The sequence below is a fragment of the Shinella fusca genome (genome assembly GCF_014203155.1).
Taxonomy (GTDB): Bacteria; Pseudomonadota; Alphaproteobacteria; order Rhizobiales; family Rhizobiaceae; genus Shinella; species Shinella fusca.
This window is the reverse complement of record NZ_JACHIK010000017.1, coordinates 57,672-99,206: the sequence shown is the minus strand read 5'-3', so window position 1 is coordinate 99,206 and position 41,535 is coordinate 57,672. Positions and strand designations below refer to the sequence as shown.

General features: G+C 66.4%; 46 protein-coding genes and 1 tRNA gene (1 of these 47 cut by a window edge). 26 read left to right on the top strand and 21 right to left on the bottom strand.

From position 1 onward, the window contains the following. Positions 1-136: 136 nt before the first annotated feature. From HNQ66_RS19590 to HNQ66_RS19575, 4 genes are all read right to left on the bottom strand, one after another. Complete coding sequence (locus HNQ66_RS19590; RefSeq protein ID WP_184145867.1) at positions 137-1,780, bottom strand: AMP-binding protein; 1,644 nt, start codon at positions 1,778-1,780, stop codon at positions 137-139. A gap of 77 nt (positions 1,781-1,857) precedes the next feature. Next, positions 1,858-2,121: a BON domain-containing protein gene (locus HNQ66_RS19585; protein ID WP_184145866.1), complete on the bottom strand. Its 264-nt coding sequence runs from the start codon at positions 2,119-2,121 to the stop codon at positions 1,858-1,860. Between the two features lie 335 nt (positions 2,122-2,456). Continuing rightward, positions 2,457-3,029, bottom strand: a complete 573-nt coding sequence (locus HNQ66_RS19580) for a hypothetical protein (RefSeq protein WP_184145865.1) — start codon at positions 3,027-3,029, stop codon at positions 2,457-2,459. A gap of 104 nt (positions 3,030-3,133) precedes the next feature. Then, positions 3,134-3,218: transfer RNA gene (locus HNQ66_RS19575), tRNA-Leu, on the bottom strand. Between the two features lie 171 nt (positions 3,219-3,389). Here HNQ66_RS19575 and HNQ66_RS19570 point away from each other — a divergent pair. Beyond that, entirely contained in the window at positions 3,390-3,893 is a 504-nt protein-coding gene (locus HNQ66_RS19570) for a disulfide bond formation protein B (RefSeq protein WP_184145864.1), read from the top strand. A gap of 62 nt (positions 3,894-3,955) precedes the next feature. Here HNQ66_RS19570 and HNQ66_RS19565 read toward each other — a convergent pair whose 3' ends face one another. Together HNQ66_RS19565 and HNQ66_RS19560 are read right to left on the bottom strand one after the other, a co-directional pair. Continuing rightward, positions 3,956-4,513, bottom strand: a complete 558-nt coding sequence (locus HNQ66_RS19565; protein ID WP_184145863.1) for an HNH endonuclease — start codon at positions 4,511-4,513, stop codon at positions 3,956-3,958. Between the two features lie 104 nt (positions 4,514-4,617). Beyond that, positions 4,618-5,268, bottom strand: a complete 651-nt coding sequence (locus HNQ66_RS19560) for a DNA-3-methyladenine glycosylase family protein (RefSeq protein ID WP_184145862.1) — start codon at positions 5,266-5,268, stop codon at positions 4,618-4,620. A gap of 73 nt (positions 5,269-5,341) precedes the next feature. Between HNQ66_RS19560 and gluQRS the strand changes: the two genes are divergently transcribed. Next, on the top strand, positions 5,342-6,250 hold the full coding sequence (gene gluQRS / locus HNQ66_RS19555) for a tRNA glutamyl-Q(34) synthetase GluQRS (RefSeq protein ID WP_184145861.1): 909 nt from the start codon (positions 5,342-5,344) through the stop codon (positions 6,248-6,250). Here the strand turns inward: gluQRS and HNQ66_RS19550 are convergent. After that, positions 6,197-7,147: a YihY/virulence factor BrkB family protein gene (locus tag HNQ66_RS19550; protein ID WP_184145860.1), complete on the bottom strand. Its 951-nt coding sequence runs from the start codon at positions 7,145-7,147 to the stop codon at positions 6,197-6,199. The genes gluQRS and HNQ66_RS19550 overlap by 54 nt on opposite strands. 101 nt (positions 7,148-7,248) lie before the next feature. On the opposite strand from HNQ66_RS19550, the gene HNQ66_RS19545 reads away from it, so the two are divergent. The 11 genes from HNQ66_RS19545 (at position 7,249) to HNQ66_RS19495 (ending at position 16,627) form a co-directional block, all read left to right on the top strand. Then, positions 7,249-8,094, top strand: coding sequence for an SDR family oxidoreductase (locus HNQ66_RS19545; RefSeq protein ID WP_184145859.1), 846 nt, complete (start codon positions 7,249-7,251; stop codon positions 8,092-8,094). Between the two features lie 101 nt (positions 8,095-8,195). Beyond that, positions 8,196-8,393, top strand: coding sequence for a twin transmembrane helix small protein (locus tag HNQ66_RS19540; RefSeq protein ID WP_184145858.1), 198 nt, complete (start codon positions 8,196-8,198; stop codon positions 8,391-8,393). A gap of 1 nt (position 8,394) precedes the next feature. Then, positions 8,395-8,973: a cob(I)yrinic acid a,c-diamide adenosyltransferase gene (locus HNQ66_RS19535; RefSeq protein WP_184145857.1), complete on the top strand. Its 579-nt coding sequence runs from the start codon at positions 8,395-8,397 to the stop codon at positions 8,971-8,973. Between the two features lie 31 nt (positions 8,974-9,004). After that, on the top strand, positions 9,005-9,790 hold the full coding sequence (locus tag HNQ66_RS19530) for a rhomboid family intramembrane serine protease (protein WP_184145856.1): 786 nt from the start codon (positions 9,005-9,007) through the stop codon (positions 9,788-9,790). 180 nt (positions 9,791-9,970) lie between these two features. After that, entirely contained in the window at positions 9,971-10,720 is a 750-nt protein-coding gene (locus HNQ66_RS19525) for an electron transfer flavoprotein subunit beta/FixA family protein (protein ID WP_184145855.1), read from the top strand. Between the two features lie 21 nt (positions 10,721-10,741). After that, positions 10,742-11,671 carry an electron transfer flavoprotein subunit alpha/FixB family protein gene (locus HNQ66_RS19520; RefSeq protein ID WP_184145854.1) on the top strand — a complete coding sequence of 310 codons (930 nt, stop codon included), beginning with the start codon at positions 10,742-10,744 and terminating at the stop codon, positions 11,669-11,671. Positions 11,672-11,807: 136 nt separating this feature from the next. Further along, complete coding sequence (locus tag HNQ66_RS19515) at positions 11,808-12,689, top strand: 3-hydroxybutyryl-CoA dehydrogenase (RefSeq protein ID WP_184145853.1); 882 nt, start codon at positions 11,808-11,810, stop codon at positions 12,687-12,689. Between the two features lie 139 nt (positions 12,690-12,828). Continuing rightward, positions 12,829-13,812 carry a sulfate ABC transporter substrate-binding protein gene (locus HNQ66_RS19510; protein ID WP_184145852.1) on the top strand — a complete coding sequence of 328 codons (984 nt, stop codon included), beginning with the start codon at positions 12,829-12,831 and terminating at the stop codon, positions 13,810-13,812. A gap of 75 nt (positions 13,813-13,887) precedes the next feature. Then, the gene (gene cysT / locus HNQ66_RS19505; protein WP_184145851.1) at positions 13,888-14,709 is read left to right on the top strand and encodes a sulfate ABC transporter permease subunit CysT; all 822 of its coding nucleotides are present in this window, start codon (positions 13,888-13,890) and stop codon (positions 14,707-14,709) included. Positions 14,710-14,711: 2 nt separating this feature from the next. After that, entirely contained in the window at positions 14,712-15,608 is an 897-nt protein-coding gene (cysW, locus tag HNQ66_RS19500) for a sulfate ABC transporter permease subunit CysW (RefSeq protein WP_184145850.1), read from the top strand. After that, entirely contained in the window at positions 15,605-16,627 is a 1,023-nt protein-coding gene (locus HNQ66_RS19495) for a sulfate ABC transporter ATP-binding protein (protein ID WP_184145849.1), read from the top strand. The genes cysW and HNQ66_RS19495 overlap by 4 nt, the downstream gene beginning before the upstream one ends. 2 nt (positions 16,628-16,629) lie before the next feature. On the opposite strand, the gene tlpA is transcribed toward HNQ66_RS19495, so the two are convergent. Beyond that, the gene (gene tlpA / locus HNQ66_RS19490) at positions 16,630-17,304 is read right to left on the bottom strand and encodes a thiol:disulfide interchange protein TlpA (protein ID WP_184145848.1); all 675 of its coding nucleotides are present in this window, start codon (positions 17,302-17,304) and stop codon (positions 16,630-16,632) included. Between the two features lie 34 nt (positions 17,305-17,338). Between tlpA and argH the strand changes: the two genes are divergently transcribed. The 4 genes from argH to HNQ66_RS19470 all read left to right on the top strand — a co-directional run bounded on the left by argH (position 17,339) and on the right by HNQ66_RS19470 (position 22,965). Continuing rightward, entirely contained in the window at positions 17,339-18,742 is a 1,404-nt protein-coding gene (gene argH, locus HNQ66_RS19485) for an argininosuccinate lyase (RefSeq protein WP_184145847.1), read from the top strand. 99 nt (positions 18,743-18,841) lie between these two features. Further along, a complete protein-coding gene (gene lptM, locus HNQ66_RS19480) occupies positions 18,842-19,027 on the top strand; it encodes an LPS translocon maturation chaperone LptM (RefSeq protein WP_184145846.1) in 186 nt (61 codons plus the stop codon). A 13-nt stretch (positions 19,028-19,040) separates the two neighbouring features. After that, entirely contained in the window at positions 19,041-20,309 is a 1,269-nt protein-coding gene (lysA, locus tag HNQ66_RS19475; RefSeq protein WP_184145845.1) for a diaminopimelate decarboxylase, read from the top strand. A 97-nt stretch (positions 20,310-20,406) separates the two neighbouring features. Beyond that, a complete protein-coding gene (locus tag HNQ66_RS19470) occupies positions 20,407-22,965 on the top strand; it encodes a TIGR02302 family protein (RefSeq protein ID WP_184145844.1) in 2,559 nt (852 codons plus the stop codon). A gap of 3 nt (positions 22,966-22,968) precedes the next feature. Here the strand turns inward: HNQ66_RS19470 and HNQ66_RS19465 are convergent, their stop codons facing one another. The 3 genes from HNQ66_RS19465 to HNQ66_RS19455 form a co-directional block, all read right to left on the bottom strand. Beyond that, complete coding sequence (locus HNQ66_RS19465) at positions 22,969-23,328, bottom strand: response regulator (protein WP_184145843.1); 360 nt, start codon at positions 23,326-23,328, stop codon at positions 22,969-22,971. 101 nt (positions 23,329-23,429) lie between these two features. Further along, positions 23,430-23,975: a hypoxanthine phosphoribosyltransferase gene (gene hpt, locus HNQ66_RS19460; RefSeq protein WP_184145842.1), complete on the bottom strand. Its 546-nt coding sequence runs from the start codon at positions 23,973-23,975 to the stop codon at positions 23,430-23,432. 46 nt (positions 23,976-24,021) lie between these two features. Further along, complete coding sequence (locus HNQ66_RS19455; RefSeq protein ID WP_184145841.1) at positions 24,022-24,690, bottom strand: hypothetical protein; 669 nt, start codon at positions 24,688-24,690, stop codon at positions 24,022-24,024. Between the two features lie 189 nt (positions 24,691-24,879). Between HNQ66_RS19455 and ftsE the strand changes: the two genes are divergently transcribed. The 4 genes from ftsE (at position 24,880) to HNQ66_RS19435 (ending at position 28,182) form a co-directional block, all read left to right on the top strand. Further along, positions 24,880-25,539: a cell division ATP-binding protein FtsE gene (gene ftsE, locus HNQ66_RS19450; protein WP_023513179.1), complete on the top strand. Its 660-nt coding sequence runs from the start codon at positions 24,880-24,882 to the stop codon at positions 25,537-25,539. Further along, a complete protein-coding gene (locus tag HNQ66_RS19445) occupies positions 25,532-26,539 on the top strand; it encodes a cell division protein FtsX (RefSeq protein WP_184145840.1) in 1,008 nt (335 codons plus the stop codon). Before ftsE ends, HNQ66_RS19445 begins: the two co-directional genes overlap by 8 nt. A 145-nt stretch (positions 26,540-26,684) precedes the next feature. After that, complete coding sequence (locus HNQ66_RS19440; RefSeq protein ID WP_184145839.1) at positions 26,685-27,317, top strand: YdcF family protein; 633 nt, start codon at positions 26,685-26,687, stop codon at positions 27,315-27,317. 76 nt (positions 27,318-27,393) lie between these two features. Continuing rightward, positions 27,394-28,182 carry a lysophospholipid acyltransferase family protein gene (locus tag HNQ66_RS19435; protein ID WP_184145838.1) on the top strand — a complete coding sequence of 263 codons (789 nt, stop codon included), beginning with the start codon at positions 27,394-27,396 and terminating at the stop codon, positions 28,180-28,182. 97 nt (positions 28,183-28,279) lie between these two features. On the opposite strand, the gene HNQ66_RS19430 is transcribed toward HNQ66_RS19435, so the two are convergent. After that, positions 28,280-28,831, bottom strand: a complete 552-nt coding sequence (locus tag HNQ66_RS19430) for a gamma-glutamylcyclotransferase (protein WP_184145837.1) — start codon at positions 28,829-28,831, stop codon at positions 28,280-28,282. A 91-nt stretch (positions 28,832-28,922) separates the two neighbouring features. Here HNQ66_RS19430 and HNQ66_RS19425 point away from each other — a divergent pair, with 91 nt between their 5' ends. Continuing rightward, positions 28,923-29,930 carry a DUF2125 domain-containing protein gene (locus tag HNQ66_RS19425; RefSeq protein WP_184145836.1) on the top strand — a complete coding sequence of 336 codons (1,008 nt, stop codon included), beginning with the start codon at positions 28,923-28,925 and terminating at the stop codon, positions 29,928-29,930. Here HNQ66_RS19425 and HNQ66_RS19420 read toward each other — a convergent pair whose 3' ends face one another. Both HNQ66_RS19420 and HNQ66_RS19415 read right to left on the bottom strand, forming a co-directional pair. After that, on the bottom strand, positions 29,931-30,860 hold the full coding sequence (locus tag HNQ66_RS19420) for a prephenate/arogenate dehydrogenase family protein (protein ID WP_184145835.1): 930 nt from the start codon (positions 30,858-30,860) through the stop codon (positions 29,931-29,933). Positions 30,861-30,923: 63 nt separating this feature from the next. Beyond that, positions 30,924-31,673, bottom strand: a complete 750-nt coding sequence (locus HNQ66_RS19415; RefSeq protein WP_184145834.1) for a class I SAM-dependent methyltransferase — start codon at positions 31,671-31,673, stop codon at positions 30,924-30,926. A gap of 92 nt (positions 31,674-31,765) precedes the next feature. Here HNQ66_RS19415 and gloB point away from each other — a divergent pair, with 92 nt between their 5' ends. Next, entirely contained in the window at positions 31,766-32,530 is a 765-nt protein-coding gene (gene gloB, locus HNQ66_RS19410) for a hydroxyacylglutathione hydrolase (protein ID WP_184145833.1), read from the top strand. A 3-nt stretch (positions 32,531-32,533) separates the two neighbouring features. Here the strand turns inward: gloB and yddG are convergent, their stop codons facing one another. Together yddG and HNQ66_RS19400 are read right to left on the bottom strand one after the other, a co-directional pair. Continuing rightward, positions 32,534-33,415, bottom strand: coding sequence for an aromatic amino acid exporter YddG (gene yddG / locus HNQ66_RS19405; protein ID WP_184145832.1), 882 nt, complete (start codon positions 33,413-33,415; stop codon positions 32,534-32,536). Between the two features lie 39 nt (positions 33,416-33,454). Further along, on the bottom strand, positions 33,455-34,231 hold the full coding sequence (locus tag HNQ66_RS19400) for a DUF3108 domain-containing protein (RefSeq protein ID WP_184145831.1): 777 nt from the start codon (positions 34,229-34,231) through the stop codon (positions 33,455-33,457). Between the two features lie 283 nt (positions 34,232-34,514). Here HNQ66_RS19400 and rpmB point away from each other — a divergent pair, with 283 nt between their 5' ends. After that, positions 34,515-34,805 carry a 50S ribosomal protein L28 gene (gene rpmB, locus HNQ66_RS19395; RefSeq protein ID WP_184145830.1) on the top strand — a complete coding sequence of 97 codons (291 nt, stop codon included), beginning with the start codon at positions 34,515-34,517 and terminating at the stop codon, positions 34,803-34,805. 114 nt (positions 34,806-34,919) lie between these two features. After that, positions 34,920-35,558: a VUT family protein gene (locus HNQ66_RS19390; RefSeq protein WP_184145829.1), complete on the top strand. Its 639-nt coding sequence runs from the start codon at positions 34,920-34,922 to the stop codon at positions 35,556-35,558. A gap of 76 nt (positions 35,559-35,634) precedes the next feature. Here the strand turns inward: HNQ66_RS19390 and HNQ66_RS19385 are convergent, their stop codons facing one another. The 4 genes from HNQ66_RS19385 to HNQ66_RS19370 all read right to left on the bottom strand — a co-directional run bounded on the left by HNQ66_RS19385 (position 35,635) and on the right by HNQ66_RS19370 (position 40,334). Further along, positions 35,635-36,681, bottom strand: coding sequence for an esterase-like activity of phytase family protein (locus HNQ66_RS19385; RefSeq protein WP_343059567.1), 1,047 nt, complete (start codon positions 36,679-36,681; stop codon positions 35,635-35,637). Further along, positions 36,671-38,569, bottom strand: a complete 1,899-nt coding sequence (gene cobT / locus HNQ66_RS19380) for a cobaltochelatase subunit CobT (protein ID WP_184145828.1) — start codon at positions 38,567-38,569, stop codon at positions 36,671-36,673. The genes HNQ66_RS19385 and cobT overlap by 11 nt, the downstream gene beginning before the upstream one ends. A 16-nt stretch (positions 38,570-38,585) precedes the next feature. Further along, on the bottom strand, positions 38,586-39,584 hold the full coding sequence (gene cobS, locus HNQ66_RS19375; RefSeq protein WP_184145827.1) for a cobaltochelatase subunit CobS: 999 nt from the start codon (positions 39,582-39,584) through the stop codon (positions 38,586-38,588). Positions 39,585-39,701: 117 nt separating this feature from the next. Continuing rightward, complete coding sequence (locus tag HNQ66_RS19370) at positions 39,702-40,334, bottom strand: J domain-containing protein (RefSeq protein ID WP_184145826.1); 633 nt, start codon at positions 40,332-40,334, stop codon at positions 39,702-39,704. Between the two features lie 114 nt (positions 40,335-40,448). Here HNQ66_RS19370 and HNQ66_RS19365 point away from each other — a divergent pair, with 114 nt between their 5' ends. Further along, entirely contained in the window at positions 40,449-40,730 is a 282-nt protein-coding gene (locus tag HNQ66_RS19365; RefSeq protein WP_184145825.1) for a BolA family protein, read from the top strand. Here HNQ66_RS19365 and HNQ66_RS19360 read toward each other — a convergent pair whose 3' ends face one another. Further along, on the bottom strand, positions 40,731-41,535 hold the 3' portion of the coding sequence (locus HNQ66_RS19360; protein ID WP_184145824.1) for a transporter associated domain-containing protein. The gene runs 80 nt beyond the window's last position; only the last 805 of its 885 coding nucleotides appear in the window; the start codon falls outside the window, past its right edge — the gene reads right to left on this strand; it ends in the stop codon at positions 40,731-40,733.

The following is a 41,535-nucleotide window of genomic DNA, read 5'->3' as shown; positions in this document are numbered from 1 at the left end:
TCCGACCCTCGCCGCTGAGAGAGGGAGGCAACCCTCTCGCAGCGGTTCATATTCGCCCGTCCGGCGCAGAAAGTCATAAGACAAGCATTTCCAGCCGAAGCGAAGCCGCTTCGGCGCCGGACAATGCGAAAATGCTCTAGGCAGCGGCCGAGGTCTCCTCCGCCGCACGCTTGCGCAGCAGATGGCGGATGACCTTGCCGGAGGTCGTCAGCGGCAGGGAATCGACGAATTCCACCTCGCGCGGATATTCGTGCATGGAAAGGCGCGATTTTACCCATTCGCGGATATCGGCCGCCAGCGCCGCCGAGGGCGCATGGCCGGGCTGCAGCATCACATAGGCCTTGACGATTTCCGTGCGCACCGGATCGGGCTTGCCGACGGCGGCGGCGAGCTGTACGGCCGGATGGCCGGCAAGGCAATCCTCGATCTCGCTCGGGCCGATGCGGTAGCCGGAGGAGGTGATGACGTCGTCGTCGCGGCCGAAGAAGGTGACGTAACCGTCCGCGTCCATGCGGCCGAGGTCGCCCGTCGTCATCCAGTCGCCGATGAATTTCTCCGCCGTCGCCGTCTCGTTTCGCCAGTAGCCGAGGAACATCACCGGATCGGGGCGCTTCACGGCGACCTGGCCGACGGTGCCGTGCGGCAGCTCCCGGCCCTCGGCATCGATAATTGCCACCGTATGGCCCGGAATCGCCTTGCCGATCGGCCCCGGCCGCGAGACGCCGAGCTTGCCGATGGAACCGAGCACCATGTTGCACTCGGTCTGGCCGTAGAATTCGTTGATGGTGAGCCCGAGCGTGTCCTGCACCCATTCCCAGGTCTCGCGGCCGAGCGATTCGCCCGCCGAAGCGATGGTGCGCAGGTTCAGCCGGTATTTTTTCCGCGGGTCGGCGACGCTCTTCATCAGCCGCAGCGCGGTCGGCGGGATGAAGGCGTTGCGCACGTCCATGTCCTGCATGATGCGGTAGGCCATGTCCGGGTCGAACTTCTGGCCCGGCGAGGAAACGACGGGCACGCCGAGCAGCAGCGCCGGCAGGAGCACGTTGAGAAGGCCGCCCGCCCAGGCCCAGTCGGAGGGCGTCCAGATGCGGTCGCCCGGCTGCGGCAGGAATTCGTGATGCATCTGGAAGCCCGGCACATGGCCGAGCAGCACCCGGTGGCCGTGCAGCGCGCCCTTCGGCGGGCCGGTCGTGCCGGAGGTGTAGATCATCATCGCCGGGTCGTCCGGGCCGCTGTCGACCGCCGAAAAGGGGCCGGCATGGCGCGCCAGCATCTCGTGGAAGGACCTGGCCGCCGGATCGCCGGAAGGCTCCGTCGTCACGCGCAGGGCAAGGTCCGGCAGGTCGGCGAGAATCGGGCCCAGGCGCTCCAGCCCGAAACGGCTGGTGACGACCGCCTTCGCGCCGGCATTCCTCAGGCGGAAGAGGAGCGCATCGGCGCCGAAGAGCAGGGCGAGCGGCAGGGCGATGGCGCCGAGCTTGTAGATCGCCACATGGGCGATGACCGTCTCGAAGCCCTGCGGCAGGAGAATGCCGACACGGTCGCCCTTCCCGATACCCTCGGCGGCAAGCGCGGCGGCGAAGGCATCGGAGCGGGCGGCAAGCTCGCCATAGGTGAGCTCAAGGGGCGGGGCATCGGTAAGGAAGTGCTGGAGGCACACGCGGTCCGGCGCGCGCGCGGCCCATTCGTCGGAAACGGCGGTGCCGATGTTGAAGCGCCCGGGGATCTGCCAGCGGAAATCGCCGTAGAGCGCATCGTAGGTGGATCTTTCGGCGAGCATCCTGCCTCACTCCAATTTGCTGCAATGCAACTAGCATCTTGGAGGGGTGGCCGGCAATGGCGGCTTTTCGCGGGGCGTCAGAGCCAGGAAAGCCGGTTGTCGACCTCGGCGACGTCCTTGACGGAGGCTGCGATCTCCGTCGCGCGCCCGGCTTCCTCGGGCGTGCCGACGCTGCCCGAAAGCACGATCCGCCGCCCCTCGCAGGTCACGGCGATATCCGAGGCGTCCACGTCGCCGGCCAGCGACAGCGCATCGGCGACCGCCGTTTCGAGCCAGGCCGGATGGGGCCCGTCGAAATGCTCGGGCATCTCGCCCTTGAACGTACCTTCCTTGAAGACCATGACGCGCTCCTTCGGCTCGAATTGCGGGGAGAAAACGCAAAGCGGGCGAATATGTTCACCGCACGCAGCATAGACGGATCTGGATGGGGAAAACAGGCCTCGAAACGGTTGAGACCCAAGAGCGTGCACATCGCTCTCGGGTCCCCCTCACAACCGCGTCCGGGGGCGTTTGCGGTTGCACAGAAGGAATGCGGCCACGCAATATTTGTTCCCGCTAAAGAGCGAATTTTATGAGGAGGATGAGTGGTGAGAGCGTGCCGCAACCAATAAGTATGGGCTCGTGCTCAACTGATCTCGAAAAGTGCGACCTTCCGATAACTGGATGATGTCAGGCATCAGAGCAGGGCTATTGCTTCCACTGGCGTTTTAACTACCATCCTAGGGAAGCTCGGGTGGCCGTCAATTATTCCGAGACGCTGATCACTTGTCACGAAAACCTCCCGCCGAGCGGAATCATGGGCCCACAGAGCTTGTGCGTCGAGCATTTGATTGCGCCATCGCATGTAGGCGGGCGCGGCTTGATCATCTAAGTCTGCCCCCTTTAATGCTGCATAGTCCGCCCACTCAACCGGGGAAGCAGGAAAGAGTACGCTATAAATCAGCGCTTCTCTTTCTGCTCCCTCTGGTGACGCATAGACAGAGTGGCTGAAGAACGATACGCCCCATCTAGCAATGGACGGAAGAAGCGGCAGCTTGCCGAAGCCGAGGATGGCTCGACGCTCCTCGAATATGGCGATGCTTGCGAGAAACGTATTTCCCTTTTGTCTTTCTGACGCGCTTGAGGCGACGAGGGCAAGATCCGCTTGTCCATTCTCGGCCGCGGTAAGTAGTGTCCGGATATGGACTGCCGCTGGCCGATCTTCGGCAACATCAATCAGACAATTTGTATCGAAGGTGAACGATATCATGAGGCGACAGTGACACCCGTCGAACGCTGAGTCTATTTCGCTTTGTCGAAGGGAGGCGTCTAGATGTAGAAATTGTTAAGAACTCAGCGGCTCTCAAGCCCAAATGGTGCCCCATGCCGGAATCGAACCAGCACTCCTTTCGGAACTCGATTTTGAGTCGAGCGCGTCTACCAGTTCCGCCAATGGGGCACGGCACTTGTGAGCCATCGCCGTTTACACGAAGCACCTGCGGGCGGCAACCGGCAAATCCGGCGGAGGGCACGATCACTTATCCGTGCGGTGCATTTACAATGCGGCGGCACCTGATAGAAATCGGCGCGGTTTCCGCCGGTCATTCGCCGGCTTCACTGGACGATCCCGATGACCGCATCTCTTTCCCGCAAGGCATCCGCCGGCCTTCTTTCCCTCGGCATGGCGGCGACCGTCGGCGGCGCGCTCGCCTTCGAGCATATCGGCGGCTACATTCCCTGCGCGCTCTGCCTGTTGCAGCGCGATCCCTATTACTACGGCATCCCGGTCGCGGTGGCGGCGCTTCTTTCCGCGCTCTTCGGCGGGCCCGTCTGGCTGACGCGGCTGCTGCTGGCGGTCGCGGGCATCATGATGCTCGTGGGGGCCGGCATGGGTGTTTATCATGCGGGCGTTGAATGGGGCTTCTGGGAAGGGCCCGCGACCTGCGCGACCACGGCGCAGGGCGTCACGCAGAATGCTGGCGACCTCCTCTCCGACCTCAATGCCAAGCACGGCCCGTCCTGCACGGAGGCTTCCTTCCGGCTCCTCGGCCTCTCCTTCGCCGGCTGGAACGTGATCGCGAGCCTCATCCTCGCCGCGATCGCCTTTTCGGGCGCGCGGTCCGCGAAAGCCTGAGATGCCGCAGCGTGTGAGGTGACCGTCGCCGCAGGGCCGTCCGGGCCCTTGCGGGGCAGGGTTCACGGCTGCAGTTCGACGTCCCAGTAGAGATAGTCCATCCAGCTTTCATGCAGATAGTTGGGTGGAAACAGTCGCCCGTTGTTGTGCAGATCCTGAACCGTCGGCTGGTAGGGCTTCTGATGCGGGTGCATGCCCGCCTGTCTGGGCAGCTTGCTGCCCTTTCTCAAATTGCAAGGGGAGCAGGCGGCGACCACGTTCTCCCAGGTCGTCTCGCCGCCATGGGCACGCGGGATGACATGGTCGAAGGTCAGGTCGTGCGCCGACCCGCAGTACTGGCATTCGAACTTGTCGCGCAGGAACACGTTGAACCGGGTGAAGGCCGGGTAGCGAGAGGGCTGCACGTAGGTTTTCAGGCACACGACGCTCGGCAGGCGCATCGTGAAGCTGGGCGAGGAAACCGAATGGTCGTATTCGGCGATGATGTTGACGCGGTCGAGAAACACAGCCTTGATCGCGTCCTGCCAGGACCAGAGCGACAAGGGATAATAACTCAGCGGCCTGTAGTCAGCGTTCAGTACAAGAGCTGGCAGGGCCTGTGGTGAAACAGAAATCGTCAAGGGCTTCTCCTGATCGATTCGGCATCTGCCCTTCTATATTAGGCCCGTTGTTACAGCATTGTGAAGCGGGAAAGGAAAAGCGAAAACAAGGTATTTCGCGGGCTTCAGCCCTCCAGTACCGGGGCGACCTCGCGCCGCATCTCCCGCGCGTAATAGGCCCAGAACAGCCGGGCCGAGACGCCCCGCCAGGGCGACCAGGCGGCGGCGATCCGGTCGAGTTCCTGCGGGCTCGGCCGCATGGCAAGGCCGAGCGCGTGGGCGACGGCATTCTGCAGCGCGATGTCGCCGGAGGGGAAGATGTCGGGGTGACCCCCGCAGAAGAGGAGATAGACGTCCGCGGTCCAGCGGCCGATGCCCTTGATCGCCGTCAGAGCGCGGGCCGCGGCGGCCGCGTCCATGCGGCAGACGGCGTCGAGATCGAGGTCGCCGCGGTCGACCGCCTCGGCGGCGCGGCGCAGGGTCTCGGCCTTGGCGCGCGAGAGGCCGACGGCGCGGCAGTCCGCATCGGAGAGCGCGAGGATATGGTGGGGCGTGATGTCGCCCGCCGCGTCCTCCAGCCGGTGCCAGATGGCGTCGGCGCTCGCCCGCGAGACCATCTGCGCGACGATGATGCCGGCAAGGCCGCGATAGCCGGGCGGAAGCCGGCGCAGCGGCACGGGGCCGGCCTTGTCGATGACGGTGAAGAGGCGCGCGTCGATGAGCGCGAGGTCGACGAGACCCGCGGCCACATCCGCATCCGTTCTGATCATGTGCAATTGCATGGTTTCAAGCGGCCCCGGCGCCTTTCACGGGAGTGACGCGACACGCCTCTTCGTGGCAGAAGACCTCATGCAACCTGCTTTGTCAAAGACTCGTGTCTTCCGTTTCGCGCCGAGCCCCAACGGCCTGCTGCATCTCGGCCACGCGCTGTCGGCGATGCTCAACCACGATCTTGCCGCCGCCTGCGGCGGGCGGTTCCTGCTGCGCATCGAGGATATCGACCCGGCCCGCTCGCGGCCGGAATTCGAGGCGGCGATCTACCGGGACCTTGCCTGGCTCGGCCTCTCCTGGGAGCAGCCGGTGCGCCGCCAGTCCGAGCATCTCGCCTTCTACGGTAAGGCGCTGGAGCGGCTGAAGGCGATGGGCGTCCTCTATCCGGGCTTCCTCAGCCGCGGCGAGGTGAAGGCGCGGGTGGAAGCGCGGGAGAAGGCGGGCGGCGCCTGGCCGCGCGATCCGGACGGCGCGCCGCTCTATCCGACGGAGGAACGGCACCTCGACCGGGACGAGGCGCAGGCGCGCATCGCCGCCGGGCACCGGCATGCCTGGCGGCTCGACATGGAGAAGGCCCGGGCGCTCGCGCCGGCCGTGCTCGACTGGCAGGAGGCGGGCGAAGGGCCGGAGGGCGAGACGGGGACGGTGACGGCACGGCCGGAGCGCTGGGGCGACGTGATCCTCTCGCGGCCCGATGCACCGGCGAGCTACCACCTCGCCGTGGTGCTCGACGATGCGGCGCAGGGCGTCACCGACGTGGTGCGCGGGCAGGACCTCTTCCACGCGACGGCCGTGCACCGGCTGCTGCAGAGCCTCCTCGGCCTGCCGGCGCCGCGCTACCGCCACCACGGGCTGGTGCCGGGGCCGGACGGGAAGAAGCTCTCCAAGAGCAACAGGGATACGGGAATTGCGGCCTATCGCGAGAAGGGTTTCTTACCGCCGGACATTCGCGCCCTGCTCGCGGGCTATGGCCTCGTCCTCCATTGAGGGCTCCTCCGCCTCGCCCGCGCGCTGGCGGCGCACGCCGCGGATGCGGTCGAGGATCAGGTGCTTCACGCGGTATTTGAGGAGCGCCGCGTTGATCTCCGCGCCCATGATGAAGATCGCGCCGATCATGTAGAGGAAGACGAGCGCGATCATGATCGAGGCGAGGCCCGCATAGGTCGAGACGTAGTTGGCGAAGGTCGAGAGGTAGGATGCGAAGGCATAGGCGCCGAGCGCCCAGAAGAGCAGCGTCAAGAGGATGCCCGGCAGCACGTCGGCGATGCGGCGCCGGCCGGCCGGCAGCCAGAGATGGGCGATGAGGAGGCCGATGAGCAGCACGGCCACGGTGCCGACGAGGCCCCAGCTCTCCACCCAGGAATAGACGTAGGAAAGCCACGGCAGCCAGTCGCCGGTGGCGCGCACGGCGAGCGGGGCGGCGACGAGCACGATGGAGATGACGGCGAGCGCCAGGACGCCGGCGATGACGAAGCCGAGGCTGGCAAGGCGCGTCATGTACCAGTAGCGCGTCTCGGCGACCCGATAGGCACGGTTGAGCGAGATGCGCAGCGCCTCCACCCCGTTCGAGGCGAAATAGGCGGCCGCGAGCACGGAGACCGTGAGCAGCCCGCCGCGCGGGATCGTCAGCACGGCGACGACCTCGCGGGAGATCGGCGCGGCGATCGATTCCGGCCAGGTGTCGAAGATGAGGTGCACGGCGGTCTCGGCGAACTGGTCCGCGCCGAGGAAGGAGCCGAGCGCGGTGCCGAAGATCAGGAAGGGGAAGACCGCCAGCAGCGTCGAAAGCGCGACATGGCTCGCCATCGCCCAGCCGTCGTCCTCGGAAAAATGCCAGATCGCATCGAAGGCGACCTTGTAGGCACAGCGAATGGCGGTCGGCATCGGCAATTGTCCATTCCCTTGCGGCCGTTGCCGGCCGTCTCTCGCATTGTCTGCTCGGGGGGAATATGGGAAACGGAAGCGGATTTGTACAGGAAACGACCATGTCTTCTCCAAGCGCCTGCCTGCCGAGCATCATCGTCACCGGCTGTTCCTCCGGCATCGGCGCTTATTGCGCCCGGGCGCTGAAGGCGGAGGGCTGGCGCGTCTTCGCCACGGTGCGGCGGGAGGAGGACCGGGCGGGGCTCGAGGCCGACGGCATCGAGACGCTGCTGATGGACTATACGAAGCCGGAGACCATCGCCGCCCTGGTCGAGACCGTGCTGGCGCGCACGGGCGGGCGGCTCGACGCGCTCTTCAACAACGGCGCCTACGGGCAGGCGGGGGCCGTGGAGGACCTGCCGGTCGAGGCGCTGCGCCAGCAGTTCGAGACGAACGTCTTCGGCTGGCACGACCTGACGCGCCGGGTCATTCCCGTCATGCGCCGGCAGGGGCGCGGGCGCATCGTACAGTGCTCGTCCATCCTCGGCGTCGTGCCCTATCGCTGGCGCGGGGCCTACAACGCCTCGAAATTCGCGCTGGAGGGGCTTTCGCTGACGCTGCGCATGGAGCTTGCCGGCTCGGGCATCCATGTCAGCCTCATCGAGCCGGGGCCAATCGCCTCGCGCTTCACCGCCAATGCGCTCACGCATATCGAGCGGGTCATCGACCTGGAGAATTCGGTGCACGCCGAAGAATACCGGCGGCAGTTGAGGCGCCTTCGCGGCGAATCGAAGCCGGCGCGCGGCAAGCTGGGTCCGGAGGCGGTCCACGCCGTGCTGCGCCACGCGCTGACGGCGAGGAAGCCGCGGCCGCATTACGTGGTGACGCGGCCGGCAAAACAGGGCGTGCTCCTCAAGAAGCTGCTGCCGGCGGCGCTTTTCTACCGCATCATCGGCCGGCTCGGCTGACGCGGCGCGTCGTCGCAGGCCGAAAGCCCGCAAAATGCGTGCACTTTGCGCGGAATGCCCTATGTGATGAGGGCTGACAGAAATCAAACCGGATCGCTGGCATGTCTTCCTTCCTCACCTACCTGACCCTCGTCGTCATGGCCTTGGTCGCCCTCGTGCTCGTGCGCGGCCTCTTCAACATGCTGAAGGGCGGCAGCGGCAACACGTCGAACAAGCTGATGCAGATGCGTGTCCTGCTGCAGGCGATCGCCATCGCGCTCATCATGCTGACGCTGTGGATCACGGGTGGGGGGCGCTGATATGGTCAAGCTCAACAAGATCTATACCCGCACGGGCGACAACGGCACGACCGGCCTTGCCGCCGGCCCCCGCCGCAAGAAGCATGACCTGCGCGTCGAATCCTACGGTGCGGTCGATGAGGCGAACTCCGCCATCGGCATCGCGCGCCAGCATCTCGCCGAGCATCCCCCGCTCGACCGCATGCTGATGCGCATCCAGAACGACCTCTTCGACCTCGGCGCGGACCTTGCGACGCCGGAGACCGGCAAGAAGCTCGACTACGAGCCGCTGCGCATCGTGAAAGCGCAGGTCGACCGCCTGGAGCGGGAGATCGACGGGCTCAATGCCGACCTGGAGCCGCTGCGCTCCTTCGTGCTGCCGGGCGGCACGCCCGCGGCGGCGGCGCTGCATGTGGCGCGCACGGTCGCGCGCCGGGCCGAGCGGCGCATCGTCGCCCTTCAGGACAGCGAGGGCGAGGCGGTTTCGGCGGAGGCCGTCGCCTATATCAACCGGCTCTCCGACTTCCTCTTCGTCGCCGCGCGCTGGGTGAACGACCACGGCCGCACGGACATATTGTGGGTGCCGGGGCAGAACAGGTAAGCTCCCCGCAAAAGGGCCGGAAAGGGGATCCATGTTCATACCGCTGCATGACGCGAATTCCCTGAAATACATCAAGGTGCAATATGTCACGATCGGCCTGATCGCGGTCAATGTCGCGGCCTGGCTGGTGACGGGGCTCGTCTCCACGCGGGAATTCTCCGACGCGGCGGTGGTGGGTCTCGGCTATATTCCCGCGGTGGTCTTCGATTTCGCCGACCTGCAGGCGGACCTCGTGCTGGTGCCGAAGGACGCGACCTTCATCACCTATGCCTTCCTCCATCTCGATTTCCTGCACCTCGCGTCGAACATGCTGTTTCTCTGGGTGTTCGGCGACAATGTCGAGGACGCGCTGGGGCATGTCCGCTTCCTCCTCTTCTATCTCCTGTGCGCCGCGGGCGGCGCGCTGGTGCACGGCCTCGTGCAGCCGGATTCGGAGGCGCCGCTGATCGGCGCGTCGGGCGCCGTCTCCGGCGTCGTCGCCGCCTATTTCCTGCTGCATCCGAAGGTGCGTGTCTGGGTGCTGGTGTTCTTCCGTATTCCCCTGCCGCTGCCGGCGGTCATTCCGCTCGCCTTCTGGATCGCCCAGCAGTTCTTCATGCTGGCGGTCGACCGGGACGGCGGCGTTTCCTGGGGCGCCCATGTCGGCGGCATCCTCACCGGGGCGCTCCTCGTCCTCGTCCTGCGGCGGAAGGGCGTGCCGCTGTTCGACCGGACCATCGTGACGCCGAAGGCCGTGCGGCATGCCGAGGCGCCGGCAATATCCGCCGAAGCCTCGTCCTCCGGCTCCTCCGTGCCGCCCACCCATTGGGGGCGGTGAGATGTTTCGAGGCAAATTGACGTGGACGTAAAGGTAATTTATAAGCCTCCCGTTTTCGCAGGAGGAGAGCCCGCCGTGCATTGTAATTGGGGAAAAAACGCGTATCGATGTCGCCAACCGACAATCAGGGCGTCCCTGAAAGGCGCATTTTCCCTCGCGGGCATTTGAAGGAAGGAAGCCATGAAGATCTTGGTCCCTGTCAAGCGGGTCGTAGACTATAACGTGAAGATCCGCGTCAAGGCGGACGGCTCGGGCGTCGAGCTTGCCAACGTGAAGATGTCGATGAATCCGTTCGACGAAATCTCCGTGGAAGAAGCGCTCCGGCTGAAGGAAGCCGGCAAGGCCGAGGAAGTCGTGGTCGTCTCGATCGGCCCGGCCAAGGCCGAGGAAACGCTGCGCACCGCGCTCGCCATGGGCGCCGACCGCGCCGTTCTGGTCGAGACCGACGATGCCGTCGAGCCGCTCGCCGTCGCGAAGATCCTCAAGGGCGTTGCCGAGGCTGAGCAGCCCGGCCTCGTCATCGTCGGCAAGCAGGCCATCGACGACGATTCGAACCAGACCGGCCAGATGCTGTCGGCGCTCCTCGGCTGGGCGCAGGCGACCTTCGCCTCCAAGGTCGAGATCGGCGAGGGCAAGGCTCAGGTGACGCGCGAAGTCGACGGCGGCCTCCAGGCCATCGAGGTGAAGCTTCCGGCCGTCGTCACGACGGACCTGCGCCTCAACGAGCCGCGCTATGCCTCGCTGCCGAACATCATGAAGGCGAAGAAGAAGCCGCTCGACAAGAAGAGCCCGGCCGATTTCGGCGTCGATACCGCCCCGCGCCTCAAGGTGCTGAAGACCGAGGAGCCGTCGGGCCGCAAGGCAGGCGTCAAGGTCAAGTCGGTCGCCGAGCTCGTCGAAAAGCTCAAGACCGAAGCCGGCGTGCTCTAAGCAGGAAAGGGAGAACATCACATGGCCATTCTTCTTCTGGCAGACCACGACAACGCCACCCTTTCCGACCAGACCGCCAAGGCGCTGACGGCAGCCTCCAAGATCGGCTCCGACGTGCATGTGCTCGTTGCGGGCTCCGGCGCCAAGGCCGCGGCCGAACAGGCCGCCAAGCTCTCGGGCGTCACGAAAGTGCTTCTCGCCGAGGACGCAAGCCTTGCCAACAACCTCGCAGAGCCGCTGGCGGCGCTCATCGTGTCGCTCGCCGGCAACTACGACGCCATCGTCTCGGCCGCGACCTCCGTCGGCAAGAACGTGCTGCCGCGCGTTGCCGCCCTGCTCGACGTCGCGCAGGTCTCGGAGATCGTCGAGGTCGTCTCTGCCGATACGTTCAAGCGCCCGATCTATGCAGGCAATGCCATCCAGACGGTGCAGTCGACCGACGCCAGGAAGGTGATCACCGTGCGCACGGCCTCCTTCGCCGCAGCCGGCGAGGGTGGCAGCGCCTCCATCGAGACCGTCGCCGCCGCCGCCAATCCGGGCCTTTCCAGCCACGTCAAGGATGCGCTGTCCTCCTCCGACCGTCCGGAGCTGACGTCCGCCAAGATCATCATCTCGGGCGGCCGTGCGCTGGGCTCCTCCGAGAAGTTCCAGGAAGTCATCCTTCCGGTTGCCGACAAGCTCGGGGCTGCCGTCGGCGCCTCGCGTGCCGCCGTCGATGCGGGCTATGCCCCGAACGACTGGCAGGTCGGCCAGACGGGCAAGGTCGTCGCCCCGCAGCTCTACATCGCCTGCGGCATTTCCGGCGCCATCCAGCACCTTGCCGGCATGAAGGACTCGAAGGTGATCGTCGCGATCAACAAGGACGAGGAAGCGCCGATCTTCCAGGTCGCCGACTACGGCCTCGTCGCAGACCTGTTCGAGGCCCTGCCGGAACTCGAAAAGGCGCTCTGAGCCGCTTTCCCGCGGTCTTCGCGACGATGTTTTCACTGGAAAAATGCGTCGCGTGCCTTTATCACTTCACCGGGCCGGCTCGACCGGCCCGGTATTTTTTTGCCTGCACCGCGGGCGCAGGCTGAATGACGGGGCGATGGGCGCTATGATCAAGAACATCGGTATTGTAGGTGCGGGCCAGATGGGGTGCGGTATCGCGCATGTCGCGGCCCTTGCCGGGTACAAGGTCCATATCTACGACCTGTCTCCCGAGCGCGTCGAGACCGGCCTTGCCACGATCAACGGCAACCTTGCCCGCCAGGTCTCCTCCGGCAAGATGAGCGACGAGGACCGCAAGAAGGCGCTCGCGCTGATCAAGGGCTCGTCCGACATCAACGACCTCTCCGACGCCGACCTCGTCATCGAGGCGGCCACCGAGGACGAGACCGTCAAGCGCAAGATCTACGGCCAGGTCTGTTCCGTGCTGAAGCCGGAAGCGATCCTCGCCACCAACACCTCCTCGCTCTCCATCACGCGCCTTGCCTCGGCCACCGACCGGCCGGAGCGCTTCATGGGCATCCATTTCATGAACCCGGTTCCGGTGATGAAGCTGGTCGAGCTGGTGCGCGGCATCGCCACCGAGGAAGGGACCTTCGCGGCCGCCAAGGAATTCGTCGCCAAGCTCGACAAGACGGTGACCGTCGCCGAGGATTTCCCGGCCTTCATCGTCAACCGCATCCTGCTGCCGATGATCAACGAGGCGATCTACACGCTCTATGAAGGCGTCGGCTCGGTGGAAGCCATCGACACGGCCATGAAGCTCGGCGCGAACCATCCGATGGGCCCGCTGCAGCTTGCCGATTTCATCGGCCTCGACACCTGCCTGTCGATCATGCAGGTGCTGCATGACGGGCTCGCCGATTCCAAGTACCGCCCGTGCCCGCTGCTGGTGAAGTATGTCGAGGCCGGCTGGCTCGGCCGCAAGTCCGGCCGCGGCTTCTACGATTACCGCGGCGAGATTCCGGTTCCCACCCGCTGAGCGGCGGGAGATTCCCCAACCGCATCCTTTCGCGGAAAAATGTTTCGCCTGCCGGAAGTGTCGCGGCAGGCCATGCCTCGGATAGCCCCTGACCGGCCGCTATTGTCTGCCCCGAACTTCTCTCGCATTGGGGCTTTTCATGAAACGTATTCTCCTTCTCGGCGTGGCTCTTGCCGGTCTCGCCGCTCCGCTCACCGCGCATGCCGCCGACAAGCTGCTGAACGCCTCCTACGACGTGGCGCGCGAGCTGTTCGCCGCCGAGAACGAGGCCTTCGTGAAGGAGCATCCGGGCGTCACGATCGACCAGTCGCACGCCGGCACGTCCAAGCAGGCCCGCGCCATCGTCGAGGGCCTCGAGGCCGACGTCGTCACCTTCAACCAGGTGACGGACATCGATTTCCTCGTGAAGAACGGCTTCGTGGCCGAGGACTGGCAGAAGAAGTTCCCCAACAACGCCTCGCCCTTCTATTCCTTCCCGTCCTTCCTCGTGCGCGCCGGCAACCCGAAGCACATCAAGGACTGGTCCGACCTTGCCCGTGACGACGTGAAGGTCATCTTCCCGAACCCGAAGACCTCGGGCAATGCGCGCTACACCTACCTTGCCGCGACCGCCTACGCCAAGGAAGCCTTCAACAACGACCCGGCCAAGGTCGAGGCCTTCGTCACGAAGATCTTCGACAACGTTCCGGTCTTCGACACGGGCGGCCGCGCAGCCACGACCACCTTCGTCGAGCGCGAGATCGGCGACGTGATCATCACCTTCGAGGCCGAGACGCGGTCGATCGCCAAGCAGTACGGCGAGGACAAGTTCGAGGGCGTCACGCCGTCCGTCTCGCTGCTCGCCGAGTTCCCGGTCGCCGTCGTCGACAAGGTGGCCGACGCCCATGGCAGCCGCGACCTTGCGAAAACCTATCTCGACTTCCTCTATTCGCCGGAAGGCCAGAAGGTCGCCGCCGAATTCGGCCACCGCGTCCATGACGAGAAGGTCGCCGCCGAGTTCAAGGACCAGTTCCCGGCTATCCGCCTCGTCAATGTCGACGACGTGTTCGGCGGCTGGGACAAGGTTTCCAAGGAGCACTTCGCCGAAGGCGGCACCCTCGACAAGATCTACGGCAGCCGCTGATTTCGTCGACGTCAACGTTTCCGGCAACCGGCGGGCGCGAAGCCTGCCGGTTGCCGGCATGAAAGGAAGCCTTCCTTGAGACGGCGTGTACTGCCCGGATTGCCGCTCGCGCTCGGCATAACCCTCGTCTATGTCGGCATCATCGTGGTGCTGCCGCTGGCCGCGCTCGTCTTCAAGGCGGCAAGCCTCGGACCGGAAGATTACTGGCGCATCGTCTCGTCCGACCGGGCGCTCGCCAGCTACCGCGTGACGCTGCTCTGCGCGCTGGCCGCCACGGCGTTCAACCTCGTCTTCGGCCTGTCGCTCGCCTGGGTGCTGGTGCGCTACCGCTTTCCCGGCCGCCGCCTCGTCGATGCGCTGGTGGACCTGCCCTTTGCCCTGCCCACGGCGGTCGCCGGCATCGCGCTGACGACGCTCTTCGCCACCAACGGCTGGTTCGGCGGGCCGCTCTCGCATCTCGGCATCAAGGTCGCCTATACGCCGCTCGGCATCATCGTCGCCATGAGCTTCACCAGCATTCCCTTCATCGTGCGCACGGTGCAGCCGGTGCTGGAGGAGCTCGACCCGGCGCTGGAGGAGGCGGGGCAGACGCTCGGCGCCAGCGACCTTTCCATCTTCGCTTCCGTCATGCTGCCGCTGCTCGCCCCGGCGCTGCTTGCCGGCGTGTCGCTCTCCTTCGCGCGCAGCCTCGGCGAGTTCGGCGCCATCATCTTCATCGCCGGCAACCAGCCGTTCTCGACCGAGATCACGGCGCTGCTCGCCTTCATCCGGCTTGAGGAGTACGACTACCCGGCCTCCGCCGCTATCGCCTCCGTCATGCTGCTGACGGCCTTCGTCATGCTGGCGCTCACCAATCTCATGCAGGCGCGAGCCCTGCGCTATACCGTGAAGGGCTGACCATGGCGGATCATGGAAAGGGCAGGCCCCCGCGCGTCGGCGACAACAAGGTCTTCCGCCGTGTCCTCCTGACGGTCGTGCTGCTGCTCGTCGCGCTGATGATCGTCGCGCCGCTCGTCGTCATCGCCGTCGAGGCCTTTTCGCGCGGGATCGGCTACTTCGCCAAGTCGATCGCCGATCCCGACACGCGCCATGCCATCCTGCTGACGGTCGTCACCGCGCTCATCGCCGTGCCGTTCAACACGGCCTTCGGCGTCGCCGCCGCCTGGGCGATCACCAAGCACGATTTCCCCGGCAAGCGGCTGCTGACGGTCGTAATCGAGATTCCCTTCTCGGTCTCGCCGATCGTCGCGGGCGTGTCCTATCTCTTCGTCTACGGCCTGCAGGGGCTCTTCGGCCATGCGCTGCAGGCGGCGGATATCAAGATTCTCTTCGCGCTGCCCGGCATCGTGCTCGCCAGCATGTTCGTGACGGGGCCCTTCGTCGCGCGCGAGCTGATCCCGCTGATGCAGGCGCAGGGCCGCGACCTCGAAGAGGCGGCGACCTCGCTCGGGGCGAGCGGCTGGCGCACCTTCTTCTCCGTCACCCTGCCGAACATCAAATGGGCGCTGCTCTACGGCGTCGTGCTCTGCAATTCGCGCGTGATGGGCGAGTTCGGCGCGGTCTCGGTGGTCTCGGGCAACATCCGCGGCCAGACCAACACGCTGCCGCTGCATATCGAGCTTCTCTACCACGACTACAACGCGGCCGGCGCCTTCGCCGCCGCATCCATTCTCGCCTGCCTTGCCATCGTCACGCTCGTCGCCAAGGTGGCGCTCGAGCGGCGGGGAGCGGGCCGCGTCCAGCGCCCGTCCGCGCTTGCGGGCGCCGACAGCATCACTCCGGAGGTCAAGCCGTGAAGATCCGCCTCGAAAACGTGGTCAAGGAGTTCCAGACCTTCCGTGCCGTGCACGGCGTCTCGCTCGATATCGAAAGCGGCGAGCTCGTCGCGCTGCTCGGCCCTTCCGGTTCCGGCAAGACGACGATCCTGCGCATGGTCGCCGGCCTCGAATATGCCGACGGCGGCGCGATCTATTTCGGCGAGGAGAACGCCACGGACATTCCCGTGCGCGAGCGCGGCGTCGGCTTCGTCTTCCAGCACTATGCGCTCTTCCCGCATATGACGGTGGGCGAGAACATCGCCTTCGGCATGAAGGTCTCCAAGGTGAAGCGCACGCCGCGGGAGATCGCCGCGCGCGTGACGGAGCTGCTCGACCTCGTGCAGCTCGGCGGGCTCAAGGACCGCTTCCCCGGCCAAATCTCCGGCGGCCAGCGCCAACGCGTGGCGCTCGCCCGGGCGCTTGCCGTCGATCCGCGCGTGCTGCTGCTCGACGAGCCCTTCGGCGCGCTCGACGCCAATGTGCGGCGGGACCTCCGCCGCTGGCTGCGCAAGATCCACGACGAGCTCGGCATCACCACGCTCTTCGTCACGCACGACCAGGAAGAGGCGCTCGACCTTGCAGACCGCGTCGTCATCCTCAACAAGGGCAAGATCGTGCAGGAAGGCACGCCCGAGGCCGTCTGCCGCAACCCGGCCGATGCCTTCGTGATGAACTTCTTGGGCGATGCCAACCGGCTCGACGCCGATATCCGCGGCGGCAAGGCCTATGTCGACGACATCGCCTTCGAGGCGGACGGCGTTGCCGACGGCAGCGGGCAGATCCTCTTCCGCCCGGCGGACGTCACCTGGCGCGAGGACGGGCAGGGCATTTCGGCGAAGATCGTCCGCGTCATCGACCGGCCGGATTCGCGCCGCGTGCTGGCGATGACGGGAAGCGGGCAGGCCGTCGAATTCGATACCGCGCCGGAATTCCCGCACCGCAAGGGCGAGGCCGGCTTCATCGATATCCGCCGGCCGCGCGTCTACGCGAGCGCGTGACGTCAGCTCTTCGGCGGCGCCAGCGCGGCGTTGATCAGGGCTTTGGCGTCCTCGCTGTCCCAGGCGGCGGGGCCGTTCATGGCCGAGATCAGGCAGCCCTTCTCGTCCATCAGCAGCGTTACCGGCAGGCCGAAGGCAAGGCCTTCCTTCTTCAGCGTGTTGAAGACGCCCATCGAGGCATCGCGATAGTAGCCGAGGTCGTGCACGTTCGTCTCGTCGAGAAAGGCCTTCGGCTTCTCGTCGCCACCGGTGTCGATGTTGATCGCCACGACCTCGAATTTCTCCGAGCCGAGGTCCTTTTCCAGTGCGTTGAGCGCCGGCATCTCCTCGCGGCAGGGCACGCACCAGCTTGCCCAGAGATTGACGAGCAGGGTCTTGCCGGAAAAGTCGGCGATGGTCTTCTTCCTGCCGTCCGGGCCGTCGAAGACGAGGGCGGGCAACGTCCGGTGCTCGTCCACCGTGCGCATGGCGGCGACCTGTCCCTTGGTGAAGGGCGTGATCGCGGCGGCCTTTCCGGCGGCGAGCGGGCAGGCGCCGGCAGCGTCCGCCGTGAGCGCGCCATTGCCAGACAGGCTTTCCTTCACGTATATCGCAGCACCACCGGCAAGAAGGCCGGCAAGGCCGGCGATGGCGATGAGCTTTCCTGCCGGCAGGCCGAGTTTCTTCTTCACTGACATTTCATTCTCCAGGACACTTTCCAGGCGGGCACCCATGGCAGACGGCACTTCCGAGACGAAATCCTCGAACCAGATGTGGGGCGGCCGTTTCGCCTCGGGGCCGGATGCGATCATGGAGGAGATAAATGCCTCCATCGGCTTCGACAAGAAGCTTTACGCCCAGGACATCCGCGGCTCAAAGGCGCATGCCGAAATGCTCGCCCATCAGGGCATCATTTCGGCGGACGATAAGGAAAAGATCGTTCACGGTCTCGACACGATCCTGTCAGAGATCGAAAGCGGCAATTTCGAGTTCTCGCGCAAGCTGGAAGACATCCACATGAACGTCGAGGCGCGGCTGGCGACGCTGATCGGCCCCGCCGCCGGGCGTCTGCACACCGCGCGCTCGCGCAACGACCAGGTGGCGCTCGATTTCCGCCTCTGGGTCAAGGAAGAATTGCAGCGGACCGAGAAGGCGCTGACGGGCCTCATCGCCGCCTTCCTCGACCGCGCGGAAGAACATGCCGAAACGGTCATGCCGGGCTTCACCCATCTCCAGACGGCCCAGCCGGTGACCTTCGGCCACCATTGCATGGCCTATGTGGAAATGTTCGGCCGCGACCGCCAGCGCGTGCGCCACGCCATCGAGCATCTCGACGAGAGCCCGATCGGCGCCGCAGCGCTCGCCGGCACGGGCTACGATATCGACCGCCACATGACCGCGAAGGCCCTCGGCTTCCGCGAGCCGACGCGCAACTCCATCGACACGGTCTCGGACCGCGACTTCGCGCTGGAGTTCCTGTCCATCGCCGCCATCGCCTCGGTCCACCTGTCGCGTCTTGCGGAAGAAATCGTCATCTGGTCGACGCCGCAGTTCGGCTTCATCCGCCTGTCGGACGCCTTCTCCACCGGCTCCTCCATCATGCCGCAGAAGAAGAACCCGGACGCGGCCGAGCTGGTGCGCGCCAAGACGGGTCGCATCAACGGTTCGCTGATCGCGCTCCTCACCGTAATGAAGGGCCTGCCGCTCGCCTATTCCAAGGACATGCAGGAAGACAAGGAACAGGTCTTCGATGCCGCCGAGAGCCTGGAGCTCGCCATTGCCGCGATGACCGGCATGGTGCGCGACATGACGATCCGCGCGGACCGGATGAAGGCGGCCGCGGGCTCGGGCTATTCCACCGCGACGGACCTTGCCGACTGGCTGGTGCGCGAGGCGGGCCTGCCCTTCCGTGACGCCCATCATGTCACCGGCCGCGCCGTGGCGCTTGCCGAAGGCAAGGGCTGCGACCTTGCCGAACTGTCGCTGGAGGACCTTCAGGCGATCCATGCGGCCATCACCGCCGACGTCTACAACGTGCTGACGGTCGAGGCCTCGGTCGCCAGCCGCAAGAGCTACGGCGGCACGGCGCCGTCGGAGGTCAGGAAGCAGATCGCCTGGTGGCGGCAGCGGAACTGATCAAGGCGCTTGCAGGACTCATCAGCAGAATAAGGGTGCACAAGGGCGGGTGAATTCGCTAAGGATGATGCCCATCCCGGCAATGGCAGGAAACGCTTCATGACACGCATCGACATCGGCAAGCTTGCGCTCGTGCTCGGCCTTTCAGCGGCGGTTCTGACGGCTTGCGGCCGCAAGGGCGATCTCGACGTGCCGGGCGGCCCGCAGCCGATCGTCAAGACCGTCGACGGCAAGGAAGTCCGCCAGCCGGAAGACAGGCCCTTCATCCTCGACCCCCTTCTCTGACGGATAGATCCCCGTGAATCATTTCGAGCATCGTGACGGCGTCCTCTATGCGGAGGACGTGCCCGTTCCGGAGATCGCCAAGGCGGTCGGCACCCCCTTCTACGTCTATTCGACGGCGACGCTGGAGCGGCACTACAAGGTGTTCTCCAAAGCCTTCGAGGGCGTGGACGCGCTGGTCTGCTACGCCATGAAGGCCAATTCCAACCAGGCGGTGCTGAAGACGCTCGCCCGGCTCGGCGCCGGCATCGACGTGGTCTCCGAAGGCGAGCTTCGCCGGGCGCTCGCCGCCGGCGTTCCCGCCTCGCGCATCATGTTCTCGGGCGTCGGCAAGACGCCGCGCGAGATGGACCTTGCTCTCGAAGCCGGCATCTACTGCTTCAACGTCGAATCCGAGCCGGAGCTCGAGGTGCTGAACGCCCGCGCCGTCGCGGCCGGCAAGGTGGCGCATGTCTCCTTCCGCATCAATCCGGATGTCGACGCGCGCACCCATGCGAAGATCTCGACGGGCAAGAAGGAGAACAAGTTCGGCATCTCCTGGGAGCGCGCCCGGGCCGTCTATGCCCGTGCGGCGAGCCTTCCGGGCATCGAGGTGACCGGCATCGACATGCATATCGGCAGCCAGATCACCGAACTGCAGCCCTTCGACGATGCCTTCCGGCTGCTGCGCGAGCTCGTCGAGACGCTGCGCGCCGACGGCCACACCATCGACCATGTCGATGTCGGCGGCGGCCTCGGCATTCCCTACAAGACCGACAACGCCCCGCCGCCGCTGCCGGATGCCTATGCCGAGATCGTCAAGAAGCAGCTCGAAGGGCTGAACTGCAAGATCGTCACGGAGCCCGGCCGCCTGATCGTCGGCAATGCCGGCATCCTCGTCACCGAGGTCGTCTATGTGAAGGACGGCGGCGAGAAGACTTTCGTCATCGTCGATGCGGCGATGAACGACCTCATCCGCCCGACGCTCTACGAGGCCTGGCACGAGATCCAGCCGGTCGTCATCTCGGCCGCCAACGCGCCGCGCATCCGCGCCGACGTCGTCGGCCCGGTCTGCGAGACGGGCGATTATCTCGCGCTCGACCGCGAGATGGCGCAGCCGAAGCCCGGCGATCTCATCGCCGTCGGCTCGGCCGGTGCCTATGGCGCCGTGCAGGCGGGCACCTACAACAGCCGCCTGCTCATCCCGGAAGTGCTGGTCAACGGCGCGGAGTTCCACGTCATCCGCCCGCGCCTTTCCTACGACGACCTGATCGGTCTCGATTCGCTGCCGGACTGGCTCGCCTGACGGCGGGCCGCGCTCACCTTTTTGCGGCCGCCCTCGTCTTCGCCACAAAGCATGGTATCCTCAGGCCGTGACAACGAGCAGCAGAGAACGGCGCACGATGGCGATTGAAACGGACGGGCAGCGCGGGACGGATGCGGCCGGCAGGACGCTGGCGCGCCGGCTTGCCGGCAAGCGCCTCGCCGTCCGGACGATCCTCTTCCTCGAAGCGCTGGCGCCGCGGCTGCTGCCGGTCCTGCTTCTCGTCGCCGGCTTCCTCGCGCTCACCTGGTTCGGCTATTTCCGCCATGTGCCGGCCTGGCTGCACGGCGCGACGCTTCTTGCCTTCGCCGCCGGCCTCGTCGCGCTGCTGCTGCGCCTGCGCGGTCTCGGCTGGCCTTCCGGCGAGGCGGCCGACCGCATGCTGGAGGCGCGCAATGCGCTCGCCCATCAGGCGATCCGCGTGCAGGACGACCGGCCGGCGGGCGGCGACGCCTTCGCCGAAGCGCTCTGGCGCGAGCACCAGTCCCGCATGGCGCGGATGATCGGGGCGCTCCGCACGGGCGCGCCGTCGCCGGATATCGCGCGCCACGACCGCCACGGGCTGCGGGCCGTGCCCGTGCTGCTGCTCGCCGTCGCCTTTGCCTTCTCCTATTCCAACCGCGGCGGCCTTCTTTACGACGTCGTTTCCTTCCGCGTGCAGGCCGAGGCGGCGCCGGACGTGCGGATCGACGCCTGGGTGACGCCGCCGGCGCATACGGCGCGCGCGCCCATCTTCCTGACGGGCAATGCGGACGGCGAGACGGAAAAGGGCGAGATCCGCATCCCGCAATTCAGCGAGCTTACCGTGCGCGTCACGGGCGACAGCAGCGGCGAGGACATGCGCTACGAGGCTGCGGGCGAGGGAAACGCCACCGTGCTGCGCCCCGAGGCGGAAAAGCCGAAGGACGGCGCGGCGGCAAGGCCCGCCCGCATCCTGCACTACAAGATCGTCAAGGACGGCCGGCTGACGGTCGGCGGCCGGCAATGGGCCTTTGCGGTCATCCCGGACCGGGTGCCGGAAATCGCCTTCGACGGCATTCCGCGTCGCACCGTGGCGGCGGCGCTTGAGATCAGCTTCATCGCCAGGGACGATTACGGGCTGCAGGAGGCCCATGCCGAGATCGTGCCGGTGGACGAGCCGAAGGACGCACGCGCGCTCTATCCGCTGCCGGAATACCGGCTCGACCTGCCGCGCCGCGCCGCGCGCGAGGCCAAGGGCACGACGAGCCGCAACCTGTCCGAACACCCGCTCTCCGGAAAGCGCGTGAAGATCACGCTCGTCGCCAAGGATGCCGCCGGGCAGGAAGGACGCAGCCAGCCGGTCGAGATGATCCTGCCGGCGAAAGCCTTCTTCGAACCGCTGGCCGGCGCCGTCGCGGAGGAGCGGCAGGTCTTCGCGCTCGACGCCAGGGAATTGCCGCGCGCCATCGCGCTCAACGAGGCGCTGACGATCCGGCCGGAGGAGACGATCCCCAACGTCACGCACTACCTCCTGCTGCAATCGGCCGCCGCGCGCATGAAGCTCGCCCGCACGGACGACCAGATGCGCGATGCGGCGGATTATCTCTGGGAGATCGCGCTCGGCATCGAGGACGGCAACCTGTCGCTCGCCGACCGGCGCCTTCGCGAAGCGCAGAAGGCGCTTTCCGAGGCGCTGGAGCGCAATGCCTCCGATCAGGAGATCGCCAAGCTCACCAAGGAGCTGCGCGAGGCGATGCAGGCCTATATGGAGGAGCTTTCCAGGCAGGCGGCCAAGAACGGTGAAGGGCAGCAGAACGCCCAGCAGCGGGGCCGCGTCCTGCGCCAGCAGGATCTGCAGCGCATGATGGACCAGATCGAGAACCTGGCGCGCTCCGGCGCGCGTGACCAGGCCCAGCAGATGCTCTCCGAATTGCAGCGCATGATGAACAACCTGCAGGCCGGACGGCCGCAGCAGGGCCGGCAGAACGACGCCATGCGCCAGCAGATGGACAAGCTCGGTGCGCTCATGCAGAAGCAGCAGCAGCTCATGGAGCAGACGTTCCAGTTCGATCAGGCGCTGCGCGACCGGCAGATGAACGGCGACCCGATGGAGGGCGAGAGCGGCGAACAGCAGCCGGGCGACGACGGCACCGGCCGCCAGCCTACGGACCGGATGACCGCCGACCAGCTTCGCGAGGCGCTGAAAGGTCTCCAGCAGCAGCAGGACGATCTCGGCAAGCAGCTCGGCGAGTTGCAGGGTGCGCTGAAGGGCATGGGCCTGAAGCCGGGCGAGGGTTTCGGCGAGGCCGGCCGCGAGATGAAGGGCGCCTCGCAGGCGCTCGGCGAAGGGCAGGGCGAGCCCGCCGTCGGCAGCCAGGGCCGTGCGCTGGAAGCGCTGCGCAAGGGTGCGCAGAACATGATGAACCAGATGCAGGCCATGGGGCAGGGCCAAGGCCAGGGCATGCCGCAGGCCGGCCGCAACGGCCGCGATCCGCTCGGCCGCGAGCGCAACGCCAACGGGGAAGGCCCCGATTTCGGCGGCACGACGAAGGTTCCGGAAGAGATCGATATCCAGCGTGCGCGGGAAATCCTGGAAGAAATCCGCCGCCGGCTCGGCACGGGCGGCGCGCCGGCCTTCGAGCGGGACTACCTGGAGCGGCTTCTCGGAATCCGCTGAGCCTCAGGCGGCCAGCGCCATCGCGACGGCGCGGCGGATATCGGGCAGGCTGAACGGCTTGCTGACGACATCGACGATCTTGGCGGAAAGGTCGTCGGCGCGCTCGCGCTGGTCGGCATAGCCGGTCATCAGCAGGATTTTCAGGGCGGGATGGGCCGCGGAGGCCTTGTGGGCAAGCTCGATGCCGTCCATCACCGGCATGCGGATATCGGAAAGCAGGAGATCGAAGCTGCCCTCTTCGAGCGCATCGAGCCCGGCCGCGCCGTCCGGCGCTTCCACGGTCTCATGCCCGTCCATGCGCAGGGCGCGCGCCACGAAGGTGCGCAGCGAATCTTCATCCTCGGTGATCAGGATTCTGGCCATCAATCCCCCTTCGGGCCCATCCATCAGGCCCCGGTCGGACCTGAAAAGACCAGACTTTCCTTGTCGATCCGTAAACGGCGGGCGGCGGATCTTGTAACGGGTTACTCGGCGTCGCCCGTCACCACGCCCACGAACGGCAGTTCGCGGAAAGCATAGGCGACGTCCATGCCGTAGCCGACGACGAAGTGGTCGGGGCATTCGAAGCCGACATAATCGGCCTCGAGGTCCGTCCTGCGCTTCTCGCGCTTGTCGAGCAGCACGGCGATGGTGACGTTGCGCGCGCCGCGCTCGTACATCAGCTCCTTGGCGTAGCTGAGCGTGCGGCCGGATTCGAGGATGTCGTCGATGAGGAGGATGTCGCGGCCGTGGACGTCGCTGTCGATGTCCTTGATGACCTTGACGCCCTGCGACACGGTGCCGGCGCCATAGCTCGACAGGGTGATGAACTCGACTTCCGGCGCAAGGCCCGCCGCGTGGAGCGCGCGGGTGAGGTCGGCGGCGAAGATGAACGAGCCCTTGAGGACGGCGATGACGAGGAGGTCCTTGGTCGGGCCGGCGGCGATCTGAGCGGCCATCTCCTCGTTGCGCCTGGCGATCTGCGCGGCGTCGTAGAGCGTCTCGATCTTCTTTCCGCGGACAATGTGCATCGCGATGCGGCTCCCTCAGTCGATGTAAAGCAGCCGATTAGCACAGTCAGATGGCCGGCGCATCCTCGCCCGCGAAGGAAACCGAGACTTTCGGCACTTTTCCGCCGCCATGGGGGATGTGGAGCGCGAAGGCCTCGCTGCCGCCCGCTGCGACCGTATCCGCCTCCAGCGCAAGGCGGCGCTGGACGATGCCCGCTGCGCCCTCCACCCGGATTTCGAGCGGCGGCAGGCGGAGCGTATCGCTGCCGGTATTGTCGATGCGGCCGTAGACGGAGAGCACCTTCATGCCGTTGCGGTCGTCGAGGCTCGCCGAGACGCCGGCGATGCGGAGCGTTTCGCCGGGGCCCGTCGCCGCCGCCTTCAGCGCCGAAAGGCCGCCGGCATAAGCGAAGACGAAGAGGAAGGCGCCGGCGGTGAGGCCGGCGAAGGCATGGCGGGGAAGGCGCTGCAGCCCGGCTTCGCAGAGCCGCGCGCCGGCGGCGAGAAGCCGGAAGGCGAGATGCTGCGACAGCGGCCGGCTTTTCGCCGGGCGAGCCTTGCGATGGTTGTCGTTGGAGGTGCGCGGGGCGCCGCCCCGGATCACCACGAACTCGGCGTCGACCGTTTCGAGCCGCGCGGGAAAGTGCTGGCCGTGCCGGCGGGCGGACGCCTTCGGCTCCGGCGGCAGAAGGTCGATCCGGCCTTTCGCCTGCTGTCTCGCTCTGAAGGCGTTCATCGCCACCTCCCTTGCCGCCCTCGCAAAATCACCTGCGAAAAGTCGGGCATTGAATGAAATCCTTACGAAACGTAAACCATACTGGTTAATGCTTCGGAAACCCGACCGTGAAAGAGCCGTTTTCCCATGCGACGCCGGCCGGGATACTGCCACGGCGGCGGGCGAGCGCTTCTAGAACCGGGTTGGCCATTGATTCACTTCGAGAATGTCGGACTGCGCTACGGGATGGGGCCGGAGATCCTCCGCGACCTCACCTTCGATATTCCGCGCCGGTCCTTCCAGTTCCTGACGGGGCCGTCCGGGGCGGGCAAGACGACGCTGCTGCGTCTCCTCTTCCTGTCGCTCCAGCCGACGCGCGGCATCATCCGCACCTTCGACCGGGAAATCTCGACCATCCCGCGTGACGAACTGCCGATGCTGCGCCGGCGCATCGGTATCGTCTTCCAGGATTTCCGCCTGCTCGATCACCTGACGACCTACGAGAACGTCGCCCTGCCGCTGCGCGTTCGCGGCAAGGAGGAGGCGAGCTACCGCGCCGACGTGCTGGAACTTCTGAAGTGGGTCGGTCTCGGCGAGCGGATCAACGTGCTGCCGCCGGTGCTTTCGGGCGGGGAGAAGCAGCGCGCGGCCATCGCCCGCGCCCTCATCGACCGGCCGGAACTGCTGCTCGCCGACGAACCGACCGGCAACGTGGACCCGCCGATGGCCCGCCGGCTCCTCAGCCTCTTCCTCGAGCTCAACCGGCTCGGCACCGCCGTGGTGATCGCCACGCACGACCTGTCGCTGATGGACCAGGTGGAGGCGCGGCGCATGATCCTCTCGCAGGGGCGGCTCGATATCTATGACTGACGCCCCCCGCGAAACCGCCGAGACAGCCGCCCCCGCCCGCAGGCCGGAAATGCGCGTGCGCCCGACGGCGCCCATCGTGCCGCCGGCCAACGTCTCCGGCCGGGCGCTGATGTTCGTCATCGCCATCATGGCCTTTCTCGCCTGCCTCACCTTCGGCGCGGTCAGCATGGTGCGGGCGACGGCGGCGAGCTGGCAGAGCCAGATTTCCCGCGAGATCACCATCCAGATCAAGCCGGACGACAATCTCGACATGGAGCAGGCGCTGAAGGATGCGCGCGACCTCGCGCTCACCTTCGCCGGCACGCGCGACGGCACCATCGTCGACAAGGCGGCGACGGCGCGGCTTTTGGAACCCTGGCTCGGCGAAGGCCTCGACATCGACGAGCTGCCGGTGCCGCGCCTCGTCATCGTCACCATCGACGAGCAGAGCCCGCCGGATTTCTCCGCCATGCGAAAGGCGCTGTCGGAGAAGATCCCGCAGGCCTTTCTCGACGATCACCGCACCTGGGTGGACCGCCTCGTCGCCATGGCCCGCACCACGGCTTTCATCGGCACGGGCGTGCTCGTCCTCGTCTTCTCCGCCATGGTGTTGACGGTGGTGTTCGCCACGCGGGGCGCGCTTTCCGGCAACCGGCATATCGTCGAGGTGCTGCATTTCGTGGGAGCGGAGGCGAGTTTCGTCGCCTCCGAATTCCAGAAGCATTTCCTGCTGATCAGCCTCAAGGGCTCGTTTGCCGGCGGGTTCCTCGCCGCCCTCTTCTTCGCCATTGCCGGCTTCTGGCAGGGGCGCTCCATCGCCACGCCCCAGAGCGACCAGGCGACCGCGCTCTTCGGCACCTTCTCCATGGGGTTCACCGGCTATCTCGGCATCGTCGCCACCATGGTCGTGATCGCGATCCTGACGACGCTGACGGCGCGCTTCACGGTGATGCGGACGATCTACGAGATCGACCTCGTCCGCTCCGACCCCTCGCGCACAGACCAGTTGCCCGACACATGAGCGGGATGAGACGGGCCATCGCCGCGAAACGGACTATCCGTTGCCGCAATCCGGGTCTATGGACGGAATCATGAACGTGCTGGAACGGGCAAAGCCGGGATTGCCGGAGGGCACCCGGCCGAAGGGAGGACGGCGGCGCCGGCCCATGCGGCCCGCCCGACTCGTCGTGCGCGTCGTCCTGGCGACGATCCTGCTTGCCGTCGCCGCAGGCATTGCCGGCTTTCTCTATTTCGCCGAGACCGTCGCCGCGCTGGAGGCGCCGCGCGATCCCAAGGCGGATGCCATCGTCGTGCTGACCGGCGGCTACCAGCGCATCGACCACGCCATCGACCTCCTCAAGAAGGGCGCGGGCGGGCGGCTCCTCATTTCCGGCGTCAATCCCACGACGAGCGGCAACCAGATCCGCAAGCTCACGCAGACCTCGTCGGCCCTCTTCGAGTGCTGCGTCGACATGGGCTACGAGGCGATCGACACCATCGGCAACGCCAACGAGGCGGCGCGCTGGATCAGCGACCACCAGTTCCGCCGCGTGCTCGTCGTCACCAACAACTACCATATGCCGCGCAGCCTCCTCGAACTGAAGGCGAGCGATCCGACGACCGAGTTCATCGCCTATCCGGTCGTCAATTCGGACCTGAAGAACGGCAACTGGCTGCGCGAGCCGGGCGTCATGAAGGCCATGCTTTCGGAATATCTCAAATATTGCCTGGCGGGCGTCAGGGCCTTTGCCGGCGCGCGGAGCTGGTCCGGCCTTCGCGCCGACATGACGGGCTCCTGAGATCGCGACGACGGGAGTTTCCCCGCTCCGCATTATCGTGTAGGGCGGGAAGATACGTCCTCTTACAGGCTGCCCGATGCTCGCTTTCCGCTCCGTGCTCTTCAATGCCGTCTTCTACGCGAACCTCATCGTGCAGATGATCGTCTTCACGCCGGTCTATTTCCTGCTGCCGCGCAAGAAGGCCTATGTGATCGCCAAGAACTGGGCGCGCAGCAACCACTGGCTCTTCAAGGTCATCGTCGGCACGACCTTCGAGATCGAGGGGCTGGAGAACATCCCCAACGGCGGCTACATCTTCGCGCCCAAGCACCAGTCCTTCTGGGACGCCTATGCGCTGCTGCCCTGGCTCGACGATCCCTTCTATATCCTCAAGCGCGAGCTGACCTGGATTCCGCTCTTCGGCTGGTACATCAAGAAGCAGCGCATGGTGCCCGTCGACCGCAGCGCGCGCGGCAAGGCCATGGCCGCCGTGATGGATCGCACGAAGGCGGAGATGGAATCCGGCCGCCAGCTCATCATCTACCCGGAAGGCACCCGCCGTCCGCCGGGCGCGCCGCCGGAATACAAATACGGCATCGCCCGGCTCTATCGCGATCTTCAAGTGCCCGTCGTGCCCGTCGTCATGCATCCGGGCCTCTTCTGGCCGCGCCGCAAGTTCATCCGCCAGCCCGGCCATTTCAAGGTGCGCATCCTGCCGGCCGTCATGCCGGGCATGGAGCCCGACGCCTTCCTCGCCCACCTCATCGACGTGATGGAGACGGCGAGCGACCGCCTGCTGGTCGAGACCGCCGAAGCCAATCCGCACCTCCTGCTGCCGCCGACTGCGGCGCATCGGCTGGCGGAATTGAAGGCGCGCGCTGCCTAAAGACCCTCTCTGCCTGCCGGCATCTCCCCCACAAGGGGGAGAACGCTGGAGGCTTGCGCTTTCTTCCCATTTTTCTGCAGAGGGGTCTTCCGCCTGATCAGGCAGAGAGCGGCGTGGCGAGGCTTTCGGCGGTGCGGCCGACATCCTCCAGCCAATGGTCGCGGATGCCCATTTCGCGAAGGTGCTCCAGCGTGTTGCGCACGTAATCGATATTGCGGCCGGATTTTCCGACGGCCGTGCTGATCGTGCTTGCGGCTTCCTCCACGGAGAGGGAGCCGGCGAACTGGTGATGGTCGCGGTCGCAGATATAGGCGAGCGTGGCGATGCGCCGCCCGTCCGCCAGCGCGGCGGGCAGAGTGCGCTCCTTGTAGACGTGGGTCACCAGCTCGCGTTCCCGCAGGTAAGCGAGCACGGGATCGCGCTTTTCCGGCGCGACGCGGAAGGCGACGCCCCGGCAGGAGCCGCCGCGGTCGAGGCCGAGCACGAGGCCGGGCTTTTCCTGCGTCCCGCGATGCACCCACGAGCGCACGCAGAGCACCCGGCGGAAGCCGAAGAGATGCGCCGGCTGGCGCTCCTCGAATTCGAAACCCGGATTCCACATCAGCGATCCGTAGCCAAAGACCCAGAATTCGTTCATATCCACCGTCACCTGGACCGCCTCTCAAAAAGCCGCCGCATTTGCCGGCTTTCTCGCATCGAGCAGAGCGGGCAAATCACGCCCGCCACCATTGGAGAACACTATGGCATCGTCAAGCCGCGCCGGCACGTCCGGGGTCTCGCGCAAGATCGTCTGGCTCGCCATCGCCGTGGTTCTCGCCATCGCCCTCTATACGGGCGGATGGTTCTATGCCGCAAGCTGGCTGAAGGACCGGGTGACGCAGGAACTCGCAGCCTCGCAGCAGGGCCTCCACTCCGCCTCGTGCAGCAATCCGGATGTAAGGGGCTTTCCCTTCCGCATCGGCGTCTTCTGCGATGCGGTCGGCTTCGACGACCGCCCGACGGGCCTGTCGGCGACCTTCGGCGCGCTGCGCTCGGCCGCGCAGGTCTACTGGCCGGGCCATGCCGTCGTGGAGATCGACGGGCCGGCGCAGGTGCGCATGACGCCGGACATCGTCTTCGATGCCGACTGGAGCCTCCTCCATGCGAGCGTCGTCGCCGGCACGGACGGGCTCGACCGGGCCTCCGTCGCCTATGACGGGCTGAAGGGCACGCTCAACGCCCCCTCCGAGGGCCTCACCGTCGCGGTCTCCGCCACCCATGGCGAAAAGCATGTGCGGCGCTCGGGCGAGGCGCTGGACGTCGCCGTCTCGCTTCACGCGCTCACCCTCGGCCTCAAGGACAAGGTGCTTCCGCCGGTCGACGTCGCGCTCGACATGACGATCGCCGACGCCGCGCGCTGGCTGTCGAAGGAAGGTGTGCCGGGCACCGTGCCGCGCGGCACGAGCACGGAGCTGCGCGCCCTGTCGCTCGACCTTGGCGGCGGCAAGACCGTGACGCTGTCCGGCCCCGTCTCGGTGGATGACGAGGGCTATGTCTCCGGCGCGCTCGATCTCACCGTCGAGGGGGTGGATGCCTGGCGCGACCGGATTTCCGAACTGTTCCCGGAGACGGCGAAAACGGCAAGGAAGATGGCTTCGGCCATCAAAAGCCTTTCGGGCGGGCAGGACCGGGCATCGGTGAAGCTGACGCTGCGGCAGGGCACCGTCTATCTCGCTTTCTTCCCCATCGGCGAAATCCCGCCGCTCTGATCAGCCCTTGTCGTCGGCAACCGGACGGCCGAAGTTCGGCGCGGAGGTATCCTGGCCGGCATCGATGATCGAGCGGCGGATGGCGCGCGTACGCGTGAAGAGGTCGAAGAGCTTTTCGCCGTCGCCCCAGCGGATGGCGCGCTGCAGATAGGCGAGATCCTCGGAAAAGCGCGCCAGCATTTCCAGGATCGCGTCCTTGTTGTGCAGGCACACGTCGCGCCACATGGTCGGGTCCGAGGCGGCAAGGCGCGTGAAGTCGCGGAAGCCCGACGCCGAATATTTGATGACCTCCGATTCGGTCACCGTCTCCAGGTCGTCGGCCGTGCCGACGATGTTGTAGGCGATGATATGCGGCAGGTGCGAGACGATGGCGAGCACCTTGTCGTGGTGCTCCGTGTCCATCTCGTCGACCCTGGAGCCGAGTGCCTCCCAGAAGGCGGCGAGCTTCTTCTTGGCGTCCTTGTCGGTGCCGTGCACGGGCGTCAGGATGCACCAGCGGCCCTGGAAGAGCTCGGCGAAGCCCGCGTCGGGGCCGGAATGCTCCGTGCCGGCGAGCGGATGGCCGGGAATGAAATGCACGTCCTTCGGCATATGCGGCAGCATCTGCGCGACGACCGAGGCCTTGGTGGAGCCGACATCGGTGACGATGGCGCCGGATTTGAGATGCGGGGCGATCTCCTCGGCCACCTTGCCCGAGGCGCCGACGGGCACCGAGACGACGACGAGGTCCGCGCCCTCCACCGCCTCGCCCGCGTCGAGGACGTAGTCGGTGCCGAGGTCGAGTTCGCGGGCGCGGTCCAGCGTCTCCTGGCTGCGGGTCGAGATGGTGACGGTTCTGGCAAGCCCCTTGGCCTTGACGGCGCGGGCGATGGAGGAGCCGATCAGGCCGATGCCGATCAAGGTGATCTTGTCGAAATGTCCGTCGGTCATGCCTGTCGCCTCCTGCCGTTTTCCCGTCCGCTCTAGCGGGCAGGCCCTCGTTTGTCGAGGGGATCAGCGTGAGGCGCGCTCGCGCGTCGTCGGCACGCCCTGCGGGGCGATCACCGGCACGAAGACGCGGCGCGAGGCGCGGGCGGCGACGGGCAGGCCCTGGTAGAGCCGCTTCTGGGCCTCCACGACGATGACGCCGGAGAACATCGGCCAGAGGAAGCGCCCCAGCCGCTCGAAGACGCCGCGCAGCTTCAGGACGCCGCGCAGCTTGGAGGGCGGGAAGAACAGTGCCTCGGCGCTGGCGCCGGGGGTGAAGTTCGTCTCGCGGAGCAGCGCGGTGAGCTGGCCGCGCGAATAGGGCCGGCCCGAACCGAAGGGCGTATGCTCCATGCGGGCCCAGACGCCGCGCCGGTTCGGCACGACGATGACGAGCCGGCCGCCCGGCGCCAGCACCCGCCAGAGCTCCTTCATCGTCTCGCGCGGGTTCTCGGCAAATTCCAGCGAATGCACCATCAGGACCCGGTCGACCGAGGCATCCGGCAGCGGCAGTTCCTCGTCGAAGACGAGGGCGGTGGAGGAGGGCTCGCCCGGCGGCCAGTTCACGGCGCCCTGTCCGGCCGGCATGAAGGCGAAGGTGCGCTCGGTGTCGGCGCGGAAGCGGTCGAGATAGGGCACGGCATAGCCGAGGCCCACCAGCCGCTCGTCCGGCAGGCGCGCCCAGAGCGAGGCGAGCGCCATGGAAATGGAATGGTCGGCAAGGCGGCCGAGCGGGGAATGATAGAATTCGCGAAGGTCGACGATGTCGGTGTGCATGGCGTCCCATGTTAGTGACCGCCCGGTGGACTTCAAGGCCGGTTGCCTTACATTCGCCCTCGACCGATGGATCGACATGACGAGGACTGCCCATGACCCCGCTCGAAATAGACCTTTTCCCCTGCCGCAGCGACAATTTCGGCGTGCTGCTGCACGATCCCGTCTCGGGCGCGACCGCGAGCATCGACGCGCCGGAGGAAAAGCCGATCCTCGACGCGCTCGCCCGGCGCGGCTGGACGCTGACCCACATTCTCACGACCCACCACCATGGCGACCATGTCGAGGCCAACCTGGCGCTGAAGCAGCGTTTCGGCGCGACGATCATCGGGCCGAAGCGCGAGACCATTCCGGGCATCGACCGGAAGGTGGACGAGGGCGATGTGTTCGAGTTCGCCGGACGGCGCGTGGAGGTCATCGCGACGCCGGGCCATACGCTCGGCCATATCTGCTTCTACCTGCCGGAGGAGAAGCTGCTCTTTGCCGCCGATACGCTCTTTGCGCTCGGCTGCGGCCGCGTCTTCGAGGGCACGCCGGCGCAGATGTGGACTTCGCTCGAAAAGCTTGCCGCGCTGCCGGACGAGACGACCGTCTATTTCGGCCATGAATACACGCTCTCGAATGCGCGCTTCGCAAAGACGATAGACTCGGACAACGCCGCCCTTCTTGCCCGCGTCGAGGAGATCGAGGCGCTGCGGGCGGCGGGCGGCTTCACCGCGCCGACGACCATCGGGCTGGAAAAGGCGACGAACCCGTTCCTGCGGGCAGGCGATCCGGCGATCCGCCGTCATCTCGGCATGGAGACGGCGAGCGACGCGGAGGTCTTTGCCGAGATCCGCGGCCGGAAGGACCGCTTCTGACCGTCAGGCGGGCGCGACCGCGCTCCGGCGGAAGATCATGTCGCGGGCGGCCAGCACCGCCCCGCCCGTGACGAGAAGGCAGGCAAGGGCGATCCCCCAGGACGGTTCGGCAAAGCCGGTGAGGACGAGGACGAGGGTGGAAAGCAGCGGGGCGGCATAGCTTGCCGCGCCGAGGATCTGGATATCGCCGTTCTTCACGCCGAAGTCCCAGGCATAGAAGGCCGCGCCCACCGGCAGGAGGCCGAGGCCGGCGACGGCGAGCCATTCGAAGCCCGTGCCGGGCCAGACCGTCGTTTCCAGCATGAGGTGGCAGAGGAGGGAGAGGATGGCGGTGGCAAGGCAGAAGCCCGTCACCACATCCGTCGAGACGGCCTCGAAGCGCCGAGTCATCAGCGAATAGCCGGCCCAGGTGAAGGCGCAGAGGAAGGCCGCGCCGTAGCCGATGACGTAGGCGCCGTCGAAGGAGAAGCCGTTGCGGCCGACGATGAACACGGTGCCGGCAAGGCCGAGCAGCGTGCCGACAATATGGTTCCATTTCAGCGTCTCGCCCGGCAGCAGGGCCGAGCCGGTGACGATGAGCAGCGGCCAGAGATAGGCGATCAGGCTCGCCTCCACCGCCGGCGCATTGCGCAGCGCCGTGAAGTAGAGGAAGTGATAGCCGAAGAGGCCGAGGATGCCGGTGAGCCAGACTTTCGCCGGCTGGCGGAGCAGGCGGGCGCGCTGCGGGCGGGCGAGAAGCACGAGGATGCCCGGCAGGCTGCCGATAAGGAAGCAGACGGCGGAGAGCTGGAAGGGCGGCATCCTGCCCGAAGCCGCGGTGAAGAGCGCCAGCAGCGCCCACATGAGGATCGCCGAAAAGCCGATCAGGGTTGCGCGCATCTTCAAGGCCGATCACTCCATCCGGTCAGCCGACCGGACGCCGGGTCAGCCGCCGAAGCGCGTGGCCGAGACGGTGACAGGGCCGAGCTTGGTCGGAATCCTCACATAGACCGGAGCATATACATTTGCCGCGTCGGCCTTGGCAAACCAGATTTCCATCGTGCTCAGGCTGCGCAGGTACTCGACGTCCTCGCGGCCCTTCTTGTAGCCGGATTTCGGGATGAAGCGGATGCCGCAGACGACGACCTCGCCGGCAAAACCGTCGGTGGCGAAGGACTTCGTGCCCTTCGAGGTCAGCCGGAGGTCGAGGCGCGATTCCCCGTCGAAGATCGGCAGCGTCTTCGGGCAGATGCGGCCGCCGGCGGGGATGATGAGGCCGGAGATCGGGTCGAGCACGGAGCGCAGGTCGGCGCGCGAGACGGGCACCCAGTTGGCCGGCTTGTTGCGCGCCGGCACCATGCTGGCATGGGTGACGTTGCCGTTGCGGAACGTGACGTCGATCGCCCGGCCGCGCTTGCCGCTGCGATAGGTCACGGAATAGGAGGTGGCGCGCAGCCTGTCGCGGCTGACGATGCCGGAAACGCTGGTCGTGCCCTGCGTGCGGGCGAAGATGTCGGCAAGCCCCGCCGAATGCAGGCTGCCGGAAATGGAGTAGCGGTCGCCCTTGAACAGCGAACTGAAGCTTGCCGTGGCCACCGGCAGGCCGGCAAGGCGGATGCTGTAGTCCGTCCTGTGCTCGACCTCGGCCGAAAGGGCCGGCGCCGCGCCTGCGGCAAGGGCAAGCGATACGGCTGCACCGGCAATCCAATCCCGCGCGTTCATCCTTGCGAACCTCATCGAACCGCTCCGTCGGCAATGTTCCGCCGCCCGGATACTCCAACCTGCCATTGCGGCGATTCTACGCCGTGGAAAATTCCCGGCCATGCTGTTATTGGCTACGAATCATGCGGTTTGGCAACTGATTTCCCGCGTGGCGCAGGTTTGGCTTGACGCCAGCGGCGAGTGTGACTATAGAACCGCGACTTTCCAAAAAAGGCCAGGCGGACTGCGGCCGGTTTCGGTGCCGGAAACGTATTGTCCCGAACGTAAGAAAAATAGGTGTACCATGTCCCGTAGTTGCGAATTGACCGGCAAGGGCGTCCAGTCGGGCAACAATGTGAGCCACGCGAACAACAAGACGAAGCGCAAGTTCCTGCCGAACCTGTGCAATGTCACGCTGATCTCCGACGTCCTCGGCCAGCGTTTCCGTCTTCGCGTTTCCGCTGCAGCGCTCCGCTCCGTCGAGCACCGCGGTGGCCTCGACGCCTTCCTGCTGAAGGCCGAAGAGAACGAACTGTCGATGCGCGCCCGCCTGCTGCGCCGCCAGATCGCCAAGAAGACCGCTGCCGCCGCCTGATTTCAGGCCCGAGCCGGATCGTTTTCATTGAGGCTTGACCGGGCTCCGGGCAGGCCTCGATGCTTTGCCTACATTTCCGTCCCTCCAACTGGTGGCATCACCCAGGATAAAAAAATGCTCGCGAACCGCATTACCCTCGTCTACGTCCTCCTGATGACCGCCGTGGTCGTCGCCTCCAACGTGCTGGTGCAGTATCCGCTTTCGGGCGAACTGTTCGGCATCGCCCTCGGCGACCTCCTGACCTACGGCGCCTTCACCTATCCGGTCGCCTTCCTCGTCACCGACCTTACCAACCGCCAGTTCGGGCCGAGCGTGGCGCGCCGGGTCGTGGCGGCGGGCTTCCTTGTTGCGGTGCTCTTTTCCTTCGCGGCCTCCACGCCGCGCATCGCCATCGCCTCGGGCTCGGCCTTCCTCGCCGGCCAGCTCCTCGACATCTCCGTCTTCAACCGGCTGCGCCGGCAGGCCTGGTGGCGCGCGCCGCTGATCGCCTCGCTGATCGGCTCGGTGCTCGACACGATGATCTTCTTCTCCTTCGCCTTCGCGCCGTTCCTCTCGGTCTTCGGGCCGAACGACGACTTCGCCATTGCCTCCGCGCCGGTGCTGGGCATTTTCACGGCCGAGGCGCCGCGCTGGATCTCCTGGGCCATCGGCGACTTCTCCGTGAAGCTCCTCGTCGGTCTCGTCATGCTGCTGCCCTACGGCGCCCTGATGAGCCGCCTGCGCCCGATGCCGGGCGTCGAGAAGCTGGCCTGAGGTATCCTAGCTCCTACCATGCCGTCATCTTCGGGCTTGACCCGAGGATGACGAAGGGAGAGGCGGGGGCCGCGTTTCATCTATCCGGCAGAAGCCGGAACTCCAGCATCAGGTTGCGCTGGAGGATGGAGTGGTTGTCGTCGGAAACGACGATGATGCGGATATCGTCCGGCCCCATCGCGACGACGTCCATGCCTTCCATATTGTCGATCTGCTCGCTCATGTCGGCGTCGATCAGCACGTCGCCGTCGACGACGGCACCCGGCCGGATCGTCTGACCGTCGATCCTGCGGATGCGCATGCCCATGCCGTCCGACAGGCGGAAGCGGCGTTCGAGCAGCAGGAGGTCGCCGTTCGGCAGGAAGGCGCCGTCGGTGATGTCCCAGGGATCGGTGCGTTTGACCGCGAAGAGGCCCGCGCGGGGGCCATCCAGCACTGCGGCGAAGACGTTGCCGTCCCTGTCGAGGCTGCGTTCCGTGACGGCGACGGGCACCGCGTCGAGCGGGCCGGCGGCGGGTGACATCGTCAGCGTTTCCATGCCCCGGTTGGCGCGCAGCTCGCGCCGGTCGAAGGGCAGGGGGAGCTGGCGGACCGGCCGGGATTCCATGAAGCCGGGATCGGGATAGGCGTCGATCCGGTGGAAGACCTCGAAGCTGACGAGGAGTTCGCCCCCGGCGATCGCAAGGCCCTCGGCATCCATCCGGTACTTGACGTTCTCGTCCTCGCCGTTCCTGTCGAACATCGAGCGGATCCCGAGGTCCGCAAGGCCGGACAAGAGGCCGTCCGCGCCGCGCTCGACGCTTCCGGTCAGCCAGTGCCCCGTATCGAGGACGGCGACGAAATGCTGCCGGTCCTCGCGAAAGCGGATGGCCGAGACGGCGCCGAGCAGGGGATTGCTGGACGAATAGCTGATGCCGCCGAGGAATTCGAGCTTGCCGAAGACGCGGCGGTCGGAACCGAGGACGAAATGCGGGAAGGCCCGGTTCGAGACCGGGATGTCCTGTATGGCCTCCGCCATGGCCGGCCGGAGCGCCGGCAGGCAGAGCGCGGCGGAAAGGGCGAGGAGGGCAAGGCGGCGCCGAAAGCCCGCGCGGCCGCCGAGCGGCGGCCGCTCAGCCTGCACGGCGGCGGGCCGGGCGGCGGGAGGTCGCTTCGTCGGCAAAGAGCGAGGCAAGCTGCTCGGTCATCGCGCCGGCCAGTTCGTCCGCATCGACGATGGTGACGGCGCGGCGATAGTAGCGCGTCACGTCATGGCCGATGCCGATGGCCAGAAGCTCGACCGGCGAGCGCGTCTCGATCTGCTCGATCACGGCGCGCAGGTGCCGCTCCAGATAGTTGCCCGGGTTTACCGACAGCGTCGAATCGTCGACCGGCGCACCGTCCGAGATCATCATCAGGATACGGCGCTGCTCGGGGCGGGCCATCAGCCGGTCATGCGCCCAGATCAGCGCCTCGCCGTCGATGTTCTCCTTCAGGAGGCCCTCGCGCATCATCAGGCCGAGATTGCGCCTTGCGCGCCGCCAGGGGGCGTCCGCGCCCTTGTAGACGATGTGGCGGAGGTCGTTGAGGCGGCCGGGCGATTGCGGCTTGCCGCTGCCTAGCCATTTTTCGCGCGACTGGCCGCCCTTCCACGCCTTGGTGGTGAAGCCGAGGATCTCGACCTTCACGCCGCAGCGCTCCAGCGTGCGCGCGAGGATATCGGCGCAGGTGGCGGCAACCGTGATCGGCCGGCCGCGCATGGAGCCGGAATTGTCGATGAGGAGCGTGACGACCGTATCGCGGAAGGTCGTGTCCTTCTCGCGCTTGAAGGAGAGCGGCTGCATCGGATCGATGATGATGCGCTGCAGGCGGGCGCTGTCGAGATAGCCTTCTTCGAGGTCGAATTCCCAGGCGCGGTTCTGCTGCGCCATCAGGCGGCGCTGCAGGCGGTTGGCAAGCCGGCCGACGGCGCCTTGCAGATGGGCGAGCTGCTTGTCGAGGAAGGCGCGCAGGCGATCGAGTTCCGCTTCGTCGCAAAGCTCCTCGGCGGTGATCGTCTCGTCGAATTCCTCGGTGAAGACCGCGTAGTCGACCTTCTCGTTGAAGTCGGTGAACGGCTGGTTCGGGCGGCGAACCTCGCCGGGCGTCTCGCTGTCGTCCCCGTCGTCGTCGACGAGATCGTCGTCGGAGATTTCCGCGCCGTCCATCTCGCCTTCGTCCATCTGCTCGTCGGACGTCTCGTTCTCGTCGGCGGGCGCTGCGTCGTCGCCGGCGTCCTCCTGGCTCTCGTTGTCTTCCTGCTCGTCGCTGCGCGGCTGGTTCTCGTCCTCGGGCGTCTCGCTGTCGTCCGGCTCGTTCTCCTCCTCGCCGTATTGTTCGGCGACGTTCATGGAGGCGAGCATGTTGCGCACGACGCGCGAGAAGGCCTGCTGGTCGTTGATGGCGGAGGAAAGCCCCTCCATGTCCTTGCCGGCCTTGTCCTCGATGAAGTCGCGCCAGAGGTCGAGCACCTTGCCGGCGGAAGCGGGCGGAGCCTGGCCCGTCAGCTTCTCGCGCACGATGAGGGCGACGGCTTCCTCCAGAGGCGCGTCGGCCTGGTGGGTGATCGCGCCGAAATTCGCCTTGGCGTATTTCTCGCCCAGCATGGTGGTGAGGTTCTGCGCCATGCCCTGCATGCGGTTGGAGCCGATGGCTTCCACGCGCGCCTGCTCGACGGCGTCGAAGATCGCACGGGCATCCGCACCCTGCGGCGACATGGTCGCGTGGATGCGGGCGTCGTGGCAGGCCTTGCGCAGCGCCATGGAATCGCCAAGGCCGCGGGTGATCGCGACTTCGGCAGGCGAGGGGCGCTTGGAAAGCTCCGGCAGGCGGATGCGCTCGCCGGTCATGCCCGGGCGCTCGTTGGCGAAGGCGACCTCCACCTCGCCGTCGCCGGAGACGGCGCGCACGCACCCCGTCACCGCGCGGCGGAACGGCTCCATGTCGACCACGCCGCCGGGCCTCGGCTTCGAATTGTCTCCGCGAGCTGCCATGCGCTTTCTCCGGCCGTCAGGCCGTCGCCTCCAGGACGATGTTGGCGGCGCTTTCCTTCAGCTCCACGCCGAAGGCGCGCTGGTAGAGTTCGGCGACCAGCGTGCGTTCCAGTTCGTCGCACTTGTTGAGGAAGGTGACGCGGAAGGCGAAGGCGATGTCGCCGAAGATCTCGGTGTTCTCGCCCCAGGTGATGACCGTACGCGGGCTCATCACCGTCGACAGGTCGCCGTTGATGAAGGCGGCGCGGGTGAGATCGGCGACGCGCACCATGCGCGAGATCGTCTCGCGGCCGTCCTTGCCGGAAGCGAGGCGCTTCACCTTGGCGGCGACGATGTTCACCTCGTTGTCGTGCGGCAGGTAATTCAGCGTCGTGACGATCGACCAGCGGTCCATCTGCGCCTGGTTGATCTGCTGCGTGCCGTGGTAGAGGCCGGTCGTATCGCCGAGGCCGACCGTGTTGGCCGTCGCGAACAGGCGGAAGGCGGGATGCGGGCGGATGACGCGGCTCTGGTCGAGCAGGGTCAGGCGGCCGGAGGATTCCAGAACACGCTGGATGACGAACATGACGTCCGGCCGGCCGGCATCGTATTCGTCGAAGACGAGCGCGACGTTGTGCTGGTAGGCCCAAGGCAGGATGCCGTCCTTGAATTCGGTGACCTGCAGGCCGTCCTTGACGACGATGGCGTCCTTGCCGACGAGGTCGATACGGCTGACATGGCTGTCGAGGTTGACGCGCACGCACGGCCAGTTGAGGCGGGCGGCGACCTGCTCGATATGGGTCGACTTGCCGGTGCCGTGATAGCCCGAGACCATGACGCGCCGGTTATGGGCGAAGCCTGCGAGGATGGCGAGGGTGGTTTCCCGGTCGAAAAGGTAGTCCGGGTCGAGGTCCGGCACATAGGCGTCCGCCTTGGCATAGGCCGGGACCCGAAGGTCGGTATCAATGCCGAAAACCTCCCGAACGGATACCGTGGTATCGGGGAGGTTGGAAATATCGAGATCCATCTTGCTCATCACGTCTCCGCGGGCGGCGGCCATGCCTCCGCCCAATAATTTAGTGCACGCCAACTTTGCCTTTTGCTTGACCGCATTCGGGGATGCCGGGCGATTCCGCCCGGTGCCGCAAATGCTCTAGCAGAAGCCGGCCTGCTTTAACAATTGATATGCTTGGATGACCGCGCGAAAACGCTCTTCCGAGCCCCTATCTCCGCCATTTGCATCCGGGTGATGCTTTTTGACAAGCATTTTGTAGGCGGACTTGATGTCCTCGCCCGTCGCGCCCGCCGAAAGGCCGAGCGTGTCGAAGGCCTTCGCCTCCAGCGTCTTCAGCTTTCGCGCGCGCGGCTCCATGCGGGGCCCGCGGCCCTTGCCCTCGTTGAAGAAGCCGAAGGGATCGCGGACGCGCTGGTTCGCCCCGGCGGTGCCGGAGCGCGCCGTTCCCTGCGCCGGGCCGTTCTTGGCGGCCTTGTTGACGCCGATCGTCCAGGTCGGGCGGTGACCGGTGATGGCCTCCTTCTGGTAGCGCGCGATCTCGCCGTCGGAGAGGCCGGAGAAGTAGTTGTAGCCCTTGTTGTATTCCTTCACATGCTCGAAGCAGAACATGAAATACTGCCCCTCGGCATTGCGGCCGACGGGTGCGCGGTGCTTGGCGTTCTCCTCGCAACCGTCCCACTGACAGGTCGGCGCGGAACGCTCGGGACGCTCCACGCGCCGCTTCGTGCGGATGCGGTCGAAGTATTTGGAATCGAGTTTCATGGTCCCCATTATGGGGTTGCGGAGGGCCCGCAACAAGAATTGACAAAGCGGATTGTTGCTGGCTTTGTGGAGGTATTTTGTTGCGTCGCGGCGCGCGATTTTCCGGCCGCCCGAGGTTCGTCCATGTCCATGAAATCCAGCATCGCCGGCAAGCTCGAAGCAGCCTTTTCGCCCGAGCGCCTCGAGGTCATCAACGAAAGCCACATGCATGCCGGCCACCAGCCGGGATTCGACGGCGAGGGCGAAACGCACATGCGCATCCGCATCGTCTCGGCCGCCTTCGCCGGCATGAGCCGCGTGGCGCGCCACCGGGCGATCAACGACGTGGTGAAGGCCGAGCTCGACGCGGGGCTGCATGCGCTCGCCGTCGAGGCCGCCGCGCCCGGCGAGCCGGTGCGCTGGTGATCAGGCCCGCGCTTCCGGCTCCACGGGGCGGATGCGCAGCTTGGTGATGCGGTTCTTCGCCCGCTTCATGACGATGAAGCGCTTGCCGTAGAAGGTGAAGGCCTGCCGCTCTTCGGGAATGGACTTCGATTCGTGGATGACGAGGCCGGCGATGGTCGTCGCCTCCTCGTCCGGCAGGCTCCAGCCGAAGGCGCGGTTGAGGTCGCGGATGGCGACGCCCCCGTCGACGACGAGCGAGCCGTCCGCCTCCTGCCGCACGCCCTGCATGTCGACCGCCGCCTCGTCGGAAATGTCGCCGACGATCTCCTTCAGGATGTCCTGGAGCGTCACGACGCCCTGCACCTCGCCGTATTCGTCGACCACGGTGGCGAAATGCTCCTGGCGGCGCAGGAAGGCGGCGAGCTGTTCCTTCAGCGTCGTCGTGTCCGGCACGAACCACGGTTTTTGCGCGACCTTCGTGATGTCGAGGGTCTTCGCTTCGATGCCGGGTTCCGTCAGCGCGCGCAGGAGGTCCTTGGCATGGACGACGCCGACAATGTTGTCGACCGAGCCCGCCCAGAGCGGCATGCGTGTGTAGGGGCTTTCCAGCACGGCCTTGACGATCTCCTCCGGCGGGTCGCCGGCATTGAGCGCGCGCATCGCCGTGCGGTGGATCATGATGTCGGAGACTTCCAGCGCGTCGAGGTCGAGCCCGTTGGAGAGCCGGTCGCGCTCGGCCTTCGCCGCGGCGGCGTCGCGCTCGTTCTCCGCCTCGCGCGTTTCCTGATGCGTGCGCCACAGCGCGGTGATCGAGGTGCGCCAGCGA

Bases quoted from the DNA above. Each gene is read 5' to 3' on its own strand.
- HNQ66_RS19590 (WP_184145867.1), bottom strand. From the start codon at position 1,780: ATGCTCGCCGAAAGATCCACCTACGATGCGCTCTACGGCGATTTCCGC.
- HNQ66_RS19585 (WP_184145866.1), bottom strand. From the start codon at position 2,121: ATGGTCTTCAAGGAAGGTACGTTCAAGGGCGAGATGCCCGAGCATTTC.
- HNQ66_RS19580 (WP_184145865.1), bottom strand. From the start codon at position 3,029: ATGATATCGTTCACCTTCGATACAAATTGTCTGATTGATGTTGCCGAA.
- HNQ66_RS19570 (WP_184145864.1), top strand. From the start codon at position 3,390: ATGACCGCATCTCTTTCCCGCAAGGCATCCGCCGGCCTTCTTTCCCTC.
- gluQRS (WP_184145861.1), top strand. From the start codon at position 5,342: ATGCAACCTGCTTTGTCAAAGACTCGTGTCTTCCGTTTCGCGCCGAGC.
- HNQ66_RS19550 (WP_184145860.1), bottom strand. From the start codon at position 7,147: ATGCCGACCGCCATTCGCTGTGCCTACAAGGTCGCCTTCGATGCGATC.
- HNQ66_RS19545 (WP_184145859.1), top strand. From the start codon at position 7,249: ATGTCTTCTCCAAGCGCCTGCCTGCCGAGCATCATCGTCACCGGCTGT.
- HNQ66_RS19540 (WP_184145858.1), top strand. From the start codon at position 8,196: ATGTCTTCCTTCCTCACCTACCTGACCCTCGTCGTCATGGCCTTGGTC.
- HNQ66_RS19535 (WP_184145857.1), top strand. From the start codon at position 8,395: ATGGTCAAGCTCAACAAGATCTATACCCGCACGGGCGACAACGGCACG.
- HNQ66_RS19530 (WP_184145856.1), top strand. From the start codon at position 9,005: ATGTTCATACCGCTGCATGACGCGAATTCCCTGAAATACATCAAGGTG.
- HNQ66_RS19525 (WP_184145855.1), top strand. From the start codon at position 9,971: ATGAAGATCTTGGTCCCTGTCAAGCGGGTCGTAGACTATAACGTGAAG.
- HNQ66_RS19520 (WP_184145854.1), top strand. From the start codon at position 10,742: ATGGCCATTCTTCTTCTGGCAGACCACGACAACGCCACCCTTTCCGAC.
- HNQ66_RS19515 (WP_184145853.1), top strand. From the start codon at position 11,808: ATGGGCGCTATGATCAAGAACATCGGTATTGTAGGTGCGGGCCAGATG.
- HNQ66_RS19510 (WP_184145852.1), top strand. From the start codon at position 12,829: ATGAAACGTATTCTCCTTCTCGGCGTGGCTCTTGCCGGTCTCGCCGCT.
- cysW (WP_184145850.1), top strand. From the start codon at position 14,712: ATGGCGGATCATGGAAAGGGCAGGCCCCCGCGCGTCGGCGACAACAAG.
- tlpA (WP_184145848.1), bottom strand. From the start codon at position 17,304: ATGTCAGTGAAGAAGAAACTCGGCCTGCCGGCAGGAAAGCTCATCGCC.
- argH (WP_184145847.1), top strand. From the start codon at position 17,339: ATGGCAGACGGCACTTCCGAGACGAAATCCTCGAACCAGATGTGGGGC.
- lptM (WP_184145846.1), top strand. From the start codon at position 18,842: ATGACACGCATCGACATCGGCAAGCTTGCGCTCGTGCTCGGCCTTTCA.
- HNQ66_RS19470 (WP_184145844.1), top strand. From the start codon at position 20,407: ATGGCGATTGAAACGGACGGGCAGCGCGGGACGGATGCGGCCGGCAGG.
- HNQ66_RS19465 (WP_184145843.1), bottom strand. From the start codon at position 23,328: ATGGCCAGAATCCTGATCACCGAGGATGAAGATTCGCTGCGCACCTTC.
- hpt (WP_184145842.1), bottom strand. From the start codon at position 23,975: ATGCACATTGTCCGCGGAAAGAAGATCGAGACGCTCTACGACGCCGCG.
- HNQ66_RS19455 (WP_184145841.1), bottom strand. From the start codon at position 24,690: ATGAACGCCTTCAGAGCGAGACAGCAGGCGAAAGGCCGGATCGACCTT.
- HNQ66_RS19445 (WP_184145840.1), top strand. From the start codon at position 25,532: ATGACTGACGCCCCCCGCGAAACCGCCGAGACAGCCGCCCCCGCCCGC.
- HNQ66_RS19440 (WP_184145839.1), top strand. From the start codon at position 26,685: ATGCGGCCCGCCCGACTCGTCGTGCGCGTCGTCCTGGCGACGATCCTG.
- HNQ66_RS19435 (WP_184145838.1), top strand. From the start codon at position 27,394: ATGCTCGCTTTCCGCTCCGTGCTCTTCAATGCCGTCTTCTACGCGAAC.
- HNQ66_RS19425 (WP_184145836.1), top strand. From the start codon at position 28,923: ATGGCATCGTCAAGCCGCGCCGGCACGTCCGGGGTCTCGCGCAAGATC.
- HNQ66_RS19420 (WP_184145835.1), bottom strand. From the start codon at position 30,860: ATGACCGACGGACATTTCGACAAGATCACCTTGATCGGCATCGGCCTG.
- HNQ66_RS19415 (WP_184145834.1), bottom strand. From the start codon at position 31,673: ATGCACACCGACATCGTCGACCTTCGCGAATTCTATCATTCCCCGCTC.
- gloB (WP_184145833.1), top strand. From the start codon at position 31,766: ATGACCCCGCTCGAAATAGACCTTTTCCCCTGCCGCAGCGACAATTTC.
- HNQ66_RS19400 (WP_184145831.1), bottom strand. From the start codon at position 34,231: ATGAACGCGCGGGATTGGATTGCCGGTGCAGCCGTATCGCTTGCCCTT.
- rpmB (WP_184145830.1), top strand. From the start codon at position 34,515: ATGTCCCGTAGTTGCGAATTGACCGGCAAGGGCGTCCAGTCGGGCAAC.
- HNQ66_RS19390 (WP_184145829.1), top strand. From the start codon at position 34,920: ATGCTCGCGAACCGCATTACCCTCGTCTACGTCCTCCTGATGACCGCC.
- cobT (WP_184145828.1), bottom strand. From the start codon at position 38,569: ATGGCAGCTCGCGGAGACAATTCGAAGCCGAGGCCCGGCGGCGTGGTC.
- cobS (WP_184145827.1), bottom strand. From the start codon at position 39,584: ATGAGCAAGATGGATCTCGATATTTCCAACCTCCCCGATACCACGGTA.
- HNQ66_RS19370 (WP_184145826.1), bottom strand. From the start codon at position 40,334: ATGGGGACCATGAAACTCGATTCCAAATACTTCGACCGCATCCGCACG.
- HNQ66_RS19365 (WP_184145825.1), top strand. From the start codon at position 40,449: ATGTCCATGAAATCCAGCATCGCCGGCAAGCTCGAAGCAGCCTTTTCG.